This is a genomic window from Pseudomonas sp. HS-18, from assembly GCF_020401845.1.
Classification (GTDB): domain Bacteria; phylum Pseudomonadota; class Gammaproteobacteria; order Pseudomonadales; family Pseudomonadaceae; genus Pseudomonas; species Pseudomonas nitroreducens.
In genome coordinates this window covers 4,751,236-4,806,753 of record NZ_CP084413.1, presented here as the reverse complement: position 1 = coordinate 4,806,753, position 55,518 = coordinate 4,751,236, and the positions used below count along the sequence as shown (strand labels likewise).

At 65.9% G+C, this 55,518-nt stretch carries 52 protein-coding genes (2 of these 52 cut by a window edge); 28 read left to right on the top strand and 24 right to left on the bottom strand.

Translation table 11 applies throughout. The features are described from left to right. From LDJ84_RS22350 to LDJ84_RS22330, 5 genes are all read right to left on the bottom strand, one after another. Positions 1-492: the 5' portion of a pirin family protein gene (locus LDJ84_RS22350; protein ID WP_024763439.1), read on the bottom strand. 369 nt of this gene lie to the left of the window's left edge; 492 of the gene's 861 nt are visible here — the first part of the coding sequence; the start codon lies at positions 490-492; its stop codon lies off the left edge, out of view. A 140-nt stretch (positions 493-632) separates the two neighbouring features. Continuing rightward, positions 633-1,445 carry a VacJ family lipoprotein gene (locus LDJ84_RS22345; RefSeq protein ID WP_024763440.1) on the bottom strand — a complete coding sequence of 271 codons (813 nt, stop codon included), beginning with the start codon at positions 1,443-1,445 and terminating at the stop codon, positions 633-635. A 4-nt stretch (positions 1,446-1,449) separates the two neighbouring features. Next, positions 1,450-2,799, bottom strand: a complete 1,350-nt coding sequence (locus LDJ84_RS22340; protein ID WP_065085962.1) for an alpha/beta fold hydrolase — start codon at positions 2,797-2,799, stop codon at positions 1,450-1,452. An 83-nt stretch (positions 2,800-2,882) separates the two neighbouring features. Next, complete coding sequence (locus tag LDJ84_RS22335) at positions 2,883-3,368, bottom strand: GNAT family N-acetyltransferase (RefSeq protein WP_226045421.1); 486 nt, start codon at positions 3,366-3,368, stop codon at positions 2,883-2,885. 70 nt (positions 3,369-3,438) lie between these two features. Further along, entirely contained in the window at positions 3,439-4,005 is a 567-nt protein-coding gene (locus LDJ84_RS22330; protein ID WP_024763442.1) for a hypothetical protein, read from the bottom strand. A gap of 111 nt (positions 4,006-4,116) precedes the next feature. Between LDJ84_RS22330 and LDJ84_RS22325 the strand changes: the two genes are divergently transcribed. Further along, entirely contained in the window at positions 4,117-4,482 is a 366-nt protein-coding gene (locus LDJ84_RS22325) for a hypothetical protein (RefSeq protein ID WP_054911118.1), read from the top strand. Between the two features lies 1 nt (position 4,483). Here LDJ84_RS22325 and LDJ84_RS22320 read toward each other — a convergent pair whose 3' ends face one another. Then, positions 4,484-6,040: a beta (1-6) glucans synthase gene (locus tag LDJ84_RS22320; protein ID WP_226045420.1), complete on the bottom strand. Its 1,557-nt coding sequence runs from the start codon at positions 6,038-6,040 to the stop codon at positions 4,484-4,486. 74 nt (positions 6,041-6,114) lie between these two features. Beyond that, on the bottom strand, positions 6,115-6,327 hold the full coding sequence (locus LDJ84_RS22315; protein WP_024763444.1) for a DUF2061 domain-containing protein: 213 nt from the start codon (positions 6,325-6,327) through the stop codon (positions 6,115-6,117). Positions 6,328-6,612: 285 nt separating this feature from the next. Between LDJ84_RS22315 and LDJ84_RS22310 the strand changes: the two genes are divergently transcribed. The 10 genes from LDJ84_RS22310 (at position 6,613) to LDJ84_RS22265 (ending at position 14,914) form a co-directional block, all read left to right on the top strand. Next, positions 6,613-7,467, top strand: a complete 855-nt coding sequence (locus tag LDJ84_RS22310; protein WP_024763445.1) for a glycine betaine ABC transporter substrate-binding protein — start codon at positions 6,613-6,615, stop codon at positions 7,465-7,467. Between the two features lie 212 nt (positions 7,468-7,679). Continuing rightward, entirely contained in the window at positions 7,680-7,991 is a 312-nt protein-coding gene (locus tag LDJ84_RS22305) for a DUF485 domain-containing protein (protein ID WP_024763446.1), read from the top strand. Further along, positions 7,988-9,643 carry a cation acetate symporter gene (locus LDJ84_RS22300; RefSeq protein ID WP_024763447.1) on the top strand — a complete coding sequence of 552 codons (1,656 nt, stop codon included), beginning with the start codon at positions 7,988-7,990 and terminating at the stop codon, positions 9,641-9,643. The genes LDJ84_RS22305 and LDJ84_RS22300 overlap by 4 nt, the downstream gene beginning before the upstream one ends. 75 nt (positions 9,644-9,718) lie before the next feature. Next, the gene (locus tag LDJ84_RS22295; protein ID WP_226045419.1) at positions 9,719-11,509 is read left to right on the top strand and encodes a DUF294 nucleotidyltransferase-like domain-containing protein; all 1,791 of its coding nucleotides are present in this window, start codon (positions 9,719-9,721) and stop codon (positions 11,507-11,509) included. Then, positions 11,506-12,132 (top strand): 3'-5' exonuclease, encoded by a 627-nt coding sequence (locus LDJ84_RS22290; protein ID WP_065085957.1) that lies wholly within the window; start codon positions 11,506-11,508, stop codon positions 12,130-12,132. Before LDJ84_RS22295 ends, LDJ84_RS22290 begins: the two co-directional genes overlap by 4 nt. Before the next feature lie 120 nt (positions 12,133-12,252). After that, on the top strand, positions 12,253-12,411 hold the full coding sequence (locus LDJ84_RS22285) for a DUF3309 family protein (RefSeq protein ID WP_017522017.1): 159 nt from the start codon (positions 12,253-12,255) through the stop codon (positions 12,409-12,411). A 208-nt stretch (positions 12,412-12,619) separates the two neighbouring features. Continuing rightward, positions 12,620-12,919: a hypothetical protein gene (locus LDJ84_RS22280; RefSeq protein ID WP_024763450.1), complete on the top strand. Its 300-nt coding sequence runs from the start codon at positions 12,620-12,622 to the stop codon at positions 12,917-12,919. A 168-nt stretch (positions 12,920-13,087) separates the two neighbouring features. Next, positions 13,088-13,900 (top strand): SDR family oxidoreductase, encoded by an 813-nt coding sequence (locus LDJ84_RS22275; protein WP_038803310.1) that lies wholly within the window; start codon positions 13,088-13,090, stop codon positions 13,898-13,900. A 229-nt stretch (positions 13,901-14,129) separates the two neighbouring features. Further along, positions 14,130-14,555, top strand: coding sequence for a hypothetical protein (locus tag LDJ84_RS22270; RefSeq protein ID WP_024766159.1), 426 nt, complete (start codon positions 14,130-14,132; stop codon positions 14,553-14,555). A 29-nt stretch (positions 14,556-14,584) separates the two neighbouring features. Beyond that, positions 14,585-14,914 carry a YnfA family protein gene (locus tag LDJ84_RS22265; protein WP_024766158.1) on the top strand — a complete coding sequence of 110 codons (330 nt, stop codon included), beginning with the start codon at positions 14,585-14,587 and terminating at the stop codon, positions 14,912-14,914. Positions 14,915-14,955: 41 nt separating this feature from the next. On the opposite strand, the gene LDJ84_RS22260 is transcribed toward LDJ84_RS22265, so the two are convergent. From LDJ84_RS22260 to LDJ84_RS22245, 4 genes are all read right to left on the bottom strand, one after another. Continuing rightward, positions 14,956-15,186 carry a YheU family protein gene (locus LDJ84_RS22260; protein ID WP_226045418.1) on the bottom strand — a complete coding sequence of 77 codons (231 nt, stop codon included), beginning with the start codon at positions 15,184-15,186 and terminating at the stop codon, positions 14,956-14,958. Between the two features lie 59 nt (positions 15,187-15,245). Then, complete coding sequence (locus LDJ84_RS22255; RefSeq protein WP_024766156.1) at positions 15,246-16,466, bottom strand: osmoprotectant NAGGN system M42 family peptidase; 1,221 nt, start codon at positions 16,464-16,466, stop codon at positions 15,246-15,248. Beyond that, on the bottom strand, positions 16,463-18,262 hold the full coding sequence (gene ngg, locus LDJ84_RS22250) for an N-acetylglutaminylglutamine synthetase (protein ID WP_226045417.1): 1,800 nt from the start codon (positions 18,260-18,262) through the stop codon (positions 16,463-16,465). The genes LDJ84_RS22255 and ngg overlap by 4 nt, the downstream gene beginning before the upstream one ends. A 70-nt stretch (positions 18,263-18,332) precedes the next feature. After that, a complete protein-coding gene (locus tag LDJ84_RS22245) occupies positions 18,333-20,102 on the bottom strand; it encodes an N-acetylglutaminylglutamine amidotransferase (protein ID WP_024766154.1) in 1,770 nt (589 codons plus the stop codon). Between the two features lie 132 nt (positions 20,103-20,234). Here LDJ84_RS22245 and LDJ84_RS22240 point away from each other — a divergent pair, with 132 nt between their 5' ends. Continuing rightward, positions 20,235-20,723: a MarR family winged helix-turn-helix transcriptional regulator gene (locus LDJ84_RS22240; protein ID WP_024766153.1), complete on the top strand. Its 489-nt coding sequence runs from the start codon at positions 20,235-20,237 to the stop codon at positions 20,721-20,723. Positions 20,724-20,726: 3 nt separating this feature from the next. On the opposite strand, the gene LDJ84_RS22235 is transcribed toward LDJ84_RS22240, so the two are convergent. After that, the gene (locus LDJ84_RS22235) at positions 20,727-21,476 is read right to left on the bottom strand and encodes a sulfite exporter TauE/SafE family protein (RefSeq protein ID WP_226045416.1); all 750 of its coding nucleotides are present in this window, start codon (positions 21,474-21,476) and stop codon (positions 20,727-20,729) included. A gap of 55 nt (positions 21,477-21,531) precedes the next feature. After that, positions 21,532-23,499, bottom strand: a complete 1,968-nt coding sequence (gene mnmC, locus LDJ84_RS22230) for a bifunctional tRNA (5-methylaminomethyl-2-thiouridine)(34)-methyltransferase MnmD/FAD-dependent 5-carboxymethylaminomethyl-2-thiouridine(34) oxidoreductase MnmC (protein WP_226045415.1) — start codon at positions 23,497-23,499, stop codon at positions 21,532-21,534. A 109-nt stretch (positions 23,500-23,608) separates the two neighbouring features. Between mnmC and pap the strand changes: the two genes are divergently transcribed. Continuing rightward, on the top strand, positions 23,609-25,114 hold the full coding sequence (gene pap, locus LDJ84_RS22225) for a polyphosphate:AMP phosphotransferase (protein WP_024766150.1): 1,506 nt from the start codon (positions 23,609-23,611) through the stop codon (positions 25,112-25,114). 437 nt (positions 25,115-25,551) lie between these two features. Here the strand turns inward: pap and lapD are convergent, their stop codons facing one another. Together lapD and lapG are read right to left on the bottom strand one after the other, a co-directional pair. Continuing rightward, positions 25,552-27,507 carry a cyclic di-GMP receptor LapD gene (gene lapD, locus LDJ84_RS22220; RefSeq protein WP_024766149.1) on the bottom strand — a complete coding sequence of 652 codons (1,956 nt, stop codon included), beginning with the start codon at positions 27,505-27,507 and terminating at the stop codon, positions 25,552-25,554. A gap of 11 nt (positions 27,508-27,518) precedes the next feature. Further along, positions 27,519-28,220 (bottom strand): cysteine protease LapG, encoded by a 702-nt coding sequence (lapG, locus tag LDJ84_RS22215; RefSeq protein ID WP_045210266.1) that lies wholly within the window; start codon positions 28,218-28,220, stop codon positions 27,519-27,521. Between the two features lie 208 nt (positions 28,221-28,428). Between lapG and LDJ84_RS22210 the strand changes: the two genes are divergently transcribed. The 4 genes from LDJ84_RS22210 to LDJ84_RS22195 are packed head-to-tail and all read left to right on the top strand — an operon-like array spanning position 28,429 to position 34,829. Next, complete coding sequence (locus tag LDJ84_RS22210) at positions 28,429-29,574, top strand: efflux RND transporter periplasmic adaptor subunit (protein ID WP_226045414.1); 1,146 nt, start codon at positions 28,429-28,431, stop codon at positions 29,572-29,574. Continuing rightward, positions 29,571-32,666, top strand: coding sequence for a multidrug efflux RND transporter permease subunit (locus LDJ84_RS22205; RefSeq protein ID WP_226045413.1), 3,096 nt, complete (start codon positions 29,571-29,573; stop codon positions 32,664-32,666). The genes LDJ84_RS22210 and LDJ84_RS22205 overlap by 4 nt, the downstream gene beginning before the upstream one ends. A gap of 46 nt (positions 32,667-32,712) precedes the next feature. Continuing rightward, entirely contained in the window at positions 32,713-33,405 is a 693-nt protein-coding gene (locus LDJ84_RS22200; RefSeq protein WP_024766145.1) for a heavy metal response regulator transcription factor, read from the top strand. Between the two features lie 32 nt (positions 33,406-33,437). After that, positions 33,438-34,829, top strand: a complete 1,392-nt coding sequence (locus tag LDJ84_RS22195) for a heavy metal sensor histidine kinase (protein ID WP_413247468.1) — start codon at positions 33,438-33,440, stop codon at positions 34,827-34,829. A gap of 77 nt (positions 34,830-34,906) precedes the next feature. On the opposite strand, the gene LDJ84_RS22190 is transcribed toward LDJ84_RS22195, so the two are convergent. After that, positions 34,907-35,305: a YbaN family protein gene (locus LDJ84_RS22190; protein WP_024766143.1), complete on the bottom strand. Its 399-nt coding sequence runs from the start codon at positions 35,303-35,305 to the stop codon at positions 34,907-34,909. Between the two features lie 51 nt (positions 35,306-35,356). Then, positions 35,357-35,944, bottom strand: a complete 588-nt coding sequence (locus tag LDJ84_RS22185) for a YecA family protein (protein ID WP_024766142.1) — start codon at positions 35,942-35,944, stop codon at positions 35,357-35,359. 196 nt (positions 35,945-36,140) lie between these two features. Between LDJ84_RS22185 and recQ the strand changes: the two genes are divergently transcribed. The 6 genes from recQ to LDJ84_RS22155 all read left to right on the top strand — a co-directional run bounded on the left by recQ (position 36,141) and on the right by LDJ84_RS22155 (position 44,077). Then, positions 36,141-38,285 (top strand): DNA helicase RecQ, encoded by a 2,145-nt coding sequence (gene recQ, locus LDJ84_RS22180; protein ID WP_226045411.1) that lies wholly within the window; start codon positions 36,141-36,143, stop codon positions 38,283-38,285. Between the two features lie 103 nt (positions 38,286-38,388). After that, a complete protein-coding gene (locus LDJ84_RS22175) occupies positions 38,389-38,661 on the top strand; it encodes a hypothetical protein (protein ID WP_024766140.1) in 273 nt (90 codons plus the stop codon). Between the two features lie 67 nt (positions 38,662-38,728). After that, positions 38,729-39,925, top strand: a complete 1,197-nt coding sequence (locus tag LDJ84_RS22170) for a sensor domain-containing diguanylate cyclase (RefSeq protein ID WP_065085948.1) — start codon at positions 38,729-38,731, stop codon at positions 39,923-39,925. Positions 39,926-40,022: 97 nt separating this feature from the next. Beyond that, complete coding sequence (locus LDJ84_RS22165; protein WP_226045410.1) at positions 40,023-41,039, top strand: DUF2804 domain-containing protein; 1,017 nt, start codon at positions 40,023-40,025, stop codon at positions 41,037-41,039. 119 nt (positions 41,040-41,158) lie between these two features. Next, positions 41,159-41,593, top strand: coding sequence for a transcriptional regulator SlyA (slyA, locus tag LDJ84_RS22160; protein WP_024766137.1), 435 nt, complete (start codon positions 41,159-41,161; stop codon positions 41,591-41,593). A gap of 387 nt (positions 41,594-41,980) precedes the next feature. After that, on the top strand, positions 41,981-44,077 hold the full coding sequence (locus LDJ84_RS22155) for a FimV/HubP family polar landmark protein (protein ID WP_226045409.1): 2,097 nt from the start codon (positions 41,981-41,983) through the stop codon (positions 44,075-44,077). A gap of 133 nt (positions 44,078-44,210) precedes the next feature. On the opposite strand, the gene LDJ84_RS22150 is transcribed toward LDJ84_RS22155, so the two are convergent. Further along, positions 44,211-46,397, bottom strand: coding sequence for a patatin-like phospholipase family protein (locus LDJ84_RS22150; protein WP_170858263.1), 2,187 nt, complete (start codon positions 46,395-46,397; stop codon positions 44,211-44,213). A 70-nt stretch (positions 46,398-46,467) separates the two neighbouring features. Here LDJ84_RS22150 and LDJ84_RS22145 point away from each other — a divergent pair, with 70 nt between their 5' ends. Both LDJ84_RS22145 and rfaD read left to right on the top strand, forming a co-directional pair. Next, positions 46,468-46,752, top strand: coding sequence for a SelT/SelW/SelH family protein (locus LDJ84_RS22145; RefSeq protein WP_024766134.1), 285 nt, complete (start codon positions 46,468-46,470; stop codon positions 46,750-46,752). A 123-nt stretch (positions 46,753-46,875) separates the two neighbouring features. After that, positions 46,876-47,868, top strand: coding sequence for an ADP-glyceromanno-heptose 6-epimerase (rfaD, locus tag LDJ84_RS22140; protein ID WP_226045408.1), 993 nt, complete (start codon positions 46,876-46,878; stop codon positions 47,866-47,868). Positions 47,869-48,183: 315 nt separating this feature from the next. Here the strand turns inward: rfaD and LDJ84_RS22135 are convergent, their stop codons facing one another. The 3 genes from LDJ84_RS22135 to LDJ84_RS22125 form a co-directional block, all read right to left on the bottom strand. After that, positions 48,184-49,050: a DMT family transporter gene (locus tag LDJ84_RS22135; RefSeq protein WP_038803311.1), complete on the bottom strand. Its 867-nt coding sequence runs from the start codon at positions 49,048-49,050 to the stop codon at positions 48,184-48,186. 87 nt (positions 49,051-49,137) lie between these two features. Continuing rightward, positions 49,138-49,479, bottom strand: coding sequence for a tRNA-binding protein (locus tag LDJ84_RS22130; protein ID WP_037007488.1), 342 nt, complete (start codon positions 49,477-49,479; stop codon positions 49,138-49,140). A 74-nt stretch (positions 49,480-49,553) separates the two neighbouring features. Then, a complete protein-coding gene (locus LDJ84_RS22125) occupies positions 49,554-50,318 on the bottom strand; it encodes an AraC family transcriptional regulator (protein ID WP_038803312.1) in 765 nt (254 codons plus the stop codon). 138 nt (positions 50,319-50,456) lie between these two features. Between LDJ84_RS22125 and LDJ84_RS22120 the strand changes: the two genes are divergently transcribed. Next, entirely contained in the window at positions 50,457-51,266 is an 810-nt protein-coding gene (locus tag LDJ84_RS22120) for a UDP-2,3-diacylglucosamine diphosphatase (RefSeq protein WP_024766131.1), read from the top strand. Continuing rightward, on the top strand, positions 51,263-52,306 hold the full coding sequence (locus LDJ84_RS22115; RefSeq protein ID WP_226045407.1) for a glycosyltransferase family 4 protein: 1,044 nt from the start codon (positions 51,263-51,265) through the stop codon (positions 52,304-52,306). Before LDJ84_RS22120 ends, LDJ84_RS22115 begins: the two co-directional genes overlap by 4 nt. Before the next feature lie 3 nt (positions 52,307-52,309). Here LDJ84_RS22115 and LDJ84_RS22110 read toward each other — a convergent pair whose 3' ends face one another. Beyond that, positions 52,310-52,558, bottom strand: a complete 249-nt coding sequence (locus LDJ84_RS22110) for a hypothetical protein (RefSeq protein ID WP_024766130.1) — start codon at positions 52,556-52,558, stop codon at positions 52,310-52,312. Positions 52,559-52,771: 213 nt separating this feature from the next. Here LDJ84_RS22110 and LDJ84_RS22105 point away from each other — a divergent pair, with 213 nt between their 5' ends. Beyond that, positions 52,772-53,905 carry a GNAT family N-acetyltransferase gene (locus LDJ84_RS22105; protein WP_024766129.1) on the top strand — a complete coding sequence of 378 codons (1,134 nt, stop codon included), beginning with the start codon at positions 52,772-52,774 and terminating at the stop codon, positions 53,903-53,905. 45 nt (positions 53,906-53,950) lie between these two features. On the opposite strand, the gene LDJ84_RS22100 is transcribed toward LDJ84_RS22105, so the two are convergent. Continuing rightward, positions 53,951-54,514 (bottom strand): cytochrome b, encoded by a 564-nt coding sequence (locus tag LDJ84_RS22100; protein WP_226045406.1) that lies wholly within the window; start codon positions 54,512-54,514, stop codon positions 53,951-53,953. A 142-nt stretch (positions 54,515-54,656) separates the two neighbouring features. Continuing rightward, positions 54,657-55,518, bottom strand: the 3' portion of a protein-coding gene (locus LDJ84_RS22095; protein WP_065086367.1) for a virulence factor family protein. The gene runs 413 nt beyond the window's last position; the window shows 862 of its 1,275 coding nt (coding positions 414-1,275); the start codon falls outside the window, past its right edge; its stop codon occupies positions 54,657-54,659.

Sequence of the window (55,518 nt, the reverse complement as noted above, 5' to 3'; positions counted from 1 at the left end):
GCCATCGTCGAAGCGCCCGGCGATCACGGTCACGCCCACACCTTGCCCGGTGGTCACGCGCGGCACGTCTTCCGGCTCGATATCGCGGTAGCCGGCCGGGGACAGCTTGTCCTTCGCCGGCAGGTTCAGCCACAGCTGGAAGCCACGCATGGCGCCTTCCACCTGTTCGGGCATCTCGCTGTGGATGATGCCGTGGGCCGCCGTCATCCACTGCACGCCGCCGGGCTTGAGCAGGCCGGTATTGCCCAGGTGGTCTTCGTGGCGCATGCGCCCTTCGAGCATGTAGGTGACGGTCTCGAAGCCGCGGTGCGGGTGCGAGGGGAAGCCGGCGATGTAGTCGTCGGGGTTCTGCGTGTCGAACTGGTCGAGCATCAGGAACGGATCGAAGCGTTCGATGCCCGCGCCGCCGATGACGCGGGTCAGGCGCACGCCAGCGCCGTCGGAGGCCGGGTGGCCGATGTGCTGGTCGATCACGGTACGTAAGCGGGTCATGGGGACCTCCTTGATCTGTGAATGGAGATCATCCTAGTCCCAAATGGTGGATCAATGGTTGCGAGTTTTTCAGCTTACCAATCGATAAAATAGATGTATCAATGGAAAGAAAACCGCCGCCCAAGGGCGACGGTTCCGATTCACTCCTGGATCTGCAGGCGCCGGGCTTCGGTATAGAAGTAGCGCAGCTTCTCGTACTCGAAGGGCGTGTTCATCTGCCCGTAGCGGAAGCCGTTGCTGTAGCGCTTGTCGATGATCTCCAGCACCGGCAGTTCCCAGTACTCGCGGCTGAGCTCGGAGTAGTTCAGGTAGTTCACTTCGCGGGCGGCGACGAAGTCGGTGACCAGCCCGCCGGTGTCGCGCAGGTTGGACGGGCCGAGGATCGGCAGCATCAGATAGGGGCCATCGGGGACGCCCCAGTAGCCCAGGGTCTGGCCGAAGTCCTCGCTGAGCCTGGGCAGGCCCATGGCGGTGGCCGGGTCCCACAGGCCGCCGATGCCGAAGATGGTGTTGAACAGCAGCCGCGCGGTGCTGTTCGCCGCGCGCTGGGGCTTGAGCTGGGCAACGCTGTTGAGCAGCGTCGGCACTTCGCCCAGGTTGCTGAAGAAGTTGCTCACGCCAGTACGCACGAAATGCGGGGTGACGTACTCGTAGCCGTGCACCACGGGCAGGAAGACCCACTCGTCGAAGCGGTAGTTGAAGTGATAGACCCGGCGGTTCCACGACTCCCAGGGGTCGTAGACGTTGAGGGCGTCGAAGGTGGCGCGCTCGAACTCGCGCTGGTCCAGGCCGGGGTTGAACTTCAGCGCGTCGAGCGGGTGCTTGAAGCCGTCGTCGTCCGGCGCCATGTCGAACTTGGTGGTGATGGGCGTCTGTACCGGTTGCGCGGACTCGGCCTGGGCGACGCCGCAGGCCAGCAGCAGGGCAAGAGTCCAGGAATGGCGGAGTGGCATGGAGTCAGTTTCCTGTCTGCGCGGTGGCCAGGCCGTCGGCCGGGGCACCCTGTCCCTTGAAGAAGCCCAGCATGTCCTGGGCGTTCACGCGGTAATTGAGGTTGCCGCAGTGGCCGCCGCGGGGGTAGAGCGTCAGGCGATCGCCAAAGGTGCGGCGCAGGAAGCCGATATCGCCCGGGCCGAGGATGACGTCGTCGGCGTTGTGCATGACGGCGATCTTCGGGCTCTGCTTCAGGTAGTCCTGGACGCCATACAGGCTGACCTGGTCGATCAGCTGCGGGAGGCTGCCGCCGTCGTACTTGGCGCGCCAGAGCGGCATCAACTGGTCGGTCATGTAGCACTCGAAGTCGCATTGCATGGCGCGCTTGAAGAACGGCGTCAGGCTGGTGCCTTCGGTGATCGGGTACTTGGGCGGGGTGATCAGGCCGCGGCGGTTGATCAGGTCGGAGGTGAAGGCGATGTCGGCGGAGGAGAAGCGGAATACCGCGCCGATCAGCATGGCCATCTCTTCATTGGAAAGGTGTTGCTTGGACTGCTGCAGGTCGAAGAGGAAGGCGTCGTTGAGGTCGACATAGCCCTTCTGGTTGAAGTAACGGGTCAGCTTGGCCAGGATCACCTGGTAGAAGGTGTTGGTGTCGTTGATGCCCTTGACCTGGGTCTGCACCAGCTTGTCGAGGTTGCTGACCGAGGTGTAGAGGTTCACCGGCGGGTTGAGCAGCAACACACGCTTGAAGTTGAAGCTGCGGCGGGTTTCGTCGAGCTTGCTGACGAAGGCTGCGTGCAGCGCGCCCAGGCTGTAGCCGGTCAGGTAGTAGTCGCTGACAGGCAGCTCCGGATGCTGCGCGCGCACCGCCTGCATGACTCTGTACAGGTCGTCGGCATCGTCGGGCGTGTAGCCCGGAGTGGCGACGTGGGAAGCGCCAACCATGAAGTCCCAGCTGGTGGGCGAGGACAGTTGCACCACGTGGTAGCCGGCGCCGTAGAAGAGGCGCTTGAGGTACTCCGGCGTCGTGCTGGCGTAGTTGGCGCCGGTGCCGGCAATGATGAATACCAGCGGCGCCTTGTGGTTCTGCCAGGCCAGGCGATAGTGGAGCTTTTTCACTGGCCAGAAGTTGCTCGGCAGCTCGTACTCGCGCTCCGGGCGCAGCTTGAGCGCGTAGTCCGACTGGCGGATATCGTCGTCCGCCGGCAGTTGCGGGCGCAGCTCCGGCGGGGTGGTGGCAATGGTCGCCTCGAACGGGTTGATCAATGGGTAGCCGTAGCTGGCCTGATCCACGTCGCGGGCCGATGCCGGGCCGGCGAGCCCCAGTGCGAGGCAACCTATCAGGGCCGCCGCGCGGTAAAGAAATGTCATCGTATGAAGTCCTTTCAGGAGAGGCCAACTCTAGGGTGACCGCCGAATAAGACCAGCGCATTTCCGACAAGTGCGATTGGCGTTCAGCCCTTGTGTGCCAGGTCTTTCAGCGCGTCACCGGTTAGACGATAGACGGTCCATTCGTCCTGTGGGCGCGCGCCCAGGCTGCGATAGAAGCCAATGGCCGGTTCGTTCCAGTCCAGCACCGACCATTCCAGCCGGCCACAGCCACGCTCCACCGCCAGTCGCGCCAGCTCCGTGAGCAGCGCCTTGCCCAGGCCGGCGCCTCGCGCGGCGGGGCGCACGTAGAGGTCTTCGAGGTAGATGCCGGGCTGGCTCAGCCAGGTGGAATAATTGTGGAAGAACAGCGCAAAACCCTGGGGCGTGCCGTCCACTTCGCCGATCAGCACCTCGGCAAAAGGGCGCGGGCCGAACAGGTGGTCGTGCATGCGCTGGGCGTCGGCCTTCACTTCGTGGACCAGCTTTTCGTAGTCGGCCAGTTCGCGAATGAGGTCGAGAATCAGCGGGATGTCGCCCGGGACGGCGGGGCGCAGGGTGGCACGAGGCATCGGTCATTCCTTGCAGGGCGGGGTCGCGGCGAGGATGCCCAAAGGCGGGCGCGGCTGGCAACCGGGCGTCTCAGTAAAGCTCCAGGCTTTCCACCCAGACCAGCTCGCAGGCGCCGGCGCCGGTGTCTTCGCGGGTCAGTGAGCTGACCCAGCGCCAGCCGTCATCACCCTCCACGCGCACCAGCTTGCCGGAGAGGCGAATGTGCTCGCCGGCGCTGACCTGGGCCAGGGTGCGCGCCACGTCGTCGCTGGCCGGGATCATGTGCATGTTGGCGGCATGGGTCTCCAGCTCCCGGCGGGGAATCGGCAGCTTGTCGGCGTGCCAGTAGAACCAGCGGTTGCCCTGGGTGATGCGGATATCGGCCAGCACGCGCGGATCGTCCATCGGCCCCCAGCCCAGGGCGAGGTCGGTGGGCGACAACTCTGCCTCGCGACCCAGGCGGTAGTCCTCGCGGCCCAGCACGCGCGCCTCGATGCTGAAATCCTCCAGCGGATAGATGGAGTAGCGCGCCAGGCGGAAGCCGCCATTGGCCAGTGTCTGGCTGTGCTGCTGCGGCGCCTGGGGACGTTCGGTGGGCCAGAGCCACCAGAAGCTGCCCGCCAGGCAGGCCAGCAGGAACAGGGTCGATCGTTTCATCGAAGGCTCCATTGCTGGGCGAAGTCTAGGCTGCAACCGGCCCCCCTTGCATCGGCCCTTGCGCTGGTTATGCTGGGCGCCGATTTCCCGCCTGCCCAGAGTAGTGGCGCCATGTCCCGTCGTTTGCCCCTGATCCTCCTCCTGCTCGCCCTGGCCCTGTGGCTGGCCGCCAGTTATGGCGTACGTTTCGGGCTGATGGAGGATGGCCGCTGGGTCGGCATCTGCGCCGACGAGGCCGCGCGCTGGGAGTGCGGCGTGCGTTCGCAGCTGGGCTGGGCGATCCACTTCGGCGTATTCGGCAAGCTGGCCCTGGGGCTTTCGCTGCTGGCGTTCTTCGTGCCGCGCCAGGCCGGCTGGTGGCTGGCGGTACTGGCGATGCTGGTCACGCTGCCGGCGCTGGTGCTGTACAACGCCGGCCTCGCGGTGTTCGCGGTGGTATTGGCCGGGTTGCGCCTGGTGCGGGCAGCAGGACGCTGAGTCAGGCCTTTTGCGGCGCCAGCCGTCCGCGTAACAGTGCGCCGAGCAGGAGCAGGCTCACCGCTGCCCAGCCCAGTGCCTGAAGATTGCTCAAGCCTTCCAGCGCCAGCTGTGCGGGAATCCCGGCGGCAATGATCAATGCCAGCAACAGTGCTTCTCGACGTGGTGTCGCAACCGGCCGGCACAGATAGACCAGCGCCGGGAACAGCAGTGCCGCGCTGGGGAAGCTGCGGTAGCGGGCGTCGAAGACCATCCCGAGCATCAGTACCGCGCCAGCGAAACCGGCCGCCGCCAGCCACAGGCCGGCGTGGCGCTGCAGCCAGCCGAACGCCTTCGACCGCCAACCCGCGCGGGCTGACAGCGCCAGGCTGATGTGCAGCAGCACCAGCAGGTTGAGGCCAACCAGTGCCGCCGACCAGAGCCACTCGCCCCAGAAGCGGCTGGTGATCACCGACAGCTCCAGCCACAGGCCGATGCAGCCGGCGCCGAGGGCGCCAGCCAGCGGCAACAGGAAGGCATGGCGGGCAGAAGCGGGGCGGCCGCCGACCAGCAATCCAGCGAGCAGGATCACGCCGGAAAGTCCCAGCCAGAGCGGCCAGTCCGGCAGGTTGCTGACCGGCCCGGCGAGCACGCCTTTCTCTGCGCGATCGGCGCTGAACAGGCCCCAGTAACCGCCCACCGCGCCTTCGCTCTGGCGTTTCCAGGGCTGGTCGAAGGCTTCGATCAGGTTGTAGCGCCAGCCTTTCTCCTCGGCCATGTGCACGAAGCCGCGGATGAAGCGCGCCTCGTTGACGCGGCTGGGCAGTGCGGTTTCGCGCTGGCGGCCTTCGCTGGGCCAGCCGGTTTCGCCGATCAGGATGTCCTTGGGGGCGAACTCGCGGCCGAAGTCTTCGCGGATCTTCGCCACGTGGGCGAGTGCATCGTCGATCCCGCTGGGATTGTCTTCCCAGTACGGCAACAGGTGGATGGTGATGAAGTCCACCGCCGGGGCGATCTCCGGGTGCTGGTGCCAGAAGTCCCAGACGTCGGCGTAGGTCACCGGCTGGCGAACACGAGCCTTCACCTTGTGGATCAGCCCGGCGAGGTAGCGCCCGGTAACTTCCTTTCGCAACAGGGTCTCGTTGCCGACGATCACCGCCTGTACCACGTCCGGGTACTGGTTGGCCGCCTTGATCAGCGCCTCGACTTCCCGATCGGTATCCACCGGGTTGGCATTGACCCAGGCGCCGAGCATCAGCTTCAGGCCGTGCTTGCGCGCCAGCGCCGGGATGCCTTCCAGGCCGGTCATGGAATAGGTGCGCACGCACTCGAAGCGCGTTGCCAGCAGCGCCAGGTCGGCGTCCATCTGCTCCGGGCGCAGGACGAAGGGCTGGTCGAAGGGCGACTGGTCCTTGGCGAACGGGCTGTAGGACGCGCACTGCAGCTTGTGCGTGGGCGTGGCCGCGTCGGGCAGGGCCACCGGTCTGCCCAGGCCGTACCAGAGGCCGCCGAGGGCGATCAGGGCAAGCAGCAGGGCGAGAAGGTAAGGGAGAAGCGGAAAGCGCGAGGACTGGGGCATGGGGGCACGCGAACCGTGGCGAGGCGCGCATCTTAGCAACGCCGCTTGCCGCCGTCAGTGCCCGTGCGTGGCGTTCACGCGTGGCGGTGAATCCAGTTGTGCGTCGGCTGGGCCGCGTTGCCCTCGATGCGCTTCCAGAACTTCTCGTGGAAGTGGAAGCCCACCGCGTTGCACAGCGGCTCGACGATCGCCACCAGGCCGCCCACGGTGATGCTGCCGGTCAGCGCGTAGGCGACGCTGAAGGCGATGGCGAAGTGCATCAGGGTGAAGGTGACGGTCTTGAGCATGGTGGCGATCCTCCAGTCGAGAATGATTCTCCGTTGCTGAAAGCCTACTGCGCAGGAACCCTCTCGAGTAATCGAGCCTCTGTATGGACGCGATAGGCCGGCACCTTCGTCGCGGATGGAATGGCGCGGTCGTGGATGGACGGTTTCTGTCGTGGATCGGACCGTTTGGCGTCGTTCTCAGAGCAGTTCGCCAGCAGCGGGCGCCGATCATGAAAGGGCGGCCAAGACCGCGAATGGCGCCGGGTCTACCCGGACGCCGCAACGAAAAATCACGGGGAGAAAACCATGACAATGATGCGACGCCTGTTGGGCCTGGGCGCAGGTCTGGTGCTGTCGGCGGCGGCCGGGCTGGCCGGCGCGGCGGCCAAGCCGGAAATCACCATCGGTTACGTGGACGGCTGGTCGGACAGCGTGGCGACCACCCACGTCGCCGCCGAGATCATGCGCGAGAAGCTCGGCTACCAGGTCAAGCTGATGCCGGTTGCCGCCGGGATCATGTGGCAGGGCGTGGCGCGCGGCAAGCTCGACGCCATGCTCTCGGCCTGGCTGCCGGTCACCCACGGCGCCTACTACGAGAAGATGAAGGACAAGGTCACCAACCTGGGCGTGAACTACCCGGGCGCGAAGATCGGCCTGATCGTGCCCGAATACGTGAAAGCCAACAGCATCGAGGACCTCAAGGCGCAGAAGGATGACTTCGGCGGCCGCATCGTCGGCATCGACGCCGGCGCCGGCGTGATGCTCAAGACCGACCAGGCGATCAAGGACTACGGCCTGGACTACAAGCTGGTAGCCAGTTCCGGCAGCGGCATGATCGCCGAGCTGACACGTGCGGAGAACGACAAGAAGGCCATTGCCGTGACCGGCTGGATTCCGCACTGGATGTTCGCCAAGTGGAAGCTGAAGTTCCTCGAAGACCCGAAAAAGGTCTACGGCGAAGAAGAGCACGTCGACAGCGTGGCCAACCCGGCGCTGGAGAAGAAGGCGCCGGAAGTCTGGGCCTTCCTGAAGAAGTTCCAGTGGAAGGACGGCCAGGAAATCGGCGAAGTCATGCTCGCCGTGCAGAATGGTGAGAAGCCGGAAGTGGCCGCCAAGAAATGGGTCGAAGCGCATCCGGATCGCGTGAAGGAATGGCTGTGATCTTCTAGGCCGAACTGACGCCAGCAACAGAAGAATCCCCCGCGAACGCCATCGTTCGCGGGGGATTTTTTTATTCCGAGGCGTCTATTCCGGGCTTGTTCGCAAGAGAGGGCAAATCGCTACGACTAAAGTCGTCTGGAGAGCTTGCAGCGCTCCAATAAATTAGGGATCGACGACATCCGCGTCATCCCCGCTGTGAGGACAAGAACAAAATGAACGACAGCATCTACCAGCGGATTGATACCAATCCGCGCTTCAAAGAGTTGGTGGCCAAGCGCGAGCGATTCGCCTGGCTGCTCTCCCTGATCATGTTGGGCCTGTACGTGGTCTTCATCCTGCTCATCGCCTTCCAGCCGCAGCTGCTGGGCGCGAAGATCAGTGCCGATTCGTCCGTCACCTGGGGCATCCCCATGGGCGTCGGGCTTATTCTCTCTGCCTTCGTGCTCACCGGCATCTACGTGCGCCGGGCGAACGGTGAATTCGACCGCCTCAACCAGGAAATCCTCAAGGAGGCCCAGCAATGAAAGGCCGAATTTCTGCGGCCCTCGCACTGGCCGCTTTCGCTCCGTCACTCTGGGCTGACGCCCTCACCGGCGAAGTTCAGCGCCAGCCGCTGAACATCTCCGCCATCGTCATGTTCGTCGCCTTCGTCGGCCTGACCCTGTGCATCACCTACTGGGCCTCCAAGCGCAGCAAGTCCGCTGCTGACTTCTATACCGCCGGCGGCAGCATCACCGGCTTCCAGAACGGCCTGGCGATCGCCGGCGACTACATGTCCGCCGCGTCCTTCCTGGGTATTTCCGCGCTGGTGTTCACTTCCGGCTACGACGGCCTGATCTACTCCATCGGCTTCCTCGTCGGCTGGCCGATCATCCTTTTCCTGATCGCTGAACGCCTGCGCAACCTGGGCAAGTACACCTTCGCCGACGTGGCCTCCTACCGACTGAAGCAGAAGGACATCCGCACCCTGTCCGCCTGCGGCTCGCTGGTGGTCGTGGCCTTCTACCTGATCGCGCAGATGGTCGGCGCCGGCAAGCTCATCGAGCTGCTGTTCGGCCTGAACTACCACGTCGCCGTGGTCCTGGTCGGTATCCTGATGGTCCTGTACGTGCTGTTCGGCGGCATGCTCGCCACCACCTGGGTGCAGATCATCAAGGCCGTGCTGCTGCTCTCGGGCGCCACGTTCATGGCGATCATGGTGCTCAAGCACGTCAACTTCGACATCAGCACCCTGTTCTCCGAAGCCATCAAGGTCCACCCGAAAGGCGAGGGCATCATGAGCCCCGGCGGCCTGGTGAAGGACCCGATCTCCGCATTCTCCCTGGGCTTCGCGCTGATGTTCGGCACCGCCGGCCTGCCGCACATCCTGATGCGCTTCTTCACCGTCAGTGACGCCAAGGAAGCCCGCAAGTCGGTGTTCTTCGCTACCGGCTTCATCGGCTACTTCTACATCCTGACCTTCATCATCGGCTTCGGCGCGATCCTGCTGGTCAGCACCAACCCGGACTTCAAGGACGCCACCGGCGCCCTGCTGGGCGGCAACAACATGGCCGCCGTGCACCTGGCCGATGCCGTGGGTGGCAGCCTGTTCCTCGGCTTCATCTCCGCCGTCGCGTTCGCCACCATCCTCGCGGTGGTTGCCGGCCTGACCCTGGCCGGTGCGTCGGCCGTGTCCCACGACCTGTACGCCAGCGTGCTCAAAGGCGGCAAGGCCAACGAGAAGGATGAGCTGCGCGTGTCGAAGATCACCACCGTCTGCCTCGGCGTGGTGGCCATCGTTCTCGGCATCCTGTTCGAGAAGCAGAACATCGCCTTCATGGTCGGCCTGGCCTTCTCCATCGCCGCCAGCTGCAACTTCCCGGTGCTGCTGCTCTCCATGTACTGGAAGAAACTGACCACCCGTGGCGCGAAGATCGGCGGCTGGCTCGGCCTGATCACCGCGGTGACCCTGATGATCCTCGGCCCGACCATCTGGGTACAGATCCTCGGCCACGAGAAAGCCATCTACCCGTACGAGTACCCGGCGCTGTTCTCCATGGCCGTGGCCTTCATCGGTATCTGGTTCTTCTCCATCACCGACAAGTCCGCCGCTGCCGACGAGGAGCGTGCACGCTTCTTCCCGCAATTCATTCGCTCGCAGACCGGCCTGGGTGCCACTGGCGCCGTTGCCCACTGATCGCTTGAGCTAACCTGCCGGGGCCGGAGGTGGAAACACCTCCGGCCCTGCTTTTTTGACAGGGATGGATAACGGATGTCCGACGATTTCAACTTCGCCTCGCCTCCTTTCGACCAGCTTCGTCCGCTGGAGCGCGAGCAGCTGCGCGATGCATTGAGCGTGGGTTACTACACGGTCGACGAAGTACTGCTCGAGGCCGGTGCGCCGGTGCCCTGCCTGTTCATCCTGATGAAGGGTGTGATCGAAGAGCGCGGCGAGGACGGCAGGCTGTTCGCGCAATATGGCGCCGAAGACCTGTTCGATGTTCGCGGATTGCTCTCCGGCAGCAGCAAGCACCGTTACCAGGCAGTGGAAGAAAGCATCGTCTACGAACTGCCCGCGGCGGTTTTCCATCAGCTCTGCGCGGACAATCCCCAGTTCGCGCAATTCTTCCGCGCGGACCTGGCCAGCAAGCGCCAGCTGGAGCGCCGCGACGGGCAGAACCTGGCCGAATTCATCCTCACCCGTATCGCCTCCGAACACCTGTTGCCGGCCATTGAAGTGGAGCCTACGTTGCCGCTGGGCGATGCGGCGCGCCTGCAGCTGAGCCGTGGTGCCGACGCCTTGCTGGTGCGCGAGGAAGGTGCCCTGGGCATTGTCACCCGCACCGACCTGATGACCGCGCACTTCCGCGATGGCTTCAGCGAGGCGCAACCCATCGGCCCGCTGGCGCACCGCCCGCTGAGCCATGTCGAGCTGGGGGATTTTCTCTTCGACGCGATGATCCTCATGACCCGCCAGCGCATCGAACGCGTGGCGGTGTGCGAGGAGGGCAGGGTGGTCGGCCTGTTGCACCTGACCCAGGTGCTCAGCCTGTTCTCCACCCACTCCCATGTGCTGGCGCTGCGCATCGCTCGCGCCGAGAGCGAGGCCGAGCTGCGCGCCGCGGCCGAGACCCTGCACACGCTGATCGCCACCCTGGCGGGCAATGGCATCCGCCTGCGTTTCATCATGCAACTGGTCAGCGCGCTGAACGAACAATTGCTCGAGCGCCTCTTCGAACTGCAAGTGCCGCCGGTGCTGCGCGGCCGCTGCTGCCTGCTGGTGATGGGCAGCGAAGGGCGCGCGGAGCAACTGCTGAAAACCGACCAGGACAACGCCCTGATCCTCGACGACGGTCTGCCGGTGGAGCAGGGCCTGCTGCTGATGCAGCGCTTCTCTGCCGCCTTGTTGGAATTCGGCTATCCGCCATGTCCCGGTGGCGTGATGGCCAGCCGGCCGGAGTGGTGCAAAGCCTTGTCGGAATGGCAGCGCGAATTGCGCGAGTTGCCGTTGCAGGGGCGCCCGGAGCAACTGATGCGCCTGTCGATTCTTGCCGATGCCTGGCCGGTGGCGGGCAACCGGCGGCTGTTCGACGGCCTGCGCGAATGCCTGGGTGAACTGGCTGGCGACAGCAGCCGCTGGATGAGCGACCTCGCCTTGCCGGCGCTGCAATTCGACACGCCGCTGACCTTCCTCGGCCAACTCAAGACCCAGGATGCGCAGCTCGACGTGAAGCGCGGCGGCATCTTCCCCATCGTCCACGGCGCCCGCGTGCTGGCCGTGCGCGAAGGCCTGGAGGAGCGCGGCACGCTGGGCCGGCTGACTGCGCTGAAGGCGCTCGGCGTGCTGGACGAGTCGCTGGTGGACAACCTGGTCGAGTCCTTCGAGCTGTTCCTTCAACTGCGCCTGCGCCAGCAATTGGACGGCAAGCGTGACGGTCGCGAGCAGGGGCTCGATGTTTCCCGACTGAGCCGCCACGAGCGCGACCTGCTGCGCTTCGGCTTGCACACGGTGAAGAAGTTCAAGCAGAGCCTGACCCGCCAATTCCATCTGGAGACCCGATGAACGCCTGCGTCGCCGCCCCCGATCCGCACTGGTCCGCCTGGCGCCGTCGCCTCTACTGGTGGCGGCATGATCCGGCCGAGGCGGAGGAACTGGTGTCGCTGGACCTGGAAACCACCAGCCTCGATCCGCGCAAGGCCGACATCCTCAGCATCGGCGCCGTGGTGATCCGCCGAGGCAAGCTGATCCTCGGCGAGCGCCTGGAGCTGCTGGTGGAACCGCCGCCATCGCTGGACGGCGAGTCGATCCGCATCCACAAGCTGCGCCGCGCCGACCTCGAAGGCCAGCTGCCGCTGGCGGAGGCGCTGAAGCGGGTACAGGCGTTCATCGGCGTCCGCCCGCTGCTGGGTTACTACCTGTCCTTCGATGTCGCTGTACTGCGCCGGCATCTGCGCGAGCAGCTCGGCGCGCGGCTCGACAATCCCCGCGTCGAGGTCTCCGAGATCTACCACCGCAAGATGAGCCGGCGCTTTCCCGACCTGCACCTGGACCTGCGCTTCGATACCCTGGCGCGCAACCTGGAAATTCCCATCGAAGGTCGCCACACCGCCATCGGCGATGCGCGCACTGCCGCGTTGATGTTCCTGCGCCTGCGCAAGGGCTCATTACCCCGCGATCTGAGCTGATCCCGGCGGCGTGCAGATTCTTTGAATCTTCCGCGCAACCGCCCGGTCGGAACTCATAAGCGCTGGCCAATCGCATCCCGCGAGCCATCGCCCCTCGTCGACTGAAAGAGGAGAGACGATATGGGACTCGGGACCATCCTGTTGATCATCCTGATCTTGATGCTGATCGGCGGCCTGCCGGTCTTCCCCCACTCGCGCAACTGGGGTTACGGCCCGTCGGGCGTCATCGGTGTCGTACTGGTCGTTCTGCTGGTGCTGTTGTTGCTCGGACGTATCTGACCGAGTGGATCGGCGTGACCCGTTAAACCCCTCACCCCAGCCCTATCCCAGTGGAGAGGGCTGGGGTGAGGGGAACACCCGACCACGGAGGCCCCAGGTAAGTCGGTTTTTGTCACCGCGCTGATACGCCACAGGGTGATTCGTCGCACAGCCCGCTGGGGAGGCCTGTACTAACATACTGGGCCTTTGCCATCAGGGAGTCGTAGGGATGCTGGGCGTTGTACTGGTTGTGCTGGGCGTGGTGTGGTTGCTCGTCCAGTGCGGGCTGGGCCTGCCGCCGTTGGCCGAAGCCATGACCCTGGACCCGGTGGTCGACCCCGACCGCTATTGGCAATTCGTTTTCCTCGGTCCGGCGCTTCCGGTGGCGCTGGGCGTCTTCCTCCTCCGCTACCGTATCCAGGGCTTTGCCCAGCTCAAGCGCGAACGTATCAACTGCGCTGCCCACCTGCTCGTCTCCGCCGGCATCGCCCTGGTGCTGGGCAAGCTCTGCGTGCTCGCCCAGGCCTGACCCTGCAAGCCGTGAATCACTAGTGCGCCGGCGGTTTGCCAGGGGCATTCAGCGCCCTGATTTCACCGCTGATGGTCGAAAGCCTTGGTTACACTTCGGGCCACAGTCGTCGACAGATCCTCGTCGACCACCCGTCCCGAACAAGACAAGAAAAGGCAGACCTCCCTTATGCAAAATCGCATCATGATCACCGGCGCCGGTTCCGGCCTCGGACGCGAAATCGCCCTGCGCTGGGCCCGCGAGGGCTGGAAGCTGGCGCTGGCCGACGTTAACGAAGCAGGCCTGCAGGAAACTCTCAAGCTGGTGCGCGAGGCTGGCGGCGACGGCTTCACCCAGCGCTGCGACGTGCGCGACTACAGTCAGCTGACCCAGCTGGCGCAGAACTGCGAAGAGAAGTTCGGCGGCATCGACATCATCGTCAACAATGCCGGCGTCGCTTCCGGCGGCTTCTTCAGCGAACTGTCGCTGGAGGACTGGGACTGGCAGATCTCGATCAACCTGATGGGGGTGGTCAAGGGCTGCAAGGCCTTCCTGCCGCTGCTGGAAAAGAGCAAGGGCCGCATCATCAACATCGCCTCCATGGCCGCGCTGATGCAGGGCCCGGCGATGAGCAACTACAACGTGGCCAAGGCCGGTGTGGTGGCGCTGTCGGAAAGCCTGCTGGCCGACCTCAGCCTGGTGGACGTGAAGGTCCATGTGGTCTGCCCGTCGTTTTTCCAGACCAACCTGCTGGACTCCTTCCGCGGCCCCAGCCCGGAAATGAAGACCCAGGTCGGCAAGCTGCTGGAAAGCTCGCCCATCAGCGCCGCCGACATCGCCGACTACATCCACCAGGAAGTGGCCCGCGACGTCTTCATGATCCTGCCTCATGAACAGGGTCGCATGGCCTGGCAGATCAAGCAGCAGAACCCCCAGGCGCTCTACGACGAGATGGCCAAGATGGCGGAGAAGATGCAGGCCAAGCGCCGCAGCCTTTCCTGATTTTGCCCTCTTTCGGTGCAATGAAAGACAGGGCTTGCCCAGGCCGGTGCAAAGGGTTAGTTTTAGTCACCGGCCTGCCTGGCTGATGTACGTTGGACCCCGGTAAAAGCCCCGCGAATGTCGCGGGGCTTTTGCTTTTTCGGGCTACCGCCCAGCTCTTGGGATTCGTGCTTTGCGCATCGTCGGGCCTGTGTTAGAAGGCTCCGGTGTCATTGAAGGAAGAACCCGCTTGCACTGTGAATCCATCGTCTATGGCTGCATCCGCGACTGGCCCGGCGACTCGATGGAGCGCCGCCTGCGCCGCGCCGCCAACCGCAAGGTCCTCGACAGCCTGCCCATGGGCGAGGCCTGGCCGTTCCTGGGCCGCGAAATGTTCAGCCGCTGCGAGACCGAAGGCGCGGGCCTGTACCAGTCCCAGGTGATCCATTTCGGCGCCAGTTACCAGACCATCGAGTACGAGTGGAAACTCTGGGTCGAACAGTTCGAAGCGCTGTTGCGCCGCCTTTACTGGGCCAGTGCGGTGGTGCACCTGGAAACCGAGGTCAACGGCAGCCACACTTTCCGCTGGGAATCCGAGAATGGTTTCCACAGCCCGCGCGAAGGTGAGCTGAAAGTGCGTTGCGCCTGGGAGCGCGAGGGCGGCCTGCGCGGCTGATGGCGCGCCTCCCGTTACGGAAAGCATCCATGATCAATTACCTCTGGTTCGTCCTCGCCGCGTTCTGCGAGATCGCTGGCTGCTACGCCTTCTACCTCTGGCTGCGCCTGGACAAGAGCGCCCTGTGGATCATTCCCGGGTTGCTCAGCCTGACGCTGTTCGCCCTGCTGCTTACCCGCGTCGAGGCGAACTATGCCGGACGCGCCTACGCGGCGTACGGCGGTATCTATGTGGCCGCGTCGCTGTTCTGGCTGTCCTTCGTGGAAAAGAGTCGCCCGCTGTGGAGCGACTGGGTCGGCGTGGCGCTCTGCGTGATCGGCGCCAGCGTGGTGTTGCTCGGGCCTCGTCTCGCGCCGTGATCTGAGCGGGATCGACAGCTGCAGGAGTTCCTGACGCTCTATCAGTCCTCCAGCCACTCCCTCGGCAATTCGCTTTTCAGCATCAGCTGGCACTGCTGGCTTTCCGGGTCGAAGACGATCACCGCCTCGCCGCGCTTGAGCGCATGGCGCGCGCGCTCTACGCGCACGTCCAGGGGCGTGTCGTCGCCGTTGTCGGTGCCTTCGCGGGTGACGAAGTCTTCCAGCAGGTTGTTCAGGGTGTAGGCTTCGATCAGATCGTAAGGAATCAGCATGGCGGAGTACTCGGAATCGCAGCGCGGGATTGTAGTCCCGCGATGCGGTGAGTGCAGCTTCAGTTCTTGCCCTTATCCGAGTCCTTGCCCCGGTCGCCGCTGTCGGTGCTGTCGATCAGGTCGTCCACCGGCGGTACATGGGTGGTGCTTTCCATGTGCACCGGGTGCTCCAGTTGCTTGCTGAAGCGCTCCAGCGTGCCCTCGCTGGGTTCGGCGTCGCTGTCGAAGACCGGCGGGCTGAGCAGGTAAGCAGTCAGCAGTTTCGATAGTGCGGCCAGGCTGTCGATATGGGTGCGCTCGTAGCCATGGGTGGCGTCGCAGCCAAAGGCCAGCAGCGCTGTGCGGATGTCGTGGCCGGCGGTGATCGCCGACTGCGCATCGCTGTGGTAGTAGCGGAACAGGTCCCGGCGCACGGCGATCTCGTGGCGCTCGCCCAGGCGCAGCAGGTGCCGGGACAAGTGGAAATCGTAAGGCCCACCGGAGTCCTGCAACGCCACGCTGACCGCATGTTCGCTGGAGTTCTGCCCCTCGGCCACCGGCGCGATATCGATGCCGACGAATTCGCTCACATCCCAGGGCAGCGCGCCGGCCGCGCCGGAGCCGATTTCCTCGGTGATGGTGAACAGTGGGTGGCAGTCGATCGGCGGCACCTGGCCGGCTTCGACGATGGCCTTGAGCGAGGCCAGCAGCGCGGCCACGCCGGCCTTGTCGTCGAGGTGGCGGGCGCTGATGTGGCCGCTCTCGGTGAACTCGGGCAGCGGGTCGAAGGCGACGAAATCGCCGATGGCCACGCCGATGGATTCGCTGTCGGCACGGCTGGCGGTGTAGGTGTCCAGGCGCAGCTCGACGTGATCCCAGCTGATCGGCAACGTATCCACCGCGGTGTTGAAGGCGTGCCCGGAGGCCATCAGCGGCAGCACGCTGCCGCGGAATACGCCGTTCTCGCAGAACACCGTGACCCGGCTGCCCTCGGCGAAGCGGCTTGACCAGCAGCCCACCGGCGCCAGGGCCAGGCGGCCGTTGGGTTTGATCTCGCGGACGATGGCGCCGATGGTGTCCAGGTGCGCCGAGACGGCGCGGTCCGGGCTCTTGCGCCGGCCCAGCAGGGTGGCGCGGATGGTCCCGCGGCGAGTCATCTCGAAGGGCACGCCGATCTCCTCCAGCCGTTCGGCGACGTAGCGCACGATGGTGTCGGTGAAACCGGTGGGGCTGGGGATGGCGAGCATTTCCAGCAGCACGCGCTGCAGGTAGTTGAGGTCGGGTTGTGGCAGTTGGGTCATGCCGGGGCCTCTTCGTTGGGGTGAGGCTGATCACGGTTGTCGCGATGCAGGAGTTCGCGGCTCAGCGGGAAGAGCAGGTCGACGAAGCGTTCGGCGGTCGGCTGCGGCTCATGGTTGGCCAGGCCGGGGCGCTCGTTGGCCTCGATGATCACGTAGTCCGCCTGGTCGGCCTCGGTGACCAGCAGGTCGAGGCCGGTGACCGGAATCTCCAGCGCTCGCGCGGCGCGGATGGCGGCGTCGGCCAGGGCCGGGTGCAGGCGCTCGGTGACGTCTTCCAGGGTGCCGCCGGTGTGCAGGTTGGCGGTGCGGCGTACGGCCAGGCGTTGGCCGCTGGGCAGCACATCGTCGTAGCTGAAGCCGGCGGCGGCCAGGGTGCGCTCGGTCTCGCCGTCCAGCGGGATGCGGCTTTCGCCTCCGGTCGCAGCCTGGCGCCGGCGGCTCTGCGCCTCGATCAGCTTGCGGATGCTGTGCCGACCATCGCCGATCACCTCGGCGGGGCGGCGAATGGCGGCGGCCACCACTTCGTAACCGATCACCACGATGCGCAGGTCATTGCCGGGGTGGTAGCTCTCGAGGATGACGCGGGTGTCGAACTGCTTCGCGTGGGCGACGGCGCTCTCCATCTCCTCGGCCGTGCGCAGGTCCACGGCGACACCCTGGCCCTGTTCGCCGTCCACCGGCTTGACTACCAGCGCGCCGTGTTCTTCGAGGAATGCCGCGTTGTCTTCGGCGCTGGCGGCCAGGCGTTGCTGCGGCTGGCGCAGGCCGGCGCGGTCGAGGGCGCGGTGGGTGAGGGTCTTGTCCTGGCACAGGCTCATGCTGACGGCGCTGGTGAGGTCGCACAGCGACTCGCGGCAGCGAATGCGTCGGCCGCCCTGGGTGAGGGTGAAGAGGCCGGCGTCGGCGTCCTGCACCTGCACCTCGATGCCGCGTCGATGGGCTTCGTCGACGATGATTTTCGCGTAGGGATTGAGTCCCTTTTCCGGGCCGGGGCCAAGGAACAGCGACTGGTTGATGCCGTTCTTGCACTTCACTGCGAAGGTCGGCAGTTCACGGAAGCGCAGCTTGCGGTACAGCGACTTGGCCTGCTGGTTGCCGTGCAGCACCGACAGGTCCAGATAGGCCAGCCCGCGGCTCATGAAGTGTTCGATCAGGTGGCGTACCAGCGCTTCGCCGACGCCGGGCCGGCTGGACTGCGGGTCCACGGCCAGGCACCAGAGGCTGGAGCCGCCTTCGGGATCGCGGAAGGCCTTGGCGTGGTTGATGCCCATGACGGTGCCGATCACCGTGCCGGTCTCGGCGTCTTCCGCCAGCCAGTAGGCCGGGCCGCCCTGGTGGCGCGGGGTGACGTTGGAGGGATCGACCGGCAGCATGCCGCGCGAGAGGTAGAGGCGGTTGATCGCCGTCCAGTCGTCGTCGCTGTGCACGCGGCGGATGCGGAAGCCGCGGAAGGGGCGGCGCGCCGGGCGGTAGTCGGTGAACCACAGGCGCAGCGCGTCCGAGGGGTCGAGGAAGAGTTGCTGCGGGGCGTGGGACAGCACCTGCTGTGGCGCGGCGACGTAGAGGGCAATGTCGCGCTCGCCGGGTTGTTCGTTGAGCAACTCGGCCGCCAGCTTGTCCGGGCTGGAGAAGGTATGGCCGATCAGCAGGCGGCCCCAGCCGCATTGCAGGATCAGCGGGCCGTGGCTTTCCGCGTGGTCGCCGGCGAAGCGCGCCTGCAGGCGCTCGTAGGTCGGCGTCTGGCCGCGCAGCAGCCTCTGGTTGTGGGGATGGGGCAGGTTGGAATGGGGTTTCATCGTGCGCTCCCTGATAAGCATCTGTCCTGGGCTGTGGGGATGGCGGCGCCACGCACGGCGCCGCCGGGCTCTAGAGGCCTTGTTCCGTCAGCCAGAGGTTGAGGGCCGCCAACTGCCACAACTTGGAACCGCGCAGCGGAGTGAGGTCGCTCGCCGGGTCGCTGAGCAGGCGGTCGAACATCGCCGTCTCGAACAGTCCACGGTCCTGGCTCGGGTCCAGCAGCAATTCGCTGACCCAGGCGCGGGTATTGCCTTGCAGGTGCTTGAGGCCGGGCACCGGGAAGTAGCCCTTGGGCCGGTCGATCACCTCGCTGGGGATGACCTTGCGCGCGGCGGCCTTGAGCACCTGCTTGCCGCCGTCGCCAAGCTTGAAGCGCGACGGGATGCGTGCCGACAGTTCCGCGACGCGGTAGTCGAGGAACGGCACGCGGGCTTCCAGGCCCCAGGCCATGGTCATGTTGTCCACGCGCTTGACCGGGTCGTCGACCAGCATGATGGTGCTGTCCAGGCGCAACGCCTTGTCCACCGGGTCTTCTGCGCCGGGTTGGGCGAAGTGGTCGCGGACGAACTCGCTGGCCACGTCCTCGACCCGCATCGCCTCGCGGACGGTGTCCAGGTACTCGCCGTGGCTGCGATCGAAGAAGGCCGCGCGGTAGGCCTGTAGCGGGTCCTTCGCGCCGGCCACTTTCGGGTACCAGTGGTAGCCGGCGAACAGCTCGTCGGCGCCCTGGCCGCTCTGCACCACCTTGCAGTGCTTGGAGACTTCCCGCGAGAGCAGGTAGAAGGCGATGCAGTCGTGGCTGACCATCGGTTCGCTCATGGCGCGGAAGGCCGCCGGCAACTGCGAGATGACTTCGTTCTCGTCGATGCGCAGCTGGTGGTGGCGGGTGCCATAGCGTTTCGCGATCAGGTCCGAGTACTGGAATTCGTCGCCGCGCTCGCCGCCGGCATCTTCGAAGCCGATGGAGAAGGTCAGCAGGTCCTCGACGCCGGCTTCGTGGAGCAGGCCGACCAGGAGGCTGGAATCGACACCGCCGGAGAGCAGCACGCCAACCTCGCGGGCAGCGCGCTGGCGCACGCTCACGGCGTCACGCAGGCTGCTCAGCAGGCGGTCTTCCCAATCGTCCAGGGTCAGCTCGCGCTCATCGGGCAGCGGGCCGTAGTCCAGGGACCACCAGCGCTGGCGCTCGGTGTGGCCGTCGGCGTCGATGCTCATCCAGGTGGCCGGCGGCAGCTTCTGCACTTCGGCCAGCAGGGTGCGCGGCGCGGGCACCACGGCGTGGAAGCTCAGGTAATGGTTGAGTGCCACCGGGTCCAGCGCCGGGTCGATATCGCCGCCCTTGAGCAACGCCGGCAGGCTGGAGGCGAAGCGCAGGCGCTTGCCGGTCTGTGAAAGGTACAGCGGCTTGATGCCGAGACGATCGCGGGCGATGAACAGGCGCCGTTTGTCGCGTTCCCAGATGGCGAAAGCGAACATGCCATTGAGGCGGGGCAATAGTTGTTCACCCCAGGCGTGGTATCCCTTGAGCAGCACTTCGGTGTCGCCACCGGAGAAGAAGCGGTAGCCCAGTGCTTCGAGCTCCTGGCGCAGCTCGGGGTAGTTGTAGATGGCGCCGTTGAAGACCAGTGACAGGCCCAGGGCGGTATCGATCATCGGCTGACCGGAGGCTTCAGCCAGGTCCATGATCTTCAGCCGCCGATGGCCCAGGGCCACCGGACCTTCGCTATGGAAACCCCAGGCGTCGGGGCCTCGCGGGGCCAGGTGATGGGTGATGCGTTCGACTGCGGCAAGGTCCGCAGCCTGTTTATCGAAACGTAACTCTCCTGCTATTCCGCACATGTCCTTACCGGATCTCCGTTGGGGATGAAGTGGGTGGCGTCTCACGGACGCCTTAGGGGATGACCCGTCGATCCGGCGAGAGTTCTATTTGATTTCATTGAGGAAAAATGACGGAGCAGCAGGTGGACTGACATGGCCGACAGCAAGACTTCGATGCGCAACGCCCACGCACTCTCGATGTTGCAGGCCCTGCGGCGCCTGCAACAGGCGGCGGAGGTGCACTCCAAGAGCCTGGGCCGGGATGGCGAACTGACGCCGCTGCAGTTGCTGATCCTGCAGGTGGTGGAGTTGGAAGGGGAAATAACCGCTGGTCAGCTGGCGCGGCACGTGGCGCTGTCCCAGTCGTCGCTTTCCGGTGCACTGGCCCGGTTGGAGAGCAAGGGGCTGCTGACGCGGCGGCGCGACGATGGTGATCGCCGCAAGCAGTGGATGAGCCTTGAAGCCGATGGCCGCAAAGCGCTCAAGCACAGCCCGGCGCTATTGCCCGAGCACGCCCTGGAGCGCTTCGCCGGGCTGCCCGAATGGGAGCAGCACGCGATTCTCGCCGGGCTGTTGCGCGCGGCCGAGCTGTTCGAGACGCCAGGGAGCGGCGTCGAGGAAGAAGAGGAAGAAGAGTTCTGAGCGTCAGCTCATCAGTTTCTGTGCCGCCAGGGACAGGCTGACCGCCACCAGCATCAGCGCGAACAGGCGCTGCAACGTCGCGCCGCCCAGGCGCACCGCCAGGCGATTGCCGAACAGCACGCCCAGTGCACCGCCCGCCGCCAGGCACGCCAGCAAGGGCAGCGGTGGCTGTGCGTGGGTCAGATAAAGCAGGAATCCACCGCCGGACACCAGCGCGATCACCGCCATGGACGTCGCGGTTGCCGCCATCATCGACAGCGGCGTGAACCACAGCAGCCCCGGTACGATCAGGAAGCCGCCGCCCACACCCATCAGGCCGGACAGCATTCCCACCGCCAACCCCACCGCAAGCAGCGGACCGTTGCGCGTCGGCAGTTCGGACACGCGCGGCTGGCTGGAGCCCTGCCACATGCGCCAGGCCGACCACAGCACCAGCACGCAGAAGCCGATGATCAGCCAGCCATCGGGCACGAACTTGCCCAGCCACTGGCCGATGGCGTTGCCCGGCCAGCCGGTGATCACCAGCCAGAACAGCGGCTTCCATGCCACCTGGCCCTGCCGCGCACGCGGCACCGCGCCAATGGCTGCCGACAGCGCAACGGCGCCGAGGCTGACGCCGATGGCATCGTGCAGCGGCAGGTGCAGGCTGAGGAGCAATGGCAGTGCCACCAGCGAACCGCCGGCGCCGGTCAGGCCCAGCAGCAGCCCGAGGATCAGGCCGATGGCGGAGGATTCAAGCAGCAGTGCATCCATGTCGGTGGTCCGCTCTGGAAGCTGGTCGCGGTCCTGTCGCTGGACCGCGAGATGATCAGGCGTTCTTCTGGCCGCGCACGATGTCGCGCAGGAAGAAACGGTTCGGGTGGCAGGCCTCGGCCACGGCACGGGGCAAGGGTAGCGGTTCGTCGTCGATCCAGGCAGCGAGCAACTCGCCAGCCAGCGGCGCGGTGACCAGCCCGCGGGAGCCGTGGGCGCTGTTCAGGTACAGGCCGTCGAGCCAGGGGCACGGAGTTTCCGGCACCTGGCGCGCATCCTTGCCCAGTACAGCGTAAGCGCTGGCGAAGGCTTCGCGGTCGGCCAGCGGGCCCACCAGTGGCAGATAGTCCGGCGTGGTGCAGCGGAAGGCGGCGCGGCCCTGCAGAGTTGCCGGGTCGAGCTGGGCGATGTGCATGCGTTCGCTCAGGTCTGTGGATATCTCCGCCAGCAGGTCGAGGTTGCCCAGGTGTTCTGCCAATGATGGCTCAGTGTCGTCTCGCTTGAATTCGAAACTGGCGCCCAGGGTGTGCTCGCCGTGACGCGGCGGGGCGACGTAGCCCTCGGCGCAAACCACGGTATTCAGCGCGGCGCTGTCGGCGGTGGCCGGCACACGGGTGATCTGCCCGCGAATGCGCTTCATCGGCAGGCTCGATGCGCCTTCGAAGCGGCGCACCTCGGCGGCGGTGGCAAGGATGGCGACGGGCGCGCTGGCAAGTTTCGCGTCGCCGCTCCAGGCGCTCCAGCCATCGGCTTCGCGTTGCAGGCGGACTTCCTCGCCGGCCAGCACGCGGATGTTCGGATGCTGCGCCAGGTGCCGGCACAGGGCCGGCGGATGTACCCAGCCACCTTCGGGATAGAACAGCCCACCGGCGGGCAGGCCGACGCCAGCGAGGCTTTCCGCCTCGGCCTTGTCCAGCAGGCGCAGCAGCGAGCCGGGGAAGGCTTCGGCGAGCTTCGCCTGGCGGCCGGCCTCGGCTTCATCGAAACCCAGTTGCAGCACGCCGCAGTCGGACCATTCCTCGCCTTTCTGCAGACGCTGGATCAGCCGTCGCGTATGGCCAAAGCCGCTGACGATCAGCCGTGACAGGGCGGTGCCGTGGGCGGACAGCTTGAGATAGAGCACGCCCTGGGGATTGCCCGAGGCTTCCTCGGCGAGGCTGGCATGACGCTCGATCAGAGTCACCTGCCAGCCGCGTGCGGCGAGACTCGCGGCGCTGGCGCAACCGGCCATGCCGCCGCCGATCACCAGGGCTTGGCGCGTTCCCTTCGAGCGAACGGGGCGGGCGTACCAGGGCTTGCCGGTGGGCTGTTCGAGGCCGATGAATTCGCCCTGGGACATCTCCCATTTCTTGCCGAAGCCCAGGGTACGGCGAATCTTGAAGCCGGCTGCGCCCAGTCCGCGGCGGACGAAACCGGCGCTGGTGAAGGTGGCGAGGGTCGTGCCCGGCGCCGAAAGACGGGCCAGCTGCGCATAGAGCGCGTCGTTCCACATCTGCGGGTTCTTCGCCGGGGAGAAGCCGTCGAGGAACCAGGCATCGACGCGTGCGTCCAGTTCCGGCAGCGTGTCCAGTACGTCGCCCACCAGCAGGGTCAGCACCACGCGGCCGCCCGCGAAGACGAAGCGCTGGAAGCCGGGATTGATCGCCACGTACTGTTCCAGCACCTGCCCCGACAGGTGCGCCAGCTCCGGCCAGAGGGCGAAGGCGCGGCGCAGGTCTTCAGGTGCTACCGGGTACTTCTCGGTGGTGACGAAGTGCAGCCGTGCATCGCCAGGTGCCAGCGTCTCGAACAATTGCCAGGCGCAGAGGAAGTTCAGCCCGGTGCCGAAGCCGGTCTCGCCAATGCACAGGCGCCCGCCTGCTGGCAGCGCCGCGAAGCGCTCGGGCAGACGGTTGCCGTCGATGAACACGTGGCGCGTCTCGGCAATGCCCGAGTCGCGGGAAAAATACACGTCGCCATAGACGCGGGAAGTGGGCTGGCCGTTCTCGTCCCAGTCGATCTGGGCGCTGCTGATGTCTGGCATGAAGGAAGGCAGGGCAGTGAAACGAAGGCGGCAGTTTAGCTGATCCGTTCCGAGGACAGGCTGCGTCACTTCCGCTACCTTTTACTCACTTCGAGACAAGGAGAGGTGCATGTTCGAATCCGCCGAGATCGGTCATTCCATCGACAAGGAAACCTATGAGAAGGAGGTCGCGGTGCTGCGCGAAGCCCTGCTCGAGGCGCAGTACGAGCTCAAGCAGCAGGCGCGCTTCCCGGTGATCATTCTGATCAACGGCATCGAGGGCGCCGGCAAGGGCGAAACGGTGAAGCTGCTCAACGAGTGGATGGATCCGCGCCTGATCCGGGTGGAAAGCTTCCTCCAGCCCACCGACGAGGAACTCTCGCGGCCGCCGCAATGGCGTTTCTGGCGCCGTCTGCCGCCCAAGGGAACGACCGGCATCTTCTTCGGCAACTGGTACAGCCAGATGCTCTACGCGCGGGTCACCGGCGAGATCAAGGACAGCCAGCTCGATGGCCTGATCAACGATGCCGAGCGTTTCGAGCGGATGTATTCCGACGAGGGCGCGTTGATCTTCAAGTTCTGGTTCCACCTCTCCAAGAAGCAGCTCAAGGAGCGGCTCAAGACACTGGAGAACGACCCGACGCGCAGTTGGCAGCTCTCCGAGATCGACTGGAAGCAGAGCGAGGTCTATGACAAGTTCGTGCGTTACGGCGAGCGCGTGCTGCGCCGCACCAGCCGCGACTACGCGCCCTGGTACGTGGTGGAGGGTTCCGATGAGCGCTACCGCAGCCTGACGGTGGGCCGCACCATTCTCGAGAGCCTGCAGGCCGCACTCAAGCGAAAGGACCGCCCGACCCCGCAGCCCCATGCGGCGCCACTGGTCTCCAGCCTGGACAACAAGGGGCTGCTGGATGCGCTTGACCTGAGCCTGTCGCTGGACAAGGACCAGTACAAGGAACACCTGGCCAAGCAGCAGGCGCGCCTGGCCACGCTGATGCGCGACAAGCGTTTCCGCAGCCATTCGCTGATCGCCGTGTTCGAAGGCAACGACGCCGCCGGCAAGGGCGGCGCCATCCGCCGCGTGACTGATGCGCTGGACCCACGCCAGTACCGCATCGTGCCGATCGCCGCGCCCACCGAGGAGGAGCGTGCGCAGCCCTATCTGTGGCGTTTCTGGCGGCACATTCCGGGGCGGCGGCAGTTCACCATCTTCGACCGTTCCTGGTATGGCCGGGTCCTGGTGGAGCGGGTCGAGGGCTTCGCCTCCGACGCTGACTGGTTGCGCGCCTATGCGGAGATCAACGACTTCGAGGAGCAACTGACGAACTACGGCATCGTGCTGGTGAAGTTCTGGCTCTCCATCGACCAGCAGACCCAGTTGGAGCGCTTCAAGGAGCGCGAGTCGATTCCCTTCAAGCGCTTCAAGATCACCGAGGAGGACTGGCGCAACCGCGACAAGTGGGACCAGTACGTGGATGCGGTGGGGGATATGGTCGATCGTACCAGCACCGAGATTGCGCCCTGGACGCTGATCGAGGCCAACGACAAGCGTTATGCGCGGGTGAAGGTGCTCAAGACGATCAATGATGCGCTGGAGGCGGCTTACGGAAGCGCGAAGAAGGGCAAGAAGGACTGACGTTTGGTGTAGGAGCGAGCTTGCTCGCGAATGCGGCCTTCAAGGCCTGCTCCGGCGTTTGCCCTTGTGTAGGAGCGGGCTTTGTCCGCGATGTGTCTGCCTAGCTTTGAGGTTTCCAGCGCCGCTTCAGCGTGCGCTGCGACTTCTCGTTGCGCCCCCTCGGGCGACCTACTTTGGCAAACGACGGATGGCCGCCCCATCCAAAGTGGGCAAAGGTCTTGCCCCGGACATCCGGTTATTCGCTTAGGCGAAAAATTCCCTCGTCGAATCGAAGTTTCAACGAGCCCTCCTGAACGGGGCGGTTCGGAGTGCTCGGCTGTTTTTCTGGAAGTCTTTGAAGTGTCAGAGCCTGAGACAGGGATTGCGAGCTCTTCGTAGGAGCGAGCTTGCTCGCGAACTGACTCCGCAGCGGGCTCTGTTCGCGAGCAAGCTCGCTCCTACAAGGTGTTCTTCTGCGACGGCTTCGGTGCGCCAATGAGTCGCCCCATCGCCCCGGCAATCCCCATCTCCCGCAGCACCTGCAGCTCGCCCTCGGTCTCGACCATCTCGGCGATCAGCGGCAGGTCGATGCTGTTGGAAGCCCGGTACATGGCCTCGATGAACAGGCGCTTGTCGTTGTCCTGGTCGATGGCGCGGATGTAGCTGCCGTCGATCTTCAGGTACGCAAGACCCAGGCGGGTGAGGTTGCCGATCAGGCTGAAGCGCCCGCCGAAGTGCTGCAGGCCGAGCTTGGCGCCGACTTCCTGGACCGACTGGGCGAGCTTCTCCAGCTCGGCCGGCGGCGGCAGGTAGCGTTCGTCCACTTCCAGCGTCATCAGCTGCGCTTCCTGCGGGTGGGCACGCAGGATTTCGAAGAGCTGGCGCAGGGGCTCGGCGCTGCGCACGGTTTCCGCCGAGAGCGACAGGGCCAGCGGTGCCGGTTGCTGGGCGAGGTGGGCGAGGGCGTGTTCGAGCATCGCCAGGTCGAAACGCGCCGACCAGCCGAAGCGCTCGATCCACGGCAGGAATTGCCCGGCGGCCACGGCCTCGCCCTTGGGATCGAGCAGCCGCGCGAGGACTTTCTGGTGCAGCAACTCGCCGTTTTCCGCGCAGGCGCGCACGGGCTGGAACCACAGCTGCAGCTTGCCCTTTTGCAGGGCGTCGTCGAGCCAGTCGCGCCAGGCACGGGAGTCCTGGGCGGGCTGGCTGCCGGAGCTGTCCAGGCGTTGCCAGGTGCGGTCCGGAGTGGCCTGTGCCTGGGCCAGTGCCTGGTCGGCGCGCGACAGCACGCCAGCGGAGGGCTCGCCCGGTCGGAAGGCCGCCAGGCCCAGATGCGCCACCGGCGTGCAATCGCTGGCGCCCGTGCCGCGCAGGTTTTCCAGGGCGGCACTGAGTTCGTCCGCCAGATGCTCTGCACTGGCGCTGTCCAGGCCGGGCGCCAGCAGGGTGAATTCGCCGCCGCGACTGCGCGCGGCCAGCCAGTCCGGCGTGCCGTGCTGCTCGCGCTCACGTTCCAGCAACTCGGCGACGTCGCGGATCAGCGCGTCGGTGCGCTGTCCGCCGAGGCGCTGGTTGAGCCCGGCCAGGTCGTTCAGGCGCAGCAGCAGCAGGTAGCCGGCGGCGTTCTGTTCGCTGGGCGAGAGCTGCGCGTCCAGCCGTGCGTCGAACAGGCGACGGTTGGCCAGGCCGGAAAGGCTGTCCTGGTAGGCCTCCTCGCGCAGTTTCTCGCTGCGGCTGGCTTCCTCGGCGAACAGGGCCTTGAGCTTGTCGACCATCTGGTTCATCGCCTGTACCACGCGCCGCAGCTCCGGGGTGCGCGGTTCCCTGGGCAGGGTGAGGAATTCGCGGCGGGTGATGGCGTGGGCTTGCTGCACCATCTGGTCCAGAGGCTTCAACTGGGTGCGCAGCAGCCAGCCACCAAGGATGGCGCTGACCAGCCCGCAGGCCAGCAGCCAGGCGAGGCTGCCCAGCGCGCCGTCCCACAGCTTGGCCAGGGCGAACTGCGGATGGCTGACCACCTCGACCCGCGCGGCCTGTTCCCAGCCGCGCATGATCAGCGCGTCGCCGCCCTGGGCCTTGAGGTTGACCAGCTTGGCGAACCAGGCCGGCACCTGCTGGTTCTGGGTGTCGCTGTCGCGCTCGACGATGACCTTGCCCTCGGGAATGCTCACCACGCGGATGGTGGCGAAGTAGCCGGAGTCGAAGATCGAGCTGACCATCAGCTCGATCATCGCCGGGTCGTCCACGTGCGGGGTGAGCGACAGGCCCAGCGCGGTGGCCGCATCCTGGGCATGGGAGCGCAACTGGCCGATCAGTTGCTCGCGGGAGCTTTCCAGGCTGGCGGCGAAGCTGCCGGCGAAGGCCACCACGAGGAACAGGCAGATCGCCAGGAACAGTTGCTTGAGCAATGACATGCCGGGTTCTCCTATCGCGTCTCGTCGAGGTCCAGGCCCTCGGCGCGCATCTTGGTCAACAGGTCCTGCCAGCGCGACAGCTTCTTGCTGTCGCCGGTGCGCTTGCCGCCGCCGGGGCCGGGCAGCCACAGCCCCTCGGCGTTGAAGGCGTAAACGGGCAGGAGGTCCTTGCGCTGGGAGGCGGGCTTGATCTGCGGGATCAGGTTGTCCAGCACCAGCGGTTCGGCAGTGGGGGAGGCGTAGTAGGTGAGCACCATGTGCGCCTGGTTCTGCTGCAGCGCCTTGACGTAGGTGATGCGCAGCTTGTCGCTGGCGACCCCGAGGCGGCGCAGGGTGACGAACTTGGCGATGGAGTAGTCCTCGCAGTCGCCGGCGCCCTTGTAGAGCGATTCCACCGGGGTGGCCCAGTAGTCCTCCTGGTGCCAGACGGTGCGGTCGTCGGTGAACACCAGCGCGCCATTGAAGAAGGCGTTGACGGCCTTGAGCTTGGCCATCTCGTCGAGATTCTCGCTGTCGGCGATCAGGCGGCCCCAGGATTCGATGCGGGTCTTGGCGGTGCCGAGGTTGCCGTAGCGCTGCTCGGCGTTCTTCAGGATGGTGTCGAAGTTCCAGGCGGCGCCGGCGCTCAGCGCGAGGAGCGCGAGCAGCAGCACGCCGGCCCGCAGACGCAGCGGGCTGGCGAACAGCCAGAGGGCTCCTCGGGGTGGCTGCATCGCCAGCGCTCCATGTGGGATGTGTGGAGTCTAGGCGCTCTTCGAGAACTTGCGCCGGCCTATCGCCATTAGGCGCAAAGCCCCGCTGTACGGGGCTTGAAGACGAAACTGACAGGATTGTCATTTAAGGGTCAGCGTCCGGTCCCGGCTGCTGGCTTATAACCCCAGGATGCGGCCACTGTGGCCGATCCAGACGCAGGAGAGCGGGATGCAGGGGCAACGGCGGGTTTGGCTGGCGGCAGGGTTGCTGGGGGTGACGGCGCTGGGAGCAGGCATCTGGAGCTTTGCCGGCCGGCACGAGGCGCCGCAGGCCGCAGCCCAGCCAGCCGGCATACCGGTAACCCTGGCGCGAGTGGCCCGCGAGGACCTGGCGCAGAACCTCGACGGCGTTGGCACCGTTACCTCGCTGGCCAGCGTGCTGGTCCGCCCGCAAGTGGAAGGCCAGCTCACCGCGTTGCTCGTCGAAGAGGGGCAGATGGTCAAGCAGGGCGAGCTGCTGGCGACCATCGACGACCGCGCGATCAAGGCTGCGCTGGAGCAGGCCGAGGCGACCAAGCAGAGCAACCAGGCGCAGCTGCGCATCGTCGAGCAGGACCTGGCGCGCTACCAGGCGCTGATCCAGCGCGGCTCGATTTCCCGGCAGACGGTGGAGCAGAGCGAGGCCGAAGCCGCTCGCCTGCGTGCCACCCTGCGCGGCAACGACGCCACCATCGACGCCGAGCGCGTGCGCCTGTCCTACACCCGGATTACCTCTCCGGTTGCCGGCCGCGTCGGCATTCGCAACGTGGATGTCGGCAACCTGCTGCGCACCAACGACAGCAGCGGCCTGTTCACCGTCACGCAGATGTCGCCGATCTCGGTGGTCTTCGCCCTGCCGCAGGAAAGCCTGCCCAAGTTGCAACCGCTGATGAGCAGCGATTCCCCGGTCGTGGCGCGCAGCCGCGACGGCGGCCAGTTGCTCGGCGAGGGCCGCCTGCGCAGCATCGACAACCAGGTGGCCGCCAGCACCGGCACCATCCGTGTCCGTGCGGTTTTCGACAACAAGGACGGCCAGCTCTGGCCGGGGCAGTTCGTTGCCATCGACCTGCGGTCCGGCGTGCTGCACAACGGCCTGGTGCTGGACAGCCGCGCCGTGCGCCGTGGCCTGGACGGTGCCTTCGTGTTCCGCATCGAGGACGGCAAGGCGCAGAAGGTGCCGGTGCGCATCGTCGCGGAAGTGGACGGGCGCACCATAGTCGAGGGCCTGGCGGTGGACGATGAAGTGGTGCTCGACGGCCATTCCCGCCTGACGCCCGGTGCACGCGTGGAGGTGCAGGGCGACGTGCAGGCCCTGGCCCGCCGGAGCGAGCCATGAGTGTGCGCGCCGGCATGTCCGGCTGGTGCGTGCGCCACCCCATCGCCACCTGCCTGCTGACCATCGCCTCGCTGCTGCTCGGGCTGCTGGCGTTCTTCCGGCTTGGCGTCGCGCCGTTGCCGCAGGTGGATTTCCCGACCATCCAGGTCCAGGCCCTGCTGCCCGGCGGCAGTCCGGAGACCATGGCGTCGTCGGTGGCGACCCCGCTGGAAGTGCAGTTCAGCGCCATTCCCGGCATCACCCAGATGCTGTCCACCAGCGCCCTGGGCTCGACCACCCTGACCCTGCAGTTCGACCTGGACAAGAACATCGACGTCGCCGCCCAGGAGGTCACCGCCGCGATCAACGCCGCCGCCGGCCGGCTGCCGGCAGACATGCCGAACCTGCCGACCTGGCGCAAGATCAATCCGGCGGACAGCCCGATCATGATCGTGCGGGTGAACTCCGAGCTGATGCCGCTGATCGAGCTGAGCGACCTGGCCGAAGTGCTGCTGTCGCGCCAGCTCAGCCAGATTGCCGGGGTGGGGCAGATCTTCGTGGTCGGCCAGCAGCGCCCGGCGATCCGCATCCAGGCTCAGCCGGAGAAGCTCGCGGCGTACCGCCTGACCCTGGCTGACCTGCGCCAGTCGCTGCAATCGGCGAGCATCAACCTGGCCAAGGGCGCGCTGTTCGGCGACGGCCGCGTGTCCACCCTGGCGGCCAACGACCAGTTGTTCAGCCCCGACGAATACGGCGATCTCGTCGTCGCTTACCGAGCGGGCGCGCCGGTATTCCTGCGCGACCTGGCGAAGGTGGTGAAGGCGCCGGAAGACGACTACGTGCAGGCCTGGCCGGATGGCCGGCCGGGCGTTGCGCTGGTGATCCTGCGCCAGCCCGGCGCGAACATCGTCGAGACCTCCGATGCCATCCAGGCCGAGTTGCCACGCCTGCGCGAGATGCTGCCGGCGGGCGTCGAGGTGGAAGTGCTCAACGACCGCACCCGCACCATTCGTGCCTCGCTGCACGAAGTCGAACTGACCCTGCTGCTGACCATGGGGCTGGTGGTGCTGGTGATGGGGCTGTTTCTCCGCCAGCTGTCGGCGACCCTCATCGTCGCGACTGTCCTGGGGGTGTCGCTCAGCGCGAGTTTCGCGGCGATGTATCTGCTGGGCTTCACGTTGAACAACCTGACGCTGGTGGCGTTGATCATCGCGGTGGGCTTCATCGTCGACGATGCCATCGTCGTGGTGGAAAACATCCACCGCCACCTGGAGCAGGGCAAGGACCGGGTCGAGGCGGCGCTGGCCGGCGCCTCGGAGATCAGCTTCACCGTGGTCTCGATCAGCTTCTCGCTGATCGCCGCATTTATCCCGCTACTGTTCATGGGTGGCATCGTCGGTCGGCTGTTCCGTGAGTTCGCAGTGAGCGTCACGGCCGCCATCCTGATTTCCGTGCTGGCCTCGCTGACCGTGGCGCCGATGCTCGCCTCGCGCTTCATGGGCAAGCCGAAGCATGGACATGATGACGGCGGGATATCGGAGTGGCTGCTGGCACGCTACGCGAAGGGGCTGGACTGGTCGCTCAAGCACCAGCGCACCGTGCTCGCCGGCTTCGTGGTCTGCGTGGCCATTGCGGTGGCCGGTTATGTCGGGATTCCCAAGGGCTTCTTCCCGTCCCAGGACACCGCCTTCATCTTCGGTACCACCCAGGCCGCCGAGGACATCTCCTATGCCGACATGGCCGAGAAGCACAAGCAACTGGCGGATATCATCGCCGCCGACCCTGCCGTGCAGAGCTACAACCACGCCATCGGCATCACCGGCGGCAGCCAGAGCCTGTCGAACGGGCGCTTCTGGATCGTGCTCAAGGACCGCGGCGACCGCGACGTATCGGTGGACGAGTTCATCAACCGCATCCGGCCCAAGCTGGCCAAGGTGCCGGGCATCGTTCTCTACCTGCGTTCGGCCCAGGACATCAACCTTGCCACCGGCCCGGTGCGCACCCAGTACCAGTACGCCCTGCGCAGTAACGACAGCGCGGCACTGGCACTCTGGGCGGATCGGCTGACCCAGCGGCTGAAGGAGGAGGGCGGCCTGCAGGACGTGTCCAACGACCTGCAGATGGGCGCCAGCGTGACCTCGCTGCAGATCGATCGAGTGGCGGCGGCGCGTTTCGGACTGTCCGCCGAGGATGTCAGCCAGACGCTCTACGATGCCTTCGGCCAGCGCCAGGTGGGTGAGTTCCAGACCGAGGTCAACCAGTACAAGGTCATTCTCGAACTGGATTCCCGGCAGCGTGGTCGCGCTGACAGCCTGGCGTGGTTCCACCTGCGCTCGCCGCTGACTGGCGAGATGGTCCCGCTGGCGGCGCTGGCGCGGGTCGTGCCGGACAAGTCCGGGCCACTGCAGATCAACCACAACGGCATGTTCCCGGCGGTGACCCTGTCCTTCAACCTGTCGCCGGGCGTGGCCCTGGGCGATGCCGTGAGTCTCGTCCAGCGCGTGCAGCAGGAGATCGGCATGCCGTCCAGCATCAGCGGCGAGTTCCAGGGCGCGGCGGCGGCCTTCCAGAGCTCGCTGGCGAGCCAGCCGCTGCTGATCCTCGCGGCGTTGTTCGCGGTCTACGTGATCCTCGGCGTGCTCTACGAGAGCTTCGTGCACCCGCTGACGATTCTTTCCACCCTGCCTTCGGCAGGCATCGGCGCGGTGTTCCTGCTCTGGGGTTGGGGCCTGGAGTTCTCGGTGATGGCGCTGATCGGCCTGGTGCTGCTAATCGGCATCGTCAAGAAGAACGGCATCCTGATGGTCGACTTCGCCCTGGCTGCGCAACGCCAGCGCGGGCTGTCGCCTTACGATGCGATCCGCGAGGCGTGCCTGGCGCGCTTCCGGCCGATCATGATGACCACGCTGGCCGCGCTGCTCGGCGCGATCCCGCTGATGATCGGCTTCGGCACCGGCTCGGAACTGCGCCAGCCGCTGGGCGTGGCGGTGGTGGGCGGGCTGATCTTCAGCCAGGCGCTGACCCTGTTCAGCACCCCGGTGGTGTACCTGGCGCTGGACCGTGTCTTCCACCGCCCGCAGCCTGCGCAGGTAATTGCCGGAGGTGCGGCATGAAGCGCGGCTGGGTAGCATGGCTGGACGCGGCGAACGGAGGGCCGGCATGCGCGTACTGATTGTTGAAGACGAGAGCAAGACCGCCGATTACCTGCAGCGCGGCCTGAGCGAGCAGGGCTTCACCGTGGACGTCGCGGCCAACGGCATCGACGGCCGGCACCTGGCGCTCAACGGCGAATACGACGTCATCGTGCTCGACGTGATGCTCCCCGGTATCGACGGCTACGGCGTACTGCGCGCGTTGCGCGAACAGCGGCAGACGCCGGTGATCATGCTCACCGCCCGCGAGCGTGTGGAAGACCGCGTGCGCGGCCTGCGCGAGGGCGCCGACGACTACCTGATCAAGCCGTTCTCCTTCCTCGAACTGGTGGCGCGCCTGCAAGCGCTGACCCGCCGTGGCGCGCACCTGGAAAGCGCCACGCAGATGCGCATCGCCGACCTGGCCATCGATCTGGTCAGCCGCCGCGTGCAGCGCGGCGGCACGCGCCTGGAACTGACCGCCAAGGAATACTCGCTGCTGTGCGTGCTGGCCCAGCGCAGCGGCGAAATCCTCTCCAAGACGGCCATCGCCGAGCTGGTCTGGGACATCAATTTCGACACCGATACCAATGTCGTCGAGGTCGCCATCAAGCGCCTGCGCGCCAAGCTCGACGGGCCGTTCGACACCAAGCTACTGCACACCATCCGCGGCATGGGCTATGTGCTGGAGAGCCGCACCGTGCAGGAGCGCGAAGCGTGAAAGGCCTGTCGCTGTCGACGCGCCTGGCCGGCATGTTCGCCGTCGCCGCACTGGGCATCTTCCTGCTCATCGGTTCGGCCATCTATTGCGTGCTCGATGCGCAGATCGAGCGCCTGCAACGCTCGGAGCTGGACACCCGTTTCAACATGGTCGCGCGCATGCTCGACAAGCCCGACCTCGCCGAGCGCTGGCCGCACATGCAGCTCAAGCTCAACACCCTGAGCCAGGAGTACCAGTTGATCCGCTTCTGGATCGACAGCGACGACGCGCGCTTCCGCTACGGCAAACCCAACGAGACGGTCAACCGGATGCTCGGCACCGGGAACGGCTATGCCGAGCTTGAGCTGCCCGAACACGACGCACCGCTCTCCGCCCGTGTCGGCCGCCTGCCGGCCAGCGATGGACGACCGGCGCTGGTGCTGCTGGCGGCGATCGACAGCGTGGCATTCAAGCACGCCCGCGAGGCGACGCTGGTGACGCTGTTCGTGCTCTCCGCGCTGGGGATCGCGCTGGCGACCTTGTGCGGCCACTGGATTGCCCGCGTCGGTTTGCGGCCGCTGCACGAACTGTCTGCCGAAGCGAGGCAGATCAGCCCCCGCCAGCTGTCACAGCGGTTGCGCCTGGCCGGTTTGCCGGCGGAGCTGTCGGCGCTGGCCGGTGCCTTCAACGAAGCACTGGACCGGCTGGAGCAGGCTTATCTGCGTCTGGAGTCGTTCAACGCCGACGTCGCCCACGAACTGCGCACGCCGTTGGCCAACCTGATCGGCCAGAGCCAGGTCGCGTTGTCCCGCGAGCGCAGCGCACAGGATTACGAGGAGGTGCTGCAGTCCAACCTGGAGGAGCTGGAGCGCCTGCGTGCCATCGTCAACGACATGCTGTTCCTCGCCCGTGTCGACCAGGGCGGGCTGGCTGCCGAAAGGGTGGAAACCTCACTGGCGGCCGAGGTGGCGACGACGCTGGACTTCCTCGAGGTGATCTTCGACGAACAGGGCGTGCAGGTGAATCTGCGCGGCGATGCGCGGGCCTGCGTCGAGCGCGCGCTTTTCCAGCGCGCGGTGACCAACCTGCTCTACAACGCCGCCCAGCACACCGCACCGGGCGGGCGCATCGACGTACGCCTGAGCGTCGAGCGCAGCGCCGCGCTGGTGGAAGTCAGCAACCCTGGCGAGCCGATCACCGCCGAGCAACGCGCGCGGCTGTTCGAGCGCTTCTATCGCGCCGACATGGCTCGCGCCAACAGCCAGAGCAACCATGGGCTGGGGTTGTCCATCGTCAAGGCGGTGGCGAGCATGCACGGCGGCTCGGTGTTCGTGCGCAGCGAGGGCGGGGTGAATACCTTCGGCTTTACGGTGGATGGGGTGGGGCCAGTCGGGCCGGCGCAGGATGATCAGCAGGATGTGACGGGCGAAGTGGTGCCAGTCTGAAGGCTTCAGTGCTCGGGCAATAGCCCTCTCCCTTCCGGGAGAGGGCTGGGGAGAGGGTTTTCGAGCCCGCAGCGGACTCAATCCAGGCGCCGCGTCTTCGTCCGAATCAGGTAGATGCTCACCAGCGTCGCACTGGTCAGCATGAACGCCCAGGCCCAGGGGCGCTGCACGATGAACCCTGATATGAGGATGCTGCACCACATCAGGCCGATGGCGTAGACCTTGCCCTTGAGCGGGATGCCTTCGCCGTCGAGGTAGTCGCGAATCCACGGGCCGAGTTTCGGGTGGTTCACCAGCCAGTCATAGAAGCGCTGGGAGCTGCGCATGAAGCAGGCGGCGGCGAGCAGCAGGAAGGGCGTGGTGGGCAGCACCGGCAGGAAGATGCCGATCACGCCCAGTGCCACGCTGAGCCAGCCGATGCCCAGCAGGCAGTAGCGAACCCAGGCGTGACGGCTTTGGCGGATTTCTCGTGGCATCGACGTACGCGTAGCGAATCCGGAGCCGCGTTGCGCGGCTCCGGCAGTGGATCAGTGGGTGCGGGGCTTGAGCAGGGCCGGTTTCTCTTCCGGGGCCTGGCACAGCAGGAACAGGTTGGTCAGCAGTTCGGGAATCTGCGCGACCATGTCATCCACCAGTCCGCGGTCGCTGGCGATCTCGTCGAACTCGGGTTGTTCGTCGAACAGGCCGGAACCGACCATGATCGGCAGCAGCAGCTCGCTGACTTCTTCCTCGGCCTGCTCGAACCACACCGCTTCACGCAGGAACACGCCTTCCATGAAGCCGATGCACCAGCCGCGGATGTCGGAGTCGTCCGGCTCGTCGCCCAAGTAGGGTTCGCAGGGCAGCTCCAGCTCTTCGTCACCGGCCATCTGGCGGATGATGTGCGCCTTGAGCTGGAGCAGGGTCGATTCGATTTCGTTGCGCTCTTCCTCACTGCGGTAGTGCGGCGGCTCGGCGAACAGGGCGTCGATCCACTCGCGCTCCGGCACTTCCTCCGGGCAGATCGCCAGGGCGGTCAGGTAGCCGTGTGCCGCCACGTAGTCCAAGGCTTCCTCGTGCAGGTCATCGGCATCGAGAAAGACTTGCAGGCGGGACAATTGGTCGGCGAAGGACATCGGGTACTACCTCGGAGGTGATCGGTCCCGAATTGTAGTCCTTCCGGGGGCCCGCGGCAAAAGCCAAATGCCCGTGCAGCCTGAGCCGACGCGGGGTTCGGACGCATGTGACGGATTTTTCCGCAGTTTCCCGGACAAGGTGCCGGCCGTGGGCGGACGGCTTGCGTATAATGCGCGGCTTCATTCGGAGTCCCCCATGCTCGATCAGGCACTGCGCATCCTCAAAGACGTTTTCGGTTACGACGCCTTCCGCGGCAATCAGGCGCGGATCATCGAGCGCGTGGCCAGCGGCGGCGATGCCCTGGTGCTGATGCCCACCGGCGGCGGCAAGTCGCTGTGCTTCCAGGTCCCGGCGCTGCTGCGCGACGGCCTGACGGTGGTGGTCTCGCCGCTGATCGCGCTGATGGAAGACCAGGTCGCCACACTCGATGAACTGGGCGTGCCGGTGGCGGCGCTGAACTCCTCGCTGAGCCCCGAGGCCCAGCGCGAAATCGCCGCTCGCCTTCAGCGTGGCGAAATCAAGCTGCTTTATCTGGCGCCCGAGCGCCTGGTGCAGCCGCGCATGCTGGACTTCCTGCAACGCCTGGAGATCGGCCTGTTCGCCATCGACGAGGCGCACTGCGTGTCGCAGTGGGGCCATGACTTCCGTCCCGAATACCTGCAGTTGGGCCAGCTCGCCGAGCTGTTCCCGCACGTGCCGCGCATTGCCCTGACCGCCACGGCGGACATGCGCACCCGCGAGGAGATGATCCAGCGCCTGCACCTGCAGGACGCCGAGCAGTTCCTCTCCAGCTTCGACCGGCCGAACATCTTCTACCGCATCGTGCCCAAGGAGCAGCCGCGCAAGCAGTTGCTGGGCTTCCTCGCCGAGCGCCGGGGCGATGCCGGCATCGTCTACTGCATGTCGCGCAAGAAGGTCGAGGAGGTCGCCGAGTTCCTCTCCGCCCAGGGCTTCCCGGCGCTGCCTTACCACGCCGGGCTGTCCAACGACCTGCGCGCCTATCACCAGAAGCGCTTCCTCAACGAGGAAGGGCTGATCATGGTCGCCACCATCGCCTTCGGCATGGGCATCGACAAACCCAACGTGCGCTTCGTCGCGCACCTGGACCTGCCGAAAAGCCTCGAGGCGTATTATCAGGAAACCGGCCGCGCCGGCCGTGACGGCCTGCCCGCCGATGCCTGGATGGCCTACGGCCTGCAGGACGTCTTGCTGCTGCGGCAGATGATGCAGAACTCCGAGGGCGACGAGCGCCACAAGCGCGTCGAGCGGCACAAGCTCGAAGCCATGCTGGCGCTGTGCGAGGAAACCCGCTGCCGCCGCCAGGCGTTGCTGGCCTATTTCGACGAGGTGATGCCCAACCCCTGCGGCCATTGCGACATCTGCGTCGATGGCGTGGAGACCTGGGACGCCACCGAGCCCGCGCGCCAGGCGTTGTCTGCCATCTACCGCAGCGGCCAGCGCTATGGCGTCGGTCATCTGGTGGACGTGCTGCTGGGCAAGGACACCGAGAAGGTGCGCAGCGTCGGCCACCAGCACCTGGCGGTATTCGGCATCGGCAAATCCCGCGCCGAAGACGAATGGCGCACGCTGTTCCGCCAACTGGTCGCCCGTGGCTTCGCCGATGTGGACGTCGACGGCTTCAATGGCCTGCGCCTGACCGAGGCCTGCCGTCCGTTGCTGCGCGGCGAAGAGACGCTGGCCCTGCGCCGTGATCCGAAGCCGCAGCGCAACAAGTCGTCCTCTTCTGGCGGGGCCAGTTCGGCCAGCCAGCTGGTGCGCCAGGAAGAGCGCGAGATGTGGGAAGCCCTGCGCACCCTGCGGCGCAAGCTGGCGCAGGAGCACTCGGTGCCGCCCTACGTCATCTTCCCCGATGCGACGCTGCTGGAGATGCTGCGCAGCCAGCCGACCACGCTCGCCGCCATGGCTCAGGTCAGTGGCGTCGGCGCGCGCAAGCTGGAGCGCTACGGTCAGGCCTTCCTCGACGTGCTCACCGAGTCCGAGGCGGCGCCCGCCACTCCGGCACCGGTGGCCGACCTCAGCCACGAACTGGTCACCCTGGCCCGCGCCGGCATGACCCCGGCGCAGATCGCCCGCCAGCTCGATTGCAGCGAGAAGAACGTCTATAGCCTGCTGGCCGAAGCCATCGGCAAGCAGCAGCTGGGCCTGGAACAGGCGCTGGACCTGCCCGAGGAACTGCTCGGTGAAATCCAGGACGCCTTCCTCGACGAGGACGGTGAGCTGCCGCCGGTGACAGCGATCGCCGAGCTGTTCGAGGGCCGCGTCCCGCTGGGCGTTCTGCATTGCGTGCGCGCCGCCCTGCAGGCCGAGCTGGAAGTCTGATCGCGCCGAAATACGGCGTTACAGATGAAATATCAATGTGCCAGCAACGGCGCCTTTTTCCACCAGTCCTATCTGTCAGTACGGAACACTTTCGGAGTGACAGATGGCGAGCTGGGTGCGGGTAGTGGCGGGGCTGCTGGTCGTCGGACAACTCAGCGGATGTGCCAGTGGTGGCGGGCTGACCGAAGGTGGCAAGAACGCCTTAATCGGTGTAGCGGCGGTCGCGCTGGTAGCAGGGCTGGTCATCATGTCCAAGGACGATGACGACGACGATAGAGACTGCCGCAAGCATCACAATCGCTCCGAGCGCCGCTATTGCAATGGCTCCTACTACGACCACGACCGCTACCGGAACTCCCGTGACGATCGCTGGTGATTGCACTGATCCGTCAGTTTCGTGACGGGGCAAACCGACAAACTTGTGACGCACGTCCCGAACAGCTATGGTGGCACTTAGACCTCCACGAGAAGAGGTGAGCGTGCCACAACAACAAAGCTGGCTGGACGACGTCCGCTCCAATGCCTATGCCGAACAGCTCTCCCGGGGCTTTCGCCGCCTGCGTTTCGAGCCCGACCTCGAGACCCAGTACCGTCATTACCTGCTCGAAGACAGCTTCGACCTCAAGCGCACCGCGCTGACCATCGGCGTGCTGATCTGGCTGGCGCTGGCGGCCATCGATTTCCTCCTCATCCGTGGCCCCGAACACTGGCAGATGCTTGCCGTGCGCATCGGCGTGCTGGTGCTGCTGACCGTCTGCGGCGGGTTGATCCTGCAGCGTCGCCATATCCACCTGCTGGTGCCGCTGAGCCTGGCCTGCATCCTCAGCGTCGGCATCGGCGCGGCGGCAGTCGCCGGCATCGCCCACACAGTGGACCAGAGTTATCCCTACGAAGGCCTGTTGCTGGTCAGCATGGCCGCCTACTTTCTGATCGGCCTGCGCTTCGCCGAGGCGGTGGGCAGCGCTTCCGTGATCCTGCTGGCCTACGTGGGCTTCGAGTTGTATGCGGGACTGCCGTTGCCCAAGCTGATCAGCAACGTGGTCTTCCTGCTGTTCGGCAACCTGGTCGGCGCGGTGGGCTGCTACCTGCTGGACTACAAGTCCCGCCAGCATTTCCTGATCAGCCGCCTGCTCAAGGTCATGGCCGAGCACGATGCCCTGACCGGCCTGCACAACCGCCGCAGTTTCAATCGCCAGCTCGAGCGCCTGTGGCGCCAGGCGCAGCGCGAGAGCGTGGGGCTGGCACTGCTACTCTGCGATGTCGACCACTTCAAGGCCTACAACGACCGCTACGGCCACCAAGCCGGCGATGGTGTGTTGCAGCGTATCGGCGAGGTGCTCATGGCCAGCGCCCGGCGCCCGCTGGACATGGCTGTGCGCCTGGGCGGCGAGGAATTCGCCGTGCTGCTCTATGGCGCCAGCGAGCGGGAGGCGAGGGAGCGTGCCGAGGTGTTGCGCGGAGCGGTGCAGGGCCTGGGCATCGTCCACGAAGGATCGCTGACGGCGGATGAGGTGACGCTGTCCATAGGTGTCTCCTGCCTCTGGCCGGAGACAGGGCATCCGCTGCGCAGCATCTACGAGCACGCCGACCGTGCGCTCTACGAGGCCAAGGCGTTCGGGCGCAACCAGGTTGTCGCCTGATGGCCCATTCCGTCCCCCGAGCTGGCGCCGTGCGTGACTGCGGCGTGCGCAGGCGCGGTGCTAGGATTCGCCGCACCTTGCCTCCGAGCCCGCGCCCATGCAGCAGCTGATCCAGCCCAACGGCCAACCGCACTACGGCATCTTCCCCGGCACCCCGGCGACCATCAATCACCGCGACTTTGACTTCCGCTCGCCCATGGGGCGCCGTCTCGGCGCGTTGAGCAAGTGGCGCAGCTTCCACCAGTTCCAGTACTTCGGCCTGATCAGCCCGACGCTGATCGGCGGCTGCGCGCTGGCGGACCTCAGCCTGCTGTCCATCGGCTTCGTCTACCTCTACCACCCCGAGAGCGGGCGGATGATCGAGCGCCAGTTCAAGTGCCCGCTGGGCAAGGGCTCGAATTTCTCGCAGACGCCCAACGACGGTTTCTGTGAACTGCGCCAGGGGCGCAACCTGCTGCGCCTGGAGAATGGTTCCTCGCCCCTGGAAAAGCGCCTCCTGGTGGAACTGGACGACGGTACCCGCATCGACGCCCGTTTCAGCGAGGAGCAGCCAGCGTTCGAACCCATGAGTATCTGCACGCCGACGGCGGTCAACGGCTGGGTCTACGCCCGCAAGGTGGCCGGCGTGCATTGCCATGGCGAAGTGCGCAGCGCGCTGGGCGACTACGACCTGCGGGAGCTGGATGCCTACGCCCACCACGACTGGTCCGCCGGCTACATGCGCCGCGAGACGTTCTGGAACTGGGCGTGCCTGTCCGGCGAGGCGCAGGGGCGGCGTGTCGGCCTGAATCTGTCCTGCGGGGTCAACGAGACCAGCTTCACCGAGAACTGCTACTGGCTCGACGGCCAATTGGTGAAGGTCGATACGGCGCGTTTCGAGTTCGACCGCGATCATCCGCTGCAGCCCTGGACCATCCGTTCCTATGACGGCCAGGTCGAGTTGCGCTTCGAAGCCCACGGCCTGCACCAGGAACGCCTGAACCTCGGCGTGCTGGCGAGCAACTTCAAGCAGATCTTCGGGCGCTTCAGTGGCGTGCTGAAACCGGCAGGGCAGGCCGAGGTGCGTATCGACAATCTGTGGGGCTTCGTCGAAGACCAATATGCGAAATGGTGAGGCCCGAGGTCACACCCTGCGACAATCTGTCATTGTACGGGCTTGATTAGCTGGCTAATAATTAGTCAAATCAACTTAGCCGACTCATCCTCGATTCTCTCAGTAGAAAGCCCGACGCAATGTCAGATAACGATAAGCACTACTTCGGTACCCAATTGGCCCAGGCTTCGCGTGCATGGCGGGCTGAACTCGACCGCCGTCTCAGTCATCTCGGACTTTCCCAGGCGCGCTGGCTGGTGCTGCTGCACCTGGCGCGCCACTCGGCCGCCCCCACGCAGCGCGAGCTCGCGCAATCGGTCGGGGTCGAAGGTCCGACGCTGGCCAGGCTGCTGGACGGCCTCGAAGCCCAAGGTCTGGTCCGGCGGCAAGCCGTGGCCGAGGACCGTCGCGCCAAGCGTATCGCCCTGACCCCCAAGGCAGACGTGCTGATCACCGACATCGAGAATATCGCCGCCGCGGTTCGCAACGAAGTGCTGGCGGGCATTACCGAAGATGAAATCGCCCTGTGCCAGAAAACGCTCAGTCGGATTCTCGGCAATCTTGAGCGGAACTGAGCAATTCATCACGTTATTCAGGTAAAGTAGCCATTTTTCTGGCGGTCCTTTGTGGGGCCGCTGGCCATTCGCTATCCACTCCCCAACCATTCGCCGGTTTTTCGACGATTTATCTTGACCAAATCCAGCGCACCACCTAATCCGTGATATCAGACGGCCTGTACTCTGCAAGGTACAGTGGGTAGTGCGTGACGGTCTGCAGTCCGGCATGGCTTCAGGTGTGAGGACAGGTTCAGCCTGCTGCTTTCGAGTGGTCAGGGAATGGCGTGCAGACCCGGACAATGGGATGGGGTTATGGCTCGAATAAAGAGAATTCCGCTGACGCTGGCCGCACTGTCGGTTTTTGTATCCGCTCACGCGAATGCCCTCGGTCTCGGGGAAATCACGTTGCATTCCGGCCTAAACCAGCCGCTGGATGCCGAGATCGCACTGCTGCAGACCGGCGACATGACGTCCGACGAACTGGTGGCCAAGCTCGCCAGCCCCGCGGACTACGAGAATGCCGGGGTCGACCGCTTCGTGTTCCTGCAGAACCTGCGCTTCACCCCGGTGATTCGCAACGGCCGTGGCTACATCAAGGTGGTGTCCACGCAGCCGGTACACGAGCCTTACCTGAATTTCCTGATCGCCGTGGAGCGCCCCAACGGTCGCCTGCTGCGCGAGTACACCGTGCTGATCGATCCGCCGGAGTACAGCGCCAACCGCAGCCTGGCCGCCAATCTGGCGACCAGCGTGCCGGCGCCTTCGCGGGCTTCCGGGTATCGCACGGAACCTGTACGCAGGGCTCCGGCGCAACCGTCGTTGCCGGCTGGCGACGGCCGCTACACCACGGTGCGCAATGACACTTTGTGGAAGATCAGTTCGCGCCTGAGCGGCACTGGCGTTTCGCGCTCGCAACTGATGGACAGCATCGTCGCGCTGAATCCGCAGGCCTTCGTCAATGGCGATCCGCATCGACTGAAGGTCGGCCAGACGCTGATCCTGCCGCAGGGCCAGCAGCTCGCCGGTAATACTGCCGCGCCCGCTCCGCAGGCCGCTTCAACAGAAGCATCCACGCCTGCCGCGCCCGCAGCCGTTGCCCCGACCCAGGCACCGGGCAACACCGCCGCGCCGGCCGGTGGAGCCGACGCCGCCAAGGTCGAGGCCGACCTGCTCCTGGCCAACGCCCAGCGCGACCAGTTGAACCAGCGCATGGACGACATGCAGAAGCAGCTGGAGTCCCTGCAGCAGGCGTTGCAGAGCCGCGACCAGCAGGTGCAAACGCTGCAGGCCGAGCTGGATCGCCGCCAGGGCGAAGCTGCCTCGGGTAATGCCCCGGCAGCCGATGCTCCCGCGGCCAGTGCGCCAACCAATGCCATTCCCGCTGCCCCCAATGCGGTGGCGCCGGCGCAGCAGGATGCCCCGGCTGCGAGCGTTGCCCAGCCGGCGACTCCGGTGCAGGACGCGCAGGACAGCGGTTTCAACTACTGGCCATGGCTGGGCGCTGGTGCTCTCGGCGCACTGTTGGTCGGCCTGCTGTTCGCCCGCCGCAAGCGCGAGGAAAAACCGGTCGAGATGCCGCCCCTGCAGGCGGCTGCCGAGCCAGTCAGACCGCTACCGCCGGCCAAACCGCTGGCTGCTGCCGTCGTGGCCCCGGTACCGGTTCCGCATCCGGTGGTGATCGCCACTCCGGAACCGGGCGTCGCCCGGCTGCCGGCCGCCAGCGCGGACAGCCTGGAAGGTGCGGACATCTATATCGCTTACGGCCGCTTCAACCAGGCCCGCGACATGCTGCGCAAGGCCGTCAATGCCGAGCCGAACCGCCGCGAGTTGCGCATGAAGCTGCTGCTGGTGCTGGCCGAGCTGGGTGACGTGGCGGGCTTCCATGAGGAAGAGCACGCCCTGGTGGCTGTCGGCGGCGACCAGAAACAGATCGACCAGCTCAAGTCGCGTTACCCAGCGATGCTGATCCGCCCGGAAGACACTCTCCAGGCGCCCACCGGGGAGACGCTGACCGATTGGGACGATCTCGAGCTGGGCGAACCGGTGGCTGCCCCCGTGGAGCAGCCCAAGGCGGCGCAGGACCAGCCGGACTTCGCCATGAACCTCAGCGACCTGTCGCTGGACCTGGACTGGGACAAGCTCGACAACCCCTTCGAGTCGCCCAAGCAGGGCAAGGCTGCTTCCAAGGCCACCCAGGAAGTGCCATCGGACTTCCGCAGCAACCTGCATGAACTGCCGGAAATCACCGAGCTGGATCTGGGCGAGCACGGCGAGATGTTCGGTCATGGCAGCAAGGCCCAGGTGGAGGACGACCTGACCTTCGACCTGCCCGACGACATCGGCCACGAGCATGACGAGCTGCTGGCCAGCCTCGACCGTGCGCGCAAATGCATCGACCAGGGCAACCTGGAAGAAGCCTACGGCATCCTCAAGCAGGTGATCGCCAGCGGCGACTCCAAGGCCAAGGCCGAAGCGCGCGAGCTGCTGGCGCTGATTGCCTGATCCGCTGTCTGAATGAAGAAGCCCGGCACTTGCCGGGCTTTTTCATTTGCGAGAGGTCGACATTGCTTACCTCCCGAGGATCGGGCGCGAAGGCTCTTGTAGGAGCGAGCAAGCTCGCTCCTACAAGACCGGCTCAGAAGTTACGGCCCAGGTTGATGTACACCGCGTGCTCGCTGGCATCGTTCAGGCCGTAGCTGAAGGACAGCGGCCCCAGCGGTGTCTCGAAGCCCATGAGAATGCTGCCGGCGTTGACGTAGCCGGTGTCGTAGCTGTTGTCGTTGTTCCACACCCTGCCTCGCTCCAGGCTGCCGCCCAGGTAGAAGGGGAAGTCCAGCGGCAGGAAAGATCGCTCGGTCATGCGCCGGTAGTAGATGACCCGTCCGAGGCTGTAGTTCTGTCCGGCCAATGCGTCCTGGCGATAACCGGAAAGTTGCCGCGCGCCGCCGAGCAGGAAGCTCGACACCACCACCTCGGCGTCATCGATGGTGCGGCCGTAGCCGCCGCCCAGCACCCAGGTGTTGGGGCCGCTGCTCAGCGCCTTGTCCAGGCGAAAATCCCATTGCCGGTAGCGGTCGTCGTCGCCCAGGGACGGCGTGTGTTCGCGGAAGGAGGTCTGGATGTTCTCGCCTTCACGGGGGAAGTCGACGTTGTCCATGGTGTCGAAGGAGTATTTGAGCTCGGCGTAGCCTTCGGTGAAGTGGAAGTCCGGCAGGTCCTGCTCGCCCACGCGTACGTCGGCCTTGCCGAAGGCCTGGGCCACGCCGAGGCGGATCTCGCCGTTGTTGGCGATCTGCCGGCCGAGGTTCAGGCCATAGCCATAGCGCTCCAGGCGGTACTCGGCGATGGGGTCGTCGTTGTCGGTGGCCTCGACGTTCTGCGCCTCGTTGAACAGGTAGGGCGCGACGAAGTAGCGCGAGCCCACGTCCAGCGGCTGGTAGAACTCGCTATAGAGCTCCTGCTGGTCGCCGATCTGCAGGCGCGTCAGCCATTCCGCGCCGAGGCGGTTGATACCGTTCATGCGGTAGCTGCCGCCGACGTTGAAGGTGCTGTCGCCGCGCAGGTCGTCAGAGAGGTTCAGGCCCAGGCGCAGGTAGTCGGTGCCGCTGCGCTTGCCATAGGCGTGGATCACCAGCGCGTTGCCATCCTTGCGGTGCACGACCCGGTACTGGACCTGGTCGAAGTAATCCAGGCCGTAGAGGGTGCTCATGTCGCGCTGCAGGCGTTCCAGGTCCAGGTGCTCGCCCAGCGGTTGGCGAATGTAATGGAGGATGACGTCGTCGCTGACCTTGGAGTTGTTCTCCACCTCGATGCGGTCGATCACCGGCTGGCGCTCGCCCGGTGTGCGCGCCTCGTTCAGTGCCACTGCCTGGGCGTCGGCGGGTTTGCGCAGCGCTGCCAGGCGCGGGGCGAGGATGCTGGTGGCGCGGTAGCCGGCGTCGATCAGCTGCGGCACGCGGCCGAAGTCGGTTGAGCTGTAGCCACTGAGCGGCGGCTGCACCAGGATGTCGCTGGATTTCAGGGTGGCCAGCTGTGCTTCGGAGTTCTTGCGGGTCATCAGGGTGATGGACTGGTTGAGCATGTCCACCACGGTGGCCAACTGCTTGCGATCCAGCAGCGGGTTGCCGATGTCGACCACGATGACCACGTCGACGCCCATCTGCCGGGCCACGTCCACCGGGATGTTGTCGACCATGCCGCCGTCCACCAGCAGCTTGCCGTTGACCTCCACCGGCGCGAACACCGCCGGGATCGACATGCTGGCGCGGATCGCCTGGGGCAGGTGGCCCTTGCTGAACACCACTTTCTCGCCGGTGGAGATATCGGTGGCCACCGCGCGGAAGGGAATCGCCAGCTGATCGAAGTCGCGGGTATCGCTGGTGTGCACCAGCAGGCTTTCCAGCAGCATCGACAGGTTCTGCCCCTGGATGGCCCCCAGCGGCAGGCCGAGGGTGCCGTCGTCGCGGAAGCTGAGCTTCTGCTTCACCAGGAAGTCGCGGTCGTCCTGTTTGCGGCGGAAGGGCACGTCGACCCGCGGCGGCGAGTCGGACAGCGCTTCCTTCCAGTCCAGCCCCAGGGCCAGTTGTTCCAGCTCCTTGGGCGTATAGCCCGCTGCATACAGGCCGCCGATCACTGCGCCCATGCTGGTGCCGGCGATGGCGTCGACGTGGATGCCCTGTTCGTCCAGCGCCTTCAGCACACCGATGTGCGCCAGGCCGCGCGCTGCGCCGCCGGAGAGGACCAGGCCGATCTTCGGTGGAGTGTTCGCCGCCAGGGCGCCGAGGGGAAGGAGCAGGAGGAGGGCGAACAGCAGTCGGCGCATGAAGAGAAGAGTCCGGTAGGGCATTTCAGAGCGGTATTATAGGTTCGCGTCCTACTGCAGAGTCTGATTCATGTCCGAAGCCAAAGCCGAAATCGTCATCACCTATTGCACCCAGTGCCAGTGGCTGTTGCGCGCCGCCTGGCTGGCCCAGGAACTGCTGAGCACCTTTGGCGACGACCTGGGCAAGGTCAGCCTGGTGCCGGGCACGGGCGGGGTCTTCCACATCACTTGCGACGCCGAGCAGATCTGGGAGCGCAAGGTCGACGGTGGTTTCCCCGAGGCCAAGGTGCTCAAGCAGCGCGTGCGCGACCGCATCGATCCGCAGCGCGACCTGGGCCATAACGATCGCTCCTGAAGCGTCGCGGTACCGGTCGGCGGAACCATTCGATAGCTGGCTAACTTCCTTGCTTCATATCAACGGGGTACGCCGGTTCCACTTTTAGTCTGAGAGCACCCATTCTCCACAGGAGGTGCCCTCATGAGCATCATCGTCACTGGCGCCGCCGGCTTCATCGGCAGCAATCTCGTCAAGGCGTTGAACCAGCGCGGCGAGACCGACATCATCGCGGTCGATGATCTGACCGAGGGTGACAAGTTCGCCAACCTCGCCGACTGCGACATCAGCGACTACCTCGACAAGGGCGATTTCATTGCGCGCTACGCCCGCGGACGCTTCGGCGTGGTGCGTGCGCTGCTGCACCAGGGTGCCTGCTCCAGCACCATGGAGCGCGACGGGCGCTACATGATGGACAACAACTACCGCTACAGCTGCGAGTTGCTGGACGCCAGCCTGTCCCTGGGCGTGCCGTTCCTCTATGCCTCGTCGGCGGCGGTCTATGGCGGCGGCCAGGAGTTCCGCGAGACGCGCTCCTGCGAGCGGCCGCTGAACGTCTACGGCTACTCGAAGTTCCTCTTCGACCAGCGCGTGCGCAAGGTGCTGCCCACGGCGCGCACCCAGGTGGCCGGCTTCCGCTACTTCAACGTCTACGGCCCGCGCGAGCCGCACAAGGGGCGCATGGCCTCGGTGGCCTTCCACTGCTTCAACCAGTTCCGTGAGACCGGCAAGGTGAAGCTGTTCGGCGAGTACGGCGACTACCCGGCCGGCGGCCACCTGCGCGATTTCGTCTCGGTGGAGGATGTGGCCAGGGTCAACCTGCATTTCCTCGACAACCCCGAGCGCAGCGGCATCTTCAACCTCGGCAGCGGCCGTGCCCAGCCGTTCAACGACGTGGCGCTGGCGGTGATCAACACCCTGCGCGAACAGCAGGACCTGCAGCCGCTGACCCTGGATGCAGCGATCCGCGATGGACTGCTGGAGTACACCGAGTTCCCGGACGAGTTGCGCGGCAAGTACCAGTGCTACACCTGCGCCGATATCGCCTTCCTCCGCGAGGCGGGCTACCGCGCGCCGATGATGGGCGTGGAGGAAGGGGTGCAGCGTTACTGCCGGTGGTTGCTGCAACAGGCTTGATAGCCCGTGTATCGGACCTTTTACCCACTCTTTACCCAGTGCTGACGTTCCAGGCAGGGCAGACGCGCGATCATTGCGCCCAGAGCTGAAGCTGCCTCGCCCCCTCCGGCGTCGTGGAAAGGTTCACCCAATCTCGGCGCCTTATCCACAGGCACCACACCGAACAGGCCGCCTCGCAGGCTGTCGTGCGATGAATCCTTGGCAGTCCCTCCCCAGGGCAAGGTTCGAGATACGCGCGCTGCGGGGCAGCCTTCCTTTTCAGCGTATTCACTACCCGGCAAGTGCAGGAGCGAGCAAGTTCGCTCCTGCAGGTCGTTAATGCGAGCCGCGTGCGCTGAGGAAGGTCGCGAAGATGATCAGCGTGCCACCCGCCAGCATCCGCAGGCTCGGCTCCTCGCCGAACAGCACGGCGGCGAAGGCGATGCCGTAGACCGGCTCCAGGGCAAAGATCACCGCCGCCGTGCGTGCCTTGATCAGCCGCAGGCTGGCGACGAACAGGCTGTGGGCGACACCGGTGCAGAGGACGCCCAGCGCCACCAGCCACAACCAGTCCATGCCGCGAATCGCGGGCAACTCGAAGAGCACCAGCGGCAGCAGGCAGGCGATGATCGTCAGGTTCTGGCACAGCGCCGCCTGGATTGGGTCGATCCCGCGCACGCTGACCCGGTTGGCCAGCGACAGCAGGGCGAACAGCAGCCCGGAGAGGGTTCCCCAGAGCAGGCCAGCGGTGGCGCCGTCGCGCAGGTCCAGTGTCGGCGTGACCATCACCAGGCCGATGCACACCAGCGCCACCACCAGGTATTCACCCTTGCGGATGCGTTCGCGGAACAGCAGGCCTTCCAGCAGCACGGTGAAGGCGGGGAAGCTGGCGAAGCCGAGGGTGGCGACCGCCACGTTGCCGACTTTCACGGCGAGGAAGAACGTCAGCCAGTGGGTGCACAGCAGCACGCCGCCACCCAGCAGCATGGCGGCCTGTTTCAGCGTAGGTCGCTTCTGCTGCCGCAGATGCCCGGCGAAAACCGCTGCCAGCGACAGCGAGCCGAACAGCGCGCGGCCGAAGACGATGACCAGGGGGCCGGCGAGGATGAGTTTGCCGAAGATGCCGGACAGCCCGAACATCAGGGCGCCGATGTGCAGGCCGATCAGGGCGCCGCGGGGTGTGAGTTGGGTAATGCGATTCATGCCTGAGCTTCCGCCGATTGCTGTGGCGGGGCCTTGTCGGGAAAGAGGCAAGCGCGCCGGGCCGGCTGGCGCGCGGTGAGTCAAAGATCAGGCCAGCCGCGCGCCATTGGGCAGCGGCTTGTCGAAACCGGCAAGCACCACCTTGTCGTCGCTGTCGTAGGCGCCGGTGACCAGCACTTCCGAGCGCACGCCAGCGATGGATTTGGGTTCGAAGTTGCACACGCAGAGCACCTGGCGGCCGATCAGCTCGTTGGCTTCATAGTGCGCGGTGATCTGTGCGCTGGAGGTCTTGATCCCCAGCGGGCCGAGGTCGACCTGGAGGATGTAGGCGGGCTTGCGCGCCTTCACGTTGGGTTCGGCCTGGACGATGGTGCCCACGCGCAGTTCGACGCGCTCGAAATCCTGCCACTCGATAGTGTCTGCCGACATCGCTGCTCCCGTTGGGTTATTGGGTTCGATGGCCGGCAGTCTAGGCGCTGGGCGCGCGGCTGTCTGTCGCGCGGCTAGCGGGAATTGTCGCGCGCCTCCTGGCGAAGCTGGCGCGCGGTGGTGCCGAACTGGCGCACCAGCGCGGCGGTGAAGGCGCTCTGCGAGGCGTAGCCGACCTGTGCGGCAATCTCGCCGACCGATTGGTGCGAACCGCGCAGCAGGTCGCGGCCCAACTGCAGGCGGCGCTGGCGCACGTAGTCCATGGGCGTCTGCCCCGTCTCGGCGAGGAAGCGGGCATGGAAGCGCGCAGCGGAAAGCCCGGCGAGCCGCGCCAGGTCGGCCACCTGCAGCGGGTGCGCGGCGTGGCGGTCGATGTAGCTGTCGAGGCTGGCCAAGGGCAATTGCGTAGGTTCCTCCACGCGCTGCTGGCCGGCGGCGAGGCTGGCGAGCAGGAGGATCGCACCCTGGCGCGCCAGCACCGGGTCATGCAGGGGGCTGCCGGCCAGCCAGTGCACCAGTTGCGCCTGGTCGTTGTTGAGCAGGCGCTGGCCGGGGGTTTCCAGCAGGCGGCGGCCGGCGTCGCTGTGCAGGCCCAGGGCGGCGAGCAGGTTATCTTCGTCCTCCAGATCGACCACCAGGCAGCGGCTGCCGTCGGGGCTGGCGCAGGCGTGGTGCTCGTCACGCGGCACCACGGCGAAAGTCTGCCGGGTCACCAGGCTGCCGCGTCCGCCCACTTCGAAATCCAGGCTGCCGGACAGCCCAAGCACCAGCTGCGCATGGCTGTGGCTATGGGCGAGATGGTCGTGGCTGTAGTGGCGCAGGGAGAGGATCGGGTTCATGCGAACTGCTTTCCGAAGCTGGCGGGCAGGTGGACAGTCTAGCGCGCCGCGGCCTGTCACGGGACTGTCGCCAGTCGGTCATGTTCGCTTCACCGCGGCGGCCGACACTCGGAGAAACCCCTCTGGAGGTCGCCGACGATGAGCAGCGCGCAACGCATGACGCCGACGAAGAAACAACGGGTGCGGACCCTGTGGATATCCGATGTCCACCTCGGCACCCGCGACTGCCAGGCCGAGCATCTGGCCGGCTTCCTCAAGCGCTACCACGCCGACCGCATCTACCTGGTGGGCGACATCATCGACGGCTGGAAGCTGCGCGGCGGCATCTACTGGCCGCAGGCGCACACCAACGTGATCCGCCGCCTGCTGACCATGAGCAAGCGAGGCACCGAGGTGATCTACGTGACCGGCAACCACGACGAGTTCCTGCGCCGCTATTCCTCGCTGCTGCTGGGCAACATCCGCCTGGTCGACGAGATCGTCCACACCACCGCCGACGGCCGCCAGTTGCTGGTGATCCACGGTGACCAGTTCGACGTCATCACGCGCTACCACAAGTGGCTGGCCTTCCTCGGCGACTCCGCCTACGAGTTCACCCTGACGCTTAACCGCTGGCTGAATCACTGGCGCAGCCGCTATGGCTACGGCTACTGGTCGCTGTCGGCGTACCTCAAGCACAAGGTGAAGACAGCGGTGAACTTCATCAGCGACTTCGAGGAAGCCATCGCCCACGAGGTGCACAAGCGCGGCCTCAACGGCGTGGTCTGCGGGCACATCCACCACGCGGAAATCCGCCAGATCGGCGAGGTGGAATACCTCAATTGCGGTGACTGGGTGGAATCCTGCTCGGCGCTGATCGAGCACTGGGATGGCAGCATCGAGCTTTACCGCCTGGCCGAGGAACCGGTGCGCGCCGAGGCGCCTGCGGTGGTCGAGTCGGCGGCATGAGGCTGCTGATCGTCACCGATGCCTGGCTGCCGCAGGTCAACGGCGTGGTCACCAGCCTCCGGGCACTGGTGGCCGAGCTGGAGGAAATGGGGCACAGGGTCGGCCTGATCACCCCGCAGGATTTTCGTCACCGGCCTTGCCCGAGCTACCCGGAAATCCCCCTGGCGTGGAACCTGTGGACAGTCGGCGAGAAGATCGCCGACTTCGCCCCGGACTGCATCCACCTCGCCACGGAAGGCCCGCTGGGCTGGGCTGCACGGCGCTGGCTGGTGCGCCGCGGGATGAAGTTCAGCAGCGCCATCCATACGCGCTTTCCCGAATACGTGAACACTCGCTGGCCCTGGCTGCCGCTGGCCTGGGGCTATGCCTTCCTGCGCCGCTTCCATGCACCGAGCCAGGCCGTGCTGGTGAGCAGCGAGCGCATGCGCGGAGCTTTCGCCGATCACGCTTTCGACAATCTGGCGCTGTGGCGCAAGGGCGTGGATCTCCAGCGTTTTCAGCCGGGGGAGGGCGCACCGCTCCAGGAGCCGATATTCCTCTATGTCGGCCGGCTGGCGCGGGAGAAGAATCTCGAAGCCTTCCTCGCGCTCGACCTGCCGGGACGCAAGCGCGTGGTGGGCGACGGCCCGCAGCGCGCGGAGCTGCAAGCGGCTTATCCACAGGCGGAGTTCCTCGGCTATCGCCACGGCGACGAACTGGCGGAGGCCTATCGCAGCGCCAGTGTGCTGGCCTTCCCATCGCTGACCGATACCCTCGGCCTGGTGATGGTCGAGGCGCTGGCGTGCGGTACGCCAGTGGCGGCGTTCCCGGTGACGGGGCCGCTGGATGTCCTGGAGGAAGGCGTCACCGGGGTGATGGACGCGGATCTGCGCAGCGCCTGTCTGCGGGCGCTGGAGCTGGATCGCCAGGCCTGCGCGCAGTGGGCGCGCGGGCAGACCTGGCGGGCATCCGCGCAGGAGTTCCTGGCGCTTCAGGTAAGCCTGACGCCATTGCCAGTCGGTGCGCCGGTCAGCGAAGAACCGGGCTACGTGAACAGCTAGAGATCAGAACAGCCGACGGTCGTGGTCCAGATTCTGGTCCACCAGCCATTTGCCGTGGGCGATGGAAGCGTGCTGGGCCTTCTGCAGATCCGACATGAAGGCAAACTCCACCGGTAGCGTCTTGCGTTTGGTGGTCTGGCCGTCCGGGGCGGTGATGTGGCAACCGCCGGCCCAGGGAGTGGGCAGGCCGGGATGCTCGACGACATCGGCGGTGATGGTGTACTTGCGGTACTCGCATTGCATCAGGCTCATGGGGCGTCCTCCTGGCAGGTCGCCAACAGCCCGCGAGGGCGTGTGGCGAGCGGAACGGAGCTGGCGTCGTGCGCCGGCAAGCCTTGCTAATCCCCAACATAGACCACTCTGCCGGCCTCTCCGGCGGATACCGACGAACGTGAATGTCACCGGCGTGCGAGTTTTCCCGCTTGAATCTTCCCTTCGCTCGCGCCTCGCGCCAGACTGTCGGCCATGCCTATCCAGACCCTTTCCCGCCTTGCCGAAGTCGACGCCCGCCAGTGGGACGCCCTGCTGCCGGACGACCAGCCGTTCCTGCGCCATGGCTTTCTCTCCGCCCTGGAGGAAAGCGGCAGCGTCGGCGGCCGCAGCGGCTGGAAACCTTCCCACCGGGTGCTGCTGGCCGACGATGGCCGTCTGCTCGCCGCGGCGCCGGCCTATCTGAAAAGCCATTCCTACGGCGAGTACGTATTTGACTGGAGCTGGGCGGATGCCTGCCTGCGCGCCGGCATTCCCTACTATCCCAAGCTGCTGGTGGGCATTCCCTTCACACCGGTCGGCGGCGCTCGCCTGCTCGGCGCGCCGGACGCGGCGCTGAGCCTGGTCGGCGCGCTGGCGGGCGAGGTGGACGAAGGGCATTGCTCCGGCGTGCACGTGAATTTCACCGATGCTGCCGCCGATGCCCTGCTGGACGCTGCAGACGGTTGGCTGGAGCGCCTGGGTTGCCAGTACCACTGGAGCAACCGCGGCTACCGCGACTTCCAGGACTTTCTCGATGCACTCAGCTCACGCAAGCGCAAGCAGATCCGCAAGGAGCGCGAGCAGGTCGCCGGGCTGGGGCTGGATTTCGTCTGGATGGAAGGGCACGAGCTGTCCGAAGCGCACTGGGACTTCGTCTATGCCTGCTACAGCAGCACCTATGAGGTCCGCGGGCAGGCGCCCTACCTGAGCCGGGCGTTCTTCAGCCTGATCGGCGAGCGTATGCCCGAGGCGATCCGCGTGGTCTTCGCTCACCAGAATGGCCGGCCCGTGGCCATGGCTTTCAGTCTGCTCGGCGGCGATACATTGTACGGCCGCTACTGGGGCTGCCTGGCGGAGTTCGACCGCCTGCACTTCGAGACCTGTTTCTACCAGGGCCTGGACTTCGCCATCGGCCACGGCCTCCAGCGCTTCGACGCCGGAGCGCAGGGCGAGCACAAGCTGATCCGTGGCTTCGAGCCGGTGATCACCCGCTCCTGGCACCGCCTGGGACATCCCGGACTGCGCGAGGCGGTGCAGGAGTTCCTGATAGGGGAGAGGGCGGGCATCCTGGCCTATGCCGAGGAGGCCCGTGCTGCGCTGCCCTATCGTCAGGACTGCACTTCGTAGGAGCAGACCTTGCTCACGGCTGGTCGGCGCTGCGCGGCGGGGCGATTACTCCGGCTTTGCCTCGCCCTTGCCCGGCAGCATGCGCACCAGGGTGTTGTCGCGGCTGATGTAGTGGTGGAACAGCGCGGCCAACGCGTGGATACCGATCAGCCAGTAGCCGAGCACGGCGATGGTTTCATGCCAGTACTTCACCTGCTTGGCCAGGTCCGGGTTCTTGTCCACCAGGTGCGGCAGCTCCATGCCCCAGAACGGCACCGGCTTGTCGGCGGCGCTGAGGATGATCCAGCCGGCCAGCGGCAGGCCGATCATGAGGCCGTACAGTGCCAAGTGCGCGAGCTTTGCCAGCGCCATCTGCCAGGCCGGCGGTGCCGGAACGATGGGCGGTGTGGGGTAGATGAAGCGGCCGATCAGGCGCAGCCAGACCAGCACGAACACACTCAGGCCGAGCATGAAGTGCCATTGGGAGAACAGCGCGCGGGTGTCGCTGCCTTTGGGGAAATTGGTGCGATATTCCATGCAGAAGTACACGGCGGCGATCAGCACCAGCATGATCCAGTGCAGGGCAATGGACAGGCTGCCGTAACGGGACGTGGTCTTGGACAGGCTCATGACGGTTCCTTGTTTGGCTCGGTTATCGTGACGCCCCGTTCTGGCGACGGGCTTGTCAGTCTGAGCATAGAACCTTAAATGTGCCTGAAACACCATGAAGGCAAAGTGAAAGGGCCGCTATGTGCGGCCCTTTTGACGTCGGTCAGCCTTCGTCGTCGGCTGACTGGCGGGAGCGGATGGCATTCACCAGTCTTTTGGCCAAGGCCGGGTAGTCCTCGTCGAAGTGGTGCCCGCCGGGCAACTGCAGGTTCTCGCCCACGGCCTGGGGCTGGGTGCAGCCGCTCTCGTCCTTTTCTTCCACGCCGTACACGCAGAGCACCTTCGGTCCGGGCAGGCGCGCCATTTCCGGGCCGGTGGAAGCTTCCTGGCCGGCCTTGCCGAGCCAGCCCTGCACCTCGATCTCGAAGCTGCCGCTGCGGGCGAAGGCCAGCAGGATCACCGAGCTGACGTCCTTCTTGGCGTCCGCCGGCAGGCGGTTGTAGATCGCCGGCAGCACGTCGGCGCCGAACGAGTAGCCGGCCAGCACGAAGTGCTTGGCGCCCCACTTCTCGCGATAGTGCTGCATCAGCAGAGCAAGGTCGGCGGCGCTCTGTTCCGGGGTCTTGTGCTCCCAGAAGTAGCGCAGGGCATCGACGCCCACCACGGGGTAGCCGAGCTCGGCCATCTGCGCGGCGACGTCGCGGTCGAGGTCGCGCCAGCCGCCATCGCCCGAATAGAACAGCGTGACGGTTTCCGAGGGCTTGGCGGCCGGGACTTCCACCACCGGCACGTTATCGCCGCCACCTTGCAGCTGCTGGCGCAGTTGATCGGCGAGGACCTTGGGCAGCGGCGTGTCGTAGTCGGTGATCACCGTTTCGGCGTTTTTCAGGCCTCGGGCGAAGCGCGCGCTGGCATCGTCCGGGTTGTCATTCCAGGCAGCCAGCCAGTGGCCGTGCGGAGCGGTCTGCGGCAGAGGCGAGGCGGCGCAGTCGGGTTTCTCCAGAGAGAAGCCCACGGACAGCGCC

Excerpts from the sequence above, each read along its gene's own strand:
- LDJ84_RS22285 (WP_017522017.1), top strand. The coding sequence starts at position 12,253 with ATGGGACTCGGGACCATCCTGTTGATCATCCTGATCTTGATGCTGATC.
- LDJ84_RS22245 (WP_024766154.1), bottom strand. The coding sequence starts at position 20,102 with ATGTGCGGAATAGCAGGAGAGTTACGTTTCGATAAACAGGCTGCGGAC.
- LDJ84_RS22340 (WP_065085962.1), bottom strand. The coding sequence starts at position 2,799 with ATGACATTTCTTTACCGCGCGGCGGCCCTGATAGGTTGCCTCGCACTG.
- LDJ84_RS22205 (WP_226045413.1), top strand. The coding sequence starts at position 29,571 with ATGAGTGTGCGCGCCGGCATGTCCGGCTGGTGCGTGCGCCACCCCATC.
- LDJ84_RS22295 (WP_226045419.1), top strand. The coding sequence starts at position 9,719 with ATGTCCGACGATTTCAACTTCGCCTCGCCTCCTTTCGACCAGCTTCGT.
- LDJ84_RS22315 (WP_024763444.1), bottom strand. The coding sequence starts at position 6,327 with ATGCTCAAGACCGTCACCTTCACCCTGATGCACTTCGCCATCGCCTTC.
- LDJ84_RS22280 (WP_024763450.1), top strand. The coding sequence starts at position 12,620 with ATGCTGGGCGTTGTACTGGTTGTGCTGGGCGTGGTGTGGTTGCTCGTC.
- lapD (WP_024766149.1), bottom strand. The coding sequence starts at position 27,507 with ATGTCATTGCTCAAGCAACTGTTCCTGGCGATCTGCCTGTTCCTCGTG.
- LDJ84_RS22300 (WP_024763447.1), top strand. The coding sequence starts at position 7,988 with ATGAAAGGCCGAATTTCTGCGGCCCTCGCACTGGCCGCTTTCGCTCCG.
- LDJ84_RS22330 (WP_024763442.1), bottom strand. The coding sequence starts at position 4,005 with ATGAAACGATCGACCCTGTTCCTGCTGGCCTGCCTGGCGGGCAGCTTC.
- LDJ84_RS22185 (WP_024766142.1), bottom strand. The coding sequence starts at position 35,944 with ATGTCCTTCGCCGACCAATTGTCCCGCCTGCAAGTCTTTCTCGATGCC.
- LDJ84_RS22110 (WP_024766130.1), bottom strand. The coding sequence starts at position 52,558 with ATGAGCCTGATGCAATGCGAGTACCGCAAGTACACCATCACCGCCGAT.
- LDJ84_RS22145 (WP_024766134.1), top strand. The coding sequence starts at position 46,468 with ATGTCCGAAGCCAAAGCCGAAATCGTCATCACCTATTGCACCCAGTGC.
- LDJ84_RS22115 (WP_226045407.1), top strand. The coding sequence starts at position 51,263 with ATGAGGCTGCTGATCGTCACCGATGCCTGGCTGCCGCAGGTCAACGGC.
- lapG (WP_045210266.1), bottom strand. The coding sequence starts at position 28,220 with ATGCAGCCACCCCGAGGAGCCCTCTGGCTGTTCGCCAGCCCGCTGCGT.
- LDJ84_RS22345 (WP_024763440.1), bottom strand. The coding sequence starts at position 1,445 with ATGCCACTCCGCCATTCCTGGACTCTTGCCCTGCTGCTGGCCTGCGGC.
- LDJ84_RS22320 (WP_226045420.1), bottom strand. The coding sequence starts at position 6,040 with ATGCCCCAGTCCTCGCGCTTTCCGCTTCTCCCTTACCTTCTCGCCCTG.
- LDJ84_RS22100 (WP_226045406.1), bottom strand. The coding sequence starts at position 54,514 with ATGAGCCTGTCCAAGACCACGTCCCGTTACGGCAGCCTGTCCATTGCC.
- LDJ84_RS22195 (WP_413247468.1), top strand. The coding sequence starts at position 33,438 with ATGTTCGCCGTCGCCGCACTGGGCATCTTCCTGCTCATCGGTTCGGCC.
- LDJ84_RS22200 (WP_024766145.1), top strand. The coding sequence starts at position 32,713 with ATGCGCGTACTGATTGTTGAAGACGAGAGCAAGACCGCCGATTACCTG.
- LDJ84_RS22210 (WP_226045414.1), top strand. The coding sequence starts at position 28,429 with ATGCAGGGGCAACGGCGGGTTTGGCTGGCGGCAGGGTTGCTGGGGGTG.
- LDJ84_RS22290 (WP_065085957.1), top strand. The coding sequence starts at position 11,506 with ATGAACGCCTGCGTCGCCGCCCCCGATCCGCACTGGTCCGCCTGGCGC.
- LDJ84_RS22150 (WP_170858263.1), bottom strand. The coding sequence starts at position 46,397 with ATGCGCCGACTGCTGTTCGCCCTCCTCCTGCTCCTTCCCCTCGGCGCC.
- LDJ84_RS22135 (WP_038803311.1), bottom strand. The coding sequence starts at position 49,050 with ATGAATCGCATTACCCAACTCACACCCCGCGGCGCCCTGATCGGCCTG.
- LDJ84_RS22120 (WP_024766131.1), top strand. The coding sequence starts at position 50,457 with ATGAGCAGCGCGCAACGCATGACGCCGACGAAGAAACAACGGGTGCGG.
- LDJ84_RS22335 (WP_226045421.1), bottom strand. The coding sequence starts at position 3,368 with ATGCCTCGTGCCACCCTGCGCCCCGCCGTCCCGGGCGACATCCCGCTG.
- mnmC (WP_226045415.1), bottom strand. The coding sequence starts at position 23,499 with ATGCCAGACATCAGCAGCGCCCAGATCGACTGGGACGAGAACGGCCAG.
- LDJ84_RS22240 (WP_024766153.1), top strand. The coding sequence starts at position 20,235 with ATGGCCGACAGCAAGACTTCGATGCGCAACGCCCACGCACTCTCGATG.
- ngg (WP_226045417.1), bottom strand. The coding sequence starts at position 18,262 with ATGAAACCCCATTCCAACCTGCCCCATCCCCACAACCAGAGGCTGCTG.
- LDJ84_RS22325 (WP_054911118.1), top strand. The coding sequence starts at position 4,117 with ATGTCCCGTCGTTTGCCCCTGATCCTCCTCCTGCTCGCCCTGGCCCTG.
- LDJ84_RS22175 (WP_024766140.1), top strand. The coding sequence starts at position 38,389 with ATGGCGAGCTGGGTGCGGGTAGTGGCGGGGCTGCTGGTCGTCGGACAA.
- slyA (WP_024766137.1), top strand. The coding sequence starts at position 41,159 with ATGTCAGATAACGATAAGCACTACTTCGGTACCCAATTGGCCCAGGCT.
- LDJ84_RS22105 (WP_024766129.1), top strand. The coding sequence starts at position 52,772 with ATGCCTATCCAGACCCTTTCCCGCCTTGCCGAAGTCGACGCCCGCCAG.
- LDJ84_RS22265 (WP_024766158.1), top strand. The coding sequence starts at position 14,585 with ATGATCAATTACCTCTGGTTCGTCCTCGCCGCGTTCTGCGAGATCGCT.
- LDJ84_RS22255 (WP_024766156.1), bottom strand. The coding sequence starts at position 16,466 with ATGACCCAACTGCCACAACCCGACCTCAACTACCTGCAGCGCGTGCTG.
- LDJ84_RS22125 (WP_038803312.1), bottom strand. The coding sequence starts at position 50,318 with ATGAACCCGATCCTCTCCCTGCGCCACTACAGCCACGACCATCTCGCC.
- LDJ84_RS22310 (WP_024763445.1), top strand. The coding sequence starts at position 6,613 with ATGACAATGATGCGACGCCTGTTGGGCCTGGGCGCAGGTCTGGTGCTG.
- rfaD (WP_226045408.1), top strand. The coding sequence starts at position 46,876 with ATGAGCATCATCGTCACTGGCGCCGCCGGCTTCATCGGCAGCAATCTC.
- recQ (WP_226045411.1), top strand. The coding sequence starts at position 36,141 with ATGCTCGATCAGGCACTGCGCATCCTCAAAGACGTTTTCGGTTACGAC.
- LDJ84_RS22275 (WP_038803310.1), top strand. The coding sequence starts at position 13,088 with ATGCAAAATCGCATCATGATCACCGGCGCCGGTTCCGGCCTCGGACGC.
- LDJ84_RS22170 (WP_065085948.1), top strand. The coding sequence starts at position 38,729 with ATGGTGGCACTTAGACCTCCACGAGAAGAGGTGAGCGTGCCACAACAA.
- LDJ84_RS22130 (WP_037007488.1), bottom strand. The coding sequence starts at position 49,479 with ATGTCGGCAGACACTATCGAGTGGCAGGATTTCGAGCGCGTCGAACTG.
- LDJ84_RS22235 (WP_226045416.1), bottom strand. The coding sequence starts at position 21,476 with ATGGATGCACTGCTGCTTGAATCCTCCGCCATCGGCCTGATCCTCGGG.
- LDJ84_RS22260 (WP_226045418.1), bottom strand. The coding sequence starts at position 15,186 with ATGCTGATTCCTTACGATCTGATCGAAGCCTACACCCTGAACAACCTG.
- pap (WP_024766150.1), top strand. The coding sequence starts at position 23,609 with ATGTTCGAATCCGCCGAGATCGGTCATTCCATCGACAAGGAAACCTAT.
- LDJ84_RS22165 (WP_226045410.1), top strand. The coding sequence starts at position 40,023 with ATGCAGCAGCTGATCCAGCCCAACGGCCAACCGCACTACGGCATCTTC.
- LDJ84_RS22190 (WP_024766143.1), bottom strand. The coding sequence starts at position 35,305 with ATGCCACGAGAAATCCGCCAAAGCCGTCACGCCTGGGTTCGCTACTGC.
- LDJ84_RS22305 (WP_024763446.1), top strand. The coding sequence starts at position 7,680 with ATGAACGACAGCATCTACCAGCGGATTGATACCAATCCGCGCTTCAAA.